Here is a 57,671-nt window from a genome sequence, read left to right as displayed (position 1 = left end):
CTTCAGTCACACTATGGTCATTGGTGTCATATATCCAGATGCGGGAGGCGGTACCTCCCCGGTAATATTTCCATTGATTGAAAACCTCGTATAGAGGTGTATAGGCAATATATCTTCCATCTGGCGAATAATCTGCCCAGAAGGCATTGGGGATCTCAAGTTCCTTAACCTGGCCACCACTTATAGATACTTCAAAGAGCTTTGTAAATCTGCCGGTAAAAACGCTGCGCTGGGAAGCGAACAGCACAGCTGAACCATCTGGAGTAAAACCACGCACCTGGTCGCTGCCGGGATGCCAGGTTAGGCGTTGCGGCACTCCCCCGGTAGCCGGTACTATATAAACATCGGTGTTTCCATCATATTCAGCATTAAAAGCAATGGTTTGCCCATCTGGTGAAAAGACAGGATTGGATTCAATTCCATCATCTACCGTTAAACGTCTTGGCGATGAACCGTCTTTGTTTGCTATCCAAAGATCTTCAGCATAGATAAAAGCGATTTGATCATTACTTATGGCAGGCTTTGAAAGCAGCCTGGTGTCTTCCTTATTGATGTTTTGAGCGGTTAAGCTGAAGGAGAACAGAAGTAAGGTGAGCAGAGGGGAAAAGAAATAAGTTTTCATAAAGAGGTGTTTTGCTCCCCTAATATAAAACTTAAATTCAGAAAAATAAGAACGCAAAAAAAGCTGAATGAAATCTCATCCAGCTAAATTTCACCTTGTGCACCTTTTAATGAGGCTTACGGGCAAATTCTGTCTTGGAGTCACGAATGTAAGAGTCATATTTCTCAATGATCTCCTTGGCTTTCTCCTCACTTCCTGCCACAGTCACAAAGGCGTTGTACCACCTGGGATTTGCTGGGGAAGATTGCCAGTTAAGATGATCAATACCCACAGGTAGTTTCCATACAGCCATATAGTTGTAATCATCAGATGTTAGCTGGAGTTGCATGACAGGATGCGGAACTCCCGCGAGTTGATGTGCTACACTAAAATAATTATCAATTATCATCCGGGCCTCCTCGGCCTTATCAGCATTGAATTGGTAATACTCGATCTGGTAAAGATCGGCTTTATCAATTGGGTCGTTTTCAATAGTTTGGGCAAGCAAATTATTGCAGCCCAGAAGCGCGAATACCATAAGGGTCAAATGTGCAATTTTCATAACAGGATGAGTTTAAGGTTTACTAAAAGTTAAATGCAGGAACACCTGTTTTTCCAGGTCCTGGAGCTGCTTAAGAAGGCTTGCTTACGGTATAAGTGATGTGGTAATACGCTTATTAAAAGTGCATATAATATAAGAAAGAAGTGAATGAGAATCCACATAACTTTTTATAAAATTTAGCCAAAGCATTCGCTAAATTTTTCCTAAAAAAAACCTGTCCCTCAAATAATTATACCCTTTTTTTTTCGTCAAAACTTATTATTTCTCTCAAAAAATACTGAGGGTCTCCTGCTCATCTTTTCGCGTTTCAGTTCTTTATCAGCCTTATTTCTTTTTATTTTTGCCCTTATGGAAAAACGAAAATTAAAGAACAGCGAGCTGGAGAGAAAAAGTGTAACCGAATTCAGGGAAGCAGAAAAAACTCCGCTTATTGTGATCCTGGACAATGTACGCAGCCTGAATAATATTGGGTCCATTTTTCGTACCTGTGATGCTTTTCTAATAAAAAAGATATACCTGTGTGGCATTACCGCCAAGCCTCCACATAAGGATATTCAAAAAACTGCTCTTGGTGCAACCGAAACCGTTGACTGGGAATACGTTGAAAGCACTATGCAGGTAGTGGAAAAATTACAACAGGAAGGGACCAGGGTTTTTTCTGTTGAGCAGGCTGAAAATGCGGTAATGCTGGACAACTTTAAACCACAACCACAGGAAGCCTGCGCCGTGATCTTTGGCAATGAGGTTAAGGGGGTGCAACAGGAAGTGGTCTCTGCCAGTGATGGGGTGATCGAGATCCCGCAGCTGGGCAGCAAACATTCCCTCAATATAGCGGTGAGCGCCGGGGTGGTGATCTGGGACCTGTTCGTGAAAATTACACCGAAGAGGCAGGGGGAGCCGGGGTTTTCACATTAGTTAGTATTGAGATATTAGTATTGAGATATTAGTAGTGAGTATTGAGATGGGTTAGGAGTTAGGAGTTGTAGGTTGTAGGTTCTAGGTTGTAGGTTAAAAAAGTGGAGAGTGGAAAGTGGAGAGTGGATAGTCAACCCGTAATATGCTGTAGGGGTTGGGCTTGCCCCGACCCAGGAATTGGCAGTTGTAGGTTGTAGGTTGTAGGTTGTCGGTTGTCGGTTTGTCGGTTGTCGGTTGTCGGTCGAAATATTGAAGAAGAAAAATGAGATGAATTTGAGCTGTTCTTTTAAATTCTTTGGTAAAGAATAAAGTCTAGGTTCTATATTCTAGCAGCAGAGCGGTCCAGACTCTTTTTTCACTTTGGAATTTGGATTTTGGTGCTTGGAATTTGGTGCCTGGAATTTGGAATTTGGTGCTTGGAATTTGATGCCTGGGATTTGGAATTTAACGGCTCTCCATTTCCTCCAAAATATCCAGATAATCCTCCCGGTTATTCACGAAATCTTTCCCGGAAATATCTATGATCCTCACATTTACATTGGTTTGTGATTTGATATATGCCAGGTAGCTTTTATTGATCTCAACCAGGTATTCCGGCTGGATGTTCTGCTCATAGTCCCTTCCTCTTGTTTTGATATTCTCGAGAAGGCGTTCGGTATTTTGATAGAGATAGATATACAGGTCCGGTTTCACCAGTTCCTTATACATTATGCGGAAGAGCTTATCATAAAGTGCATATTCATCTTCCTGCAGGGTGATCTTTGCAAAGATGAGAGATTTGAAAACATCATAATCTGAAACCACGAAATCGGCAAAAAGATCATACTGCGCCAGGTCATCTGAAAGTTGCTGGTATCTGTCTGCCAGAAAGGACATCTCCAGTGGGAAGGCATAACGGTTCTGGTCCTCATAAAATTTGGGCAGGAAAGGATTGTCCTTAAATCTTTCCAGAATGAGCTTTGCATTAAAATCCTGGGAGATCATCGTGGAAAGGCTGGTTTTTCCTGCACCTATATTTCCTTCTATCGCTATATAATTGCGTTGCTGGAAGCCATAGTTGATTTGAGGATTTACGAGTTTATCCCCAATCTTTTCGATGGGGGAATCATCTGTGGTATTTGCCAGTAGGGCATTGACACTTAACTTCTGTACCGGGTGGATCTCCTTTCCGGCTATATCTGCCAGGGGAAGAAGTACAAATTTGCGTTTCTGCATTTCAGGATGTGGGATCCTTAATGAAGTGCTGGAAATTACCTCCTCTTCAGCAAGGATGATATCCAGGTCAATACTTCGGTTCTCATAGCTACCTGTAGCAGCCCTTACCCGACCAAGCATGTTCTCAATAAACAATAATTTCTCCAGGACCACTTCAGCAGGAAACCGGCTTTTCACTTCCACACAGGCATTAAGGAAAGCATCTCCTTTAAACCCCCAGGCCGGGGTTTCATACACAAAAGAAATGCCTCCAATTTCCCCTATTTTTCTGTAAATATCATCTAATGCGCGTTGCATTAATTCCAGGCGGTTCCCTTTATTGCTGCCAAGGGCTATATAAAATGTTTTTGGAGGATTCAAGGTATACTTTAAGAATTGTTTCAGGAGAGATTCCTTAATTTCACGGCAAATTAAATAAAAGAAACTTACATAAACTTAACTTTGTTAGTAAGTGTTTAAAAAAATAATTTGAAGGCAGCCTCCCAAAATCAGCTATTCCAGGCCCAGCGAATTTACCTGATCCTCGCCGCCCTGTTCATTTCATCGCTGGTAGTTTCCAACCTGATCTTCCAAAAATTCTTTTACTGGGATTTCTTTGGGATCTACACTTTTGAGATCTCGGTGGGTATCCTGCCTTATCCTATCACCTTTCTTATTACAGATCTAATTAGCGAGATCTATGGAAGAAAAAAGGCCAATGAAGTTGTCACCGCCGGGATCTTTGCCTCCTTGTTTTCCCTCATTATTATCTACAGTGCAAATTATGTTCCTGCCACCTCCTGGTCTCCTATAGACAACCCATTGTTCACAAGGGTTTTTGGCGCCACTGGGATCGCAGTCTTTGCCTCCATGACAGCCTATCTACTTGCCCAATATATTGACATTTACCTCTTTCACTTCTGGAAAAAACTTACCCGCGGCCGTCATTTGTGGCTTCGGAATAACTTTTCTACCTTTTTATCTCAATTCGTTGACACATTTTCGGTCTTATTTTTGCTTTGTAGTTTCAATAAGATCGAATGGGAACTCTTTGGGCCTTTGTTGCTTAGCGGTTTCCTGTTCAAGGTTCTGGTTGCAGCTTGTGACACTCCCTTTCTTTATATTGGGGTTTACCTGCTGCGAAGGAAGTTTAAACTAAAAAAAGGAGGGGAAATAAACCTGGAAAATCAGTACCTTCAGGGGTAATACCGCCTTTAGTGGAATAACGGGATAAATAGAAAAAGGATACAATGAAAAAAGCTTTAAAAATAATAGGCATTATAGTTTTGGTGTTACTTATACTGCTTATTGCAGCACCATTTATATTTGAGTCACAGTTGAAGGATATGGTGAAGAAAACCATAAACGATAACGTAAACGCGACAGTAGAGTTCAGCGATCTAGATCTTTCTTTCTTCCGCAGCTTTCCGCAGGCAACATTAGTGCTTAGCGATGTGAGTGTGATAAACAAAGCCCCCTTTGCAGGCGACACCCTCGCACTAAGTGAAGAGATCCTTTTGGAAATGAGCGTAAAGGAACTTTTCAAGAGTGCAGAAAAGCCAAAGAGGATAGATCAATTAATACTCAACAATGCTTTTGTAAATATCAAAGTGGACTCCGTTGGAAATGCCAATTATAACATCGCCATTGAGGATACTACTGCTACTGCCGATACTACTGCCACAGGATTTAGCCTTGACCTCAAGCATTATGAGATCAATAATTCAAGGCTGAGATATGTGGACGAGGGACAAAAACTTTCACTTCTACTGGAGGATCTAAATCATGAGGGTACCGGTGATTTTTCCCTGGAAGAATCTGAACTGGACACACAAACCAGCGCTTTTGTAACTTTTGATTTTGATGGCATAAATTACCTGAGAAGGAACAGGGTAGCCCTGGACGCCGTCCTGCATATGGACCTCGAAAATATGAGATATACCTTCCTGGAAAATGAAGCTACCATTAACCAGCTACCGCTTACTTTTGACGGATGGGTGCAGGTGAATGAAGATAGCAATGAAATAGACATCACCTTTAAAACCCCTTCATCAGATTTTAAGAACTTCCTGGCCGTTATTCCCGAAGAATACGCTAAGAATATCGAGAATGTGGAAACCAGTGGAGATTTTGTCGTAAACGGGATGATGCGCGGGATAATAGATGAAACTTATATTCCCCAAATGGACATAAGGATAACATCAAATAATGCATCCTTTAAGTATCCCGACCTGCCAAAGAGTGTACAGGACATCAACCTGGACCTAAGGATCCTGAATGCGACAGGACTTGCAGATGATACTTACCTCACTTTTGACAATGTGACCTTCAGGATAGACAGTGACACTTTCGCCACAAATGGAAGGGTGCAAAACCTAACAGGTAATATGCTGGTAGATATGGCTTTAAAGGGAACAATTAACCTTGCCAACCTCGAGCAGGCATATCCTCTTGAGCTGGAGCAGGACCTTAACGGGATCCTTACTGCCGATGTTACCACCAAATTCGATATGAATTCTATTGAACAGGAGCAATACGAGAATGTGAACAGCAGCGGTACGGCAAGCATCAGAGACTTTAGTTACAGTTCACCAGAGATCCCTAATGAAGTAAGGGTCGCAAATGCAAGCCTTGTCTTTAACCAGGGCAATGTGAGGGTGCCAGAACTGGTCCTTTCCACAGGGGAAACCGACTTTAAGGCTACGGGAAATATTCAGAATTTTATGGGCTTTATGTTCAAGGATCAGGATCTTAAAGGTTCCTTTCAGGTAAACTCCAATACTTTTTCTGTAAATGACTTCATGGTAGCCGAAACCTCCACTGAAGCTGAAGAAACTCCCGAAGGAAAAACAACCGGCAGCACCCCAACGGGAAATGAAGCAGTTAAGATCCCTTCCTTCCTGGATGCCGATCTTACATTTACTGCCAACCGGGTTTTATATGATGACCTGGTGCTTCAAAATGCGACAGGTACCTTACTGGTAAAAGATGAAACTGCCACCTTACAAAATATCACTGCCAATATTTTTGGCGGAACCATTGGACTTAACGGGCTAGTCTCCACACGGGAAGCCGTTCCCACCTTTGAAATGAACCTTGATCTTAAGGCCATGGATATTGCCCAAACTTTTAACGGCCTGGAACTATTGCAGGGGCTGGCACCAATAGCTTCTGCGCTGGATGGAAGGTTGCAAACCCAGGTAAACCTTAAAGGAAACCTGAACAACGACCTTACCCCTTTGCTTAACACTATTGCGGGGAACGCCCTTGCCGAGATATTAACAGCAGAGGTGCAACCGGAGAGGCTTGCACTATTGGCAAGACTGGATGAACAACTCAATTTTGTCAACCTAAGTGATATTGATCTGGATAATCTAAAAGGAAGGGTTACCTTCAATGATGGCGCGGTACAGGTAGAGCCATTTAATTTTGATGTCAAGGGGATAAATGTCAAAGTCTCTGGTGGCCATGGTTTTGATATGAATATGAATTACAACCTCACCCTGGATGTTCCTGCCAGGATGCTGGGCAGCCAGGTTGGAAGTGCCCTTGGTCGTTTAAGCGGGGAGGATCTTAGCAATATGATCGTAGCTTTGCCAATAGGTCTAAGAGGACAATTCCAAAATCCGCAAATAAACATCAACATGGAACAGGCGGTGAGCAACCTTACCCAAAAGATCGTCGCCAAACAAAAAGATAATCTTGAGCAAAAAGGAATAGATGCGATTCGAGGGGTACTTGAAGGCAGAAGGCCTACACAAACCAACCCGACAGATACAATCGCAAATGACACCCTGCAAACCCCTCCTGCGACCCGCACCAACGAGACACAGGTTAAGGAAGCCGCAAGAACCATTCTGGGCGGACTCCTGGGCGGTAAGAAAAAGGCACAGGATACCACCCGGCAACAAAATTAAATATATCAGGCAATAGAAAAAACCTCACAGGCTGCTATCCAGGCTTGTGAGGTTTTTATGTTTTGTGGTCTATATTTTTTTCTTGGGAAGATTCATCTGCTACCATTTAGGCTGTATCTAAACAATCCAGTAGTTACAGAATGCCGAATTTTTTTAATTTACATTCAATTCAACAACATAGCCCTCGTGGCTGCGCACATTGAAAACGGTGCCATCCTCAAAAAGAAAATATTGCCCTTTGATCCCCTTCAAAACGCCTTCATAGAACGGATTTTTTGCAAGGTTAAGGGTCTTCACTTTTTTGGGAAATTGAAGTACCGGAAATTTGATCTCTGTCTCCTTATTTCCTGCCAGGTAATAATTGCGGGCTTCTTCCGGAATAAATCCTTTAAGCTTTTCCCTTTCATCCTCCAGGTTCAAATCTTTGATATCGTTGGTGAGCATACGCCTCCAGTTGGTTTTATCTGAGACGTGACCCTTTAGTGCCACCTCAGTAATCCCTGCCAGGTACCTGTTTGGCACTTCCACGATCTCTATGGCTTCATGGGCTCCCTGGTCTATCCACCTGGTTGGTATTTGTGTCTTCCTGGTCACTCCCACCTTCACATCACTGGAATTGGCAAGGTAGACCACGTGTGGCTGCAGTTGAGCTTCTTTTTCAAATTCCAGGTCCCTGTCCTCTATATCGAGGTGAGCCTTGCTAAGTTCAGGACTACGAATCCATTCTCCCGCCTGGGGCAGGGATGAGAAACAATTATAACAATATCCCTGGGCAAATACCTTTTTTTGAAGCTTGCACCCAAGGCATTGGAATTTTAAAAAATTGATGCTTATTTTCCTGTCCAGCAGCTGGTTTACGTGAATGAAATCTGATTCAAAAATGAGATAATATTGAACCGTCTCTGCCAGTTCACTTCTCATTTTAGTTAGCACTCCCTCGTACTTCATATATTTTTACTTATTTTATTGGGATCGATCTTTTGTTGGCTTCAGGATTAATTTTAAATTTAACCGGATTTTAATATCCTGAAGCTTTTAATTAGCGCTTAAATATAAAAAGAAAAAATGCCAATCCCATTAGTAAACTCCATTGCTTCCTGGTTTCTTAAGAAGCGAATACACCAAATGGAGTTATTCATAAAATACCCTCACGAGGTGCAGCAGGAACTCCTTAAGAACCTTATTGTCAAAGCCAGGCACACGGAAATAGGTAAAAAATATGATTTTACAGGTATAAGGGATTACGAAACTTTTGCCAGCCGCCTGCCCATACAGGATTATGAGGATTATAAAGATAATATAGAGCGCAGCCGCAGGGGTGAGAACAATATATTCTGGCCTACCCCCATTAAATGGTTTGCAAAATCCAGCGGGACCACCAGCGATAAAAGCAAATTCATCCCTGTGAGTGAAGATTCCCTGGAAGATTGCCACTACGCCGCCGGTAAGGATATGCTTTGTATGTATTTGAACAACAATCCGCAGTCGCAACTATTTACAGGAAAGAGCCTTAGGCTGGGAGGCAGCAAAGAGATATACAGGAATAACGGCACCTCGTATGGAGATCTTTCAGCAATACTTATAGATAACATGCCTTTTTGGGCAGAATTCAGCAGCACCCCCAGCAATGAGGTTTCCCTTATGAACGACTGGGAGGTAAAGATGCAGGCAATAGTTGATGAAACAATAAAGGAAAAGGTAACAAGCCTGGCCGGGGTTCCCTCCTGGATGCTGGTGCTCCTTAACAATGTCCTGGAGACAACAGGGAAGCACAATCTGTTTGAGGTGTGGCCAAGCCTGGAGGTTTATTTTCACGGCGGGGTGAGTTTTGACCCGTATGCCCCTCAATACCAGAAAATATTGCCTAAAGAAGATTTCAGGTTTTATGAGATCTATAATGCATCAGAAGGATTCTTTGCCTGCCAGGATCAAAATGATTCTAAAGATCTTTTACTTCTGCTGGATTACGGGGTGTTCTATGAATTCATCCCAATGGACACCTACAATAGTCCCGATCAAAAGGTGATCCCGCTAAGTGAAGTGGAAACAGGCGTAAATTATGCGGTCATCATTACCACCAATGCGGGGCTGTGGCGCTACAGGATTGGGGACACAGTGCGCTTCACCTCCACCAGTCCCTACAGGATCAAGGTCTCGGGCCGTACAAAACACCATATAAATGTCTTTGGAGAGGAATTGATCATAGAAAATGCAGAAACAGCCCTGAAGAAAGCTTCCCTTGTTACCAATTGTGAGATCATGGATTATACCGTGGCACCCATTTTTATGGAAGGAAAGGAAAAGGGAGCGCACGAATGGATCATAGAATTCAAAACCTCGCCAAAAGATCTTGAACTTTTCTCCACCCAACTCGACCTTGCATTACAGGAAGTCAATAGCGATTATGAGGCAAAACGCTATAACAATATGACCCTGAATATGCCACGCATCCATAAGGCGCGGGAAAAACTATTTTACGACTGGCTCAAAAAGAATGATAAACTGGGAGGACAGCACAAGATCCCGCGATTGTCCAATTCCAGGAAATATGTGGAGGAGCTCTTGGAAATGGGATAAAAAAGTTGTCAGTTGTCGGGTTGTCGGTTGAAAAAATGTTGTAGGTTGTAGGTTGAAAAAAGTAGAAAGTGGAAAAAGGAGAGAGGAAAGTCAACGCGTTTTATGCCGCAGGGGTTGGGCTTGCCCCGACCCGGAAGGGGGCAGTTCTGGGTTGTCGGTTGTCAGTTGAAAATATTGTAGGTTGTAGGTTGAAAAAAGTGGAAAGTGGAAAGAGGAAAGTGGAGAGTGGAAAGTGGAGAGTGGAGAGAGGAAAGTCTGGACGTGTTAATGTTCAAAGTTTATCGGTTGTCGGTTGTCGGTTGAAAAAATGTAGAGTTCTGAATAGAGTTGACCGTTCAACACCCATTTGGATTCTTGGCTCTAGGGTCTAATTAAATACTAATTAACTTTTTCCTAAATTAGAACCTTATATTTTTCAAATCTCAAATCTCAAATCTCAATACTCATATCTCAATACTCAATACTCAATACCCAATACTAAAAAAATGAAACCCACCACCCTCTCCCTCCTATTCCTGTTCATATTTCAATTAAGTACCGCACAGGTAGAAAAAGCGCCGCCGCGGGTAGAGGGGGAAGGGCCATGGGAACAACTTATTATTCGCGGGGTGACGCTTATCAATGGAAACGGGGCACCACCTACAGGCCCTGTGGATGTCGTTGTGACGGGAAACAGGATCGCCGGGGTGCACGTGGTGGGCTATCCGGGGGTGCAAATAGATCCTAAAAGAAGACCACAGTTAAAAGTTGGAGGAAAGGAACTTGATGCTACCGGAATGTTCCTCCTGCCGGGATTTATAGATGTACATGGACATATTGGAGGCCAGGCACAGGGAGCAGATGCCGAATACGTTTTCAAGCTCTGGATGGCCCACGGAATAACTACTGTGCGAGACCCTTCTGCCGGTAACGGACTCGATTGGGTCCTGGACCAGAAGAAAAAAAGTGCTGCCAGTGAGATCACTGCACCCAGGCTTTTTGCTTACACCGCCTTTGGCCAGGGAACTAAAGAAGGAATCAACACCCCTAAACAAGCCCGGGAGTGGGTACGTGAAAACGCCCGTCGGGGAGCCGATGGGATCAAATTCTTTGGTGCGCCTCCAAAGATCATGGAAGCTGCCCTCGATGAAAATAAAAAAGCAGGTTTGCGAGCTACTGCACATCATGCGCAAATGGCCGTGGCCAAATGGAATGTACTGCATTCTGCCCGGACGGGGTTAAACAGCATGGAACACTGGTACGGTTTACCGGAGGCTATGTTTACAGACCGCACTGTGCAGGATTATCCAGCCAATTATAATTATAACAACGAACAGGACAGGTTTAGCCAGGCAGGGAAACTATGGGAACAGGCTGCAGAACAAGGCAGCGATAAATGGATTGAGGTGATGGACGAGCTGCTGGAGCTGGATTTCACCCTCTCCCCCACTTTCAATATTTACGAAGCCAGCAGGGACCTTATGCGTGCCAGGACTGCCGAATGGCATCCCGATTATACCATGCCATCCCTTTGGAAATTCTACCAGCCCAGCAAAATTTCCCATGGGTCCTACTGGCATTTTTGGGGCACAGAGGAAGAAGTGGCCTGGAAAAGGAACTACCGCAAGTGGATGGATTTTGTAAATGAATACAAGAACCGCGGGGGCCGGGTAGCGGCAGGATCGGACTCCGGATTTATTTTTCAGTTATATGGCTTTGCTTATATACGAGAACTGGAATTGCTACGGGAGGCCGGGCTGCATCCTATGGAGGTTATTATGGCCGCCACTCTCAATGGGGCAGAGCTCCTGGGGGTGGAAGATGAGCTGGGATCTGTGGAAGTGGGAAAACTTGCAGATTTCGTTATTGTGGAGGAGAATCCGCTGGCAAATTTCAAGGTGCTCTACGGCACCGGGGCCATTAAACTTACAGAGGACAATGAAGTGGTACGTGTAGGCGGTGTAAAATACACCATTAAAGATGGGATCATTTATGACGCAAAAGAGCTGCTGCAGGACGTAAAGGATATGGTGGACAGAAAGAAGGAGGAAACTGGATTTGAATTTAAACAACCCGGTAAGAATTAATAATTCTTAGCTCTGGAATTCAAATTATTTGGAATACTGCTTTGCACCCCAAAATATTTTTCTTCTGTCAATAGAAAGATGCGAACTTTTTAGCTAAAACATTTATTTTTAAGGAATAACAACAAAATCTATGAGAACAGTCTTTGCGCTCTTTGCCTTCTTGATCTTACTTAGCCCATCATTTGTCCACTCTCAAATAACTTCTGCCCAGGTGGATTCTTTGGTGCAGGAGGCCATGGAGAAATTTGAAGTTGCGGGTGCAGCTGTAGCTATTGTTAAGGATGGAAAAGTGATACATCAAAAAGGCTATGGTGTGCAATCCATAGAGACCAACACTCCTGTTTCAGAAATTTCAAATTTCGCCATAGCTTCCAACACAAAAGCCTTTACCACTGTCGCGCTGGCCATCCTGGAAGAAGAGGGAAAAATTAACTGGGATGATAAGGTAATAAAGCACCTGCCGGAATTCAGGATGTACAATGATTATGTAACCGAAAATTTTAATATTCAGGACCTGCTCACCCACCGCAGCGGCCTTGGACTTGGCGCAGGTGACCTCATGTTTTTTCCTGATGGGGCTAACTTTACTATCGGGGATGTACTGGGGGTTTTTCAATATTTCGAGCCGGTTTCAGATTTTCGCACCAAATATGACTATGACAATGTATTATACCTGGTCGCGGGGGAGCTTATTGCCCGGGTGAGCGGTATGAGCTATGACGATTTTATTTCAAAAAAAATCCTGAAACCTTTGAAAATGGACAACTCTGCACCCTCCCTTCAGAAGATAACAAACAAAAACATGCTTGCTATGCCTCATACTACTGCAGATGGGGGTATAAGAGAAATTCCGCATATCATAAAAAGCATTAACGGGGCCGCGGGCGGGATGTTCTCCAATGTATCAGATATGGCCATTTGGATGAACCTTCAGCTAAATAAAGGGGAATATGGGAATGGACAGCGCTTATTTTCAGAAGAGAACCACCGGGAAATGTGGAAAGTCCATACCGTGATTGAACCTAACCGGTACGAACGCTACAATTCACATTTTGCAGGCTATGGCCTGGGCTGGTTCCTTGCCGATAAAAAAGGGGACCTGGAAGTTTCCCACACCGGCGGGCTCCCGGGAATGCTGTCAAAAGTTGCCATGCTGCCAGATCGTGACCTGGGGGTGGTGGTACTTACCAATACTGAAAGCGGTGGCGCCGGGGTATTTTCTACCGTGGTCAACACTATCCTGGACAGCTATATGGGCCTGGATGATAACAACTGGCTGGAGCTGAATTTACAAAATGCCCGAAACCGGGAAGGCCAGGGGGACGAAATCACGAAAAAAACCTGGGAGACTGTAAAAAAAGCAGATCAATCCTCTGTAATTGCGGAAAACTATCTTGGCATCTACCGCGACAACTGGTTTGGAGATGTGGTAGTGCACAGGAAGGACGGGCAATTGTGGATAAGCTCCAAACGCTCTCCAAAATTAAACGGACCCCTGAAATTATATAAGGACCATACCTTTGCCGTTAAATGGGAATACCAGGATATGAATGCCGATGCCTTTGCGATCTTTGAGATCGATGATAAAGGAAAGGCTCAAAACCTGAAAATGAAAGGTATCTCACCGAATATAGATTTCAGCTTCGACTTCCAGGACCTGGACTTAAAAAGAGTGGAGTAATACCAATGTTGTATGGTGAAAGAGTCTGGATCGCTGCTACTGGAATCTGGAACCTGGACTAAAATCTGAGTGGCTGGAAAATAACGAATACATTCTTATGCATAACTCAATATTTGTTTTAAAGATTTTACTTCAAAAGCATCCCGTGGTCGAGTTTTCTATGTCCCCAAATAATATACAGAATTCCTTAAGACAAAAATTTTAATGATTAAATCGTATTACAATTTTTTAGAACCTAAAATATCTTTGATATTAAGGGTTCTCCATTAGTAGGTTAAAAGATTTATTTTTAAAGATTCAAACTTCGGGTTTCAGAATCTTTTGCCGAGCAACATTGACTTGACACATACCAATCCTTCCTGCTCATTACTCAATTCTCATTACTCATTACTCACTTCTCATTACTCACTTCTCATTACTCACTTCTCAATACTAACTACTCAATACTCATTTCCCTCCCCAACCTGTAGAAAAGTGGGGCATTTGTGCAGCAGGCAGAATTACAGCAACAGCAGCCCACGTTAAAATGCACCTAATTTTCGGCTAAGAGGTTTCCATTCAACTAAAAGTTTCAGGAAGTTCGAAATTATGAGCAAAATAAGGCTGTTCTCCTTCTTTATTAAGTATTATTCCCTCTTACATTATTAATAATTTCTTAGGAATACCAATTACATTTTTAGAATTATGAAATATATGCGACCACATTTGGAACTAATCTTGGATTATGTCATAAACAACCACTAATATGAAGATTATGCTTAATCAAAAACAAGCTAACCAGAGAAAAGAAATTTACGAAACCTATATTACCCAAATCAACTGGGACTGGCTGTTCTTTCGAAGTCTTATGATCTTTGGCAGCATATTGTTTGTGGGGTTAGTGGGGTTTTTCCTGTGGATGATGCCGTAGGCCCCGCAGGAAGAATCCCTTTCCTTTTTTTCGTGTAGTATTTCAAATACAAACCCCAGGTGTCCTTTTCAGGAATGGGCTATTGTTAACTAACCGGAACAAACTTTATTCTATTCTTTACTCTTTGGTCTCTAGTCTCAAGTCTCTAGTCTAAAATCTCAATACTCAATTCTCAGTACTAATTATTATACCCAAACCTCTTAAGCTGCCTGGCATCATTACGCCAGTTCTTGTTCACCTTTACATATAGCTCAAGGTGCACCTGCTTGCCAAAGAAGGCTTCCAGGTCCTTTCTCGCTTCTACTCCCACTCTTTTAAGGGCTGCCCCCTTATGGCCAATGATGATCCCCTTTTGGGTTTCCCTTTCAACCATTATGACACTCCTCATTCTTATGATTTGTTCTTCCTCAAAGAATTCCTCGGTATCGATCTCCACACTGTAAGGGATCTCTTTTTTATAATGCACAAGGATCTTCTCCCTTATGATCTCATTTACGAAAAACCTTTCAGGTTTATCGGTTAAAGTGTCTTTTGGATAAAAAGCTGGAGATTCGGGTAGGAGGTCCACAATTCTCTGGAAAACTTCAGGAACGTTGAATCCCTGCAGGGCAGAAACGGGATAGATCTCGGCATTGGGAACCTTTTCTTTCCATAAAGCCACCTGTTCCTCCAGCTGGTCCTGGTTGGAGGTATCAATTTTATTCAACAGTAAAAGGACAGGGATCTTTGAATTGATGATCTTATTGAAAAAAGCTTCATCCTTAAGTTCCTTCTCCCCTATCTCTACCATATAAACCAGGATATCTGCATCTTCAAAAGCCGACTTCACAAAATCCATCATAGACTGCTGCAGGTCATACGCGGGTTTTATGATTCCCGGGGTGTCACTAAGTATCACCTGGAAATCCTCGCCGTTCACGATCCCCAGGATACGGTGACGGGTGGTTTGTGCTTTGGATGTAATGATAGAAAGTTTTTCCCCCACAAATGCATTCATAAGGGTAGATTTTCCCACGTTTGGATTACCTATGATATTTACAAAACCAGCTTTATGTGCCATAACATTTAATTTTTACAAAGATATTTTATTTGGCTGCCCCCTCCTAAAGGTTTAGAAAATAATTAATAAGCAACTAAAACCATATCGCTAATCTTTTGAGGCCCGAAGTTGATTTTCTAATAAAAAGGAGTAATTTTGCCCCCTCCTATGACAAACAGAGGACACATATTCAATTCGCCGGTTACGCCGCCCTAGGCAACCCAATTTTCACCTGCATCCCTTTTAAACACATAACAGGAAGACTTTCCTGTGCCTATAATTTCTAAGCATTTTTTCATGAAAAAGATTTTCAACCTCTTTGATTTTAAACAAAAAGTAGATTACAAAACCGAAGTCCTTGCCGGGCTAACCGTAGCCCTGGCCCTTATTCCTGAAGCAGTGGCATTCGCCTTTATCGCCGGCCTGTCTCCCCTAACCGGTCTTTACGCCGCTTTCGTGATGGGGCTTGTCACTTCTATCTTTGGTGGGCGCCCGGGGATGATCTCGGGAGCCACAGGTGCTGTTGCGGTTGTAATCGTTGCCCTTTCTATTTCCCATGGTGTAGAATATGTATTTGCAACGGTGATCCTTGCAGGGCTCCTACAGGTATTGGCAGGAGTCCTGAGACTGGGTAAACTTATACGGCTGGTACCACATTCAGTTATCTTTGGTTTTGTGAATGGCCTCGCCATTATAATTTTCATGTCCCAGCTGGACCAATTCAAAACGGTCAATGAAGCCGGGGAACTGGTGTGGATGACAGGAAATTCACTTTACCTGCTTTTAGGGCTTGTGCTTTTGACAATGTTCATCATATGGGGCCTGCCAAAATTAACAAAGATGGTTCCTTCTTCCCTTGTGGCGATCTTAGTGGTTTTTGGGATTGTGGTCTTTCTTGGCCTGGATACCCGCACGGTAGGTGACATAGCATCAATAAACGGCGGATTTCCACCTTTCCACATTCCAATGGTGCCTTTAACTTTTGAAACTCTTGCACTTATTTTTCCTTATGCAGCTATTATGGCCGGGGTTGGTTTGATTGAAAGCCTGTTAACCTTAAATATTCTTGATGAGATTACAGAAACCCGGGGACGCAGTAACAAGGAGTGTGTAGCACAGGGAACCGCCAATGTACTTTCCGGGTTCTTTTCCGGGATGGGTGGTTGTGCAATGCTTGGACAAAGTCTTATTAACGTTTCATCGGGTGCAAGGGCAAGACTATCGGGCATCGTTGCTGCTGTAAGTTTGCTTATATTCATTATGTTTGGAGCAGATGTAATTGAATTATTGCCAATGGCTGCACTTACGGGGGTAATGATCATGGTGGCTGTGGGGACCTTTGAATGGGCGAGTTTACGCACCTTTCGCAGAATGCCAAAAAGTGATGTGCTGGTAATGGTATTGGTAACCCTGGTTACAGTCTTACTTCATAATCTTGCGCTGGCAGTACTTATTGGGGTGATCATCTCTGCCCTGGTATTTGCCTGGGATAATGCAAAAATGATTAGGGCAAGAAAAAGTGTTGATGCTGAAGGTGTTAAGCATTACGAGATCTACGGGCCACTTTTCTTCGGATCTGTACAGGCGTTCAACGAGAAATTTGATATTCTTGGAGACCCTGAAGAAGTTATCATTGATTTTTCTGAAAGCCGTATCGTGGATATGTCTGGCATCGAAGCCGTGAACAAATTAACTGAAAGATACCATAAGCAGGGTAAAACATTGCACCTGAGGCATCTGAGTGCAGATAGCCGCAGGTTGTTGAGCAATGCAGATGCTATTATCGAAGTGAATATCCTGGAGGACCCTACTTATAAGGTTGTGGTAGACAGGTTTTAACAGGTACTTCACTTAAACATAATTAAGACCGGGACTTCTCGGCCTTTTTTTTATTGCCGGTGAAATCTCCTGCCCATCTTGCTTTGTAAGCGATGACAGGTATGATAATACTCAGTTTTAACCAACTTCTAACCTTTCTTTTCCCCGCCATAGGCTTTAATTTTCTTAAATTAGTGCTCCTAACCAAAACGAGATACTTATGCCTTCATCACTATTGGGAGATAAGGAACTGGAAACTGAATTATCTGTTAAGAACAAAGCTCTTAGAGTAAATCTTAACGAGAATATATATGGCACTTTTGCTGAAATTGGCGCCGGGCAGGAAACTGTAAGAAATTTTTTCAGGGCCGGCGGTGCCTCCGGAACTATAGCTAAAACCATAAGCGCTTACGACAAGGATTTTAGCGACGCCATTTACGGGCTGGAGCCACAGGGAAGGTATGTTACCGAGGCCAGGCTCAAGGCAATGCTTAATTATGAGACTACCCTTATAGAAGAAAGGATCTCCCGTGAAAAGCACCCTAATAAGCTTTTCTTTAGTTATGCCAATACAGTGGCGACCATAGATTTTGCCAAGAGATATAAGGGTCATGGCTGGTTAGGGATAAGATTCCAGGCCCATCCCAGGGAAGAATACAGTGAAATAATCATTCATGTTCAGTTTCACGAAACCAACGCTGCCTTACAACAAATTACCCTTGGAATTATGGGGGTCAACTTAATATACGGGGCGTTCTATTTACATGATGACCCAAATGCCCTTTTAAAAAGCCTTTATGACCATATCAATAAGGATAAGATCGAGATAGACCTCATCAATTTCTCAGGTCCGCTTTTTAAAGATGTCGATAACAGGCTTATAAGCCTGCAACTCGTAAAGAATGAAATGACCCAGGCCGTAATGTTTTCGCCGGAAGGAAATATGGTTTTGCCTGCCAGTATCCTTTACAAAAAGAACATCTTAACCCTTCGTGGAAGTTTTCGCCCGGTGACAAGGGTGAATATGAGCATGTATGAGAAATCCCTGGAGATGTTCCAGAAGGAGAAAAAAGTAGACCCTAACAATACCGTTGTAATATTCGAGATGACACTTTCCAACCTTAGGGCTGAGGGGGAGATAGATGAAAGGGATTTTATGGCGCGGGCAGATTTACTTGGCTCCCTTGGACAAACCGTTATGATCTCCAACTTCCAGGAATATTATAAAGTAGTGGAATATTTCTCTGCTCACACCAAAGAGCGAATGGGGCTCACTATGGGGGTAAATACCTTCATAGAGATCTTTGATGAAAAATACTACAGGCATCTTAGCGGGGGAATTCTGGAAGCTTTTGGAAAACTCTTCTTCCGTGACCTCAAGATCTATCTTTACCCATTGAAAAATAAGGAAACAGGCGAGATCACCACCAGTGAAAATCTAAAGGTGCATCCAAGAATGAAAGAGCTTTATAAATTCTTTAAAGACAATGGAAGAGTTGTGGATATTACCGATTATGACCCTGAGATCCTTGATATTTATTCCCGGGAAGTTTATGGAATGATACAGGAAGAAAAAACAGGATGGGAAGAGATGTTGCCCGAAGCGGTTACTGCTATGATCAAGGAAAAAGGAATGTTCAGGAAACAGGTGCAGGAAAAGCTGAAATAAATGCTGTTACAATTGTGCCTGGCTACTTCCATAAGAGAATAGTGCTGAACTCTTTTTGCAAGGTTTTGGATTTCCACTGGAAAAACTGAGAGCCCGTATATTTGAAAGGTTGGATCCTAACACGAAGTTTAAGCCTTAATAAATCTCTTCTTTACTTTCAGGAACAGTAAAGGCTCTTATGGCTGCGTTGGGTTCTATAATATTATATCCTTTCCAGAATTCGGGATTGTACAATTTAAAAGTTTCGTAATCAAAAGTGGTTGACGGCTCCAACCCTTCATACTTCGCCTGGTCCAGGGAAGTTTGCTCATAGATCACCATTTGATGTTTTGTAAGCTGCCCTGTATTGATCTTGATATTAAGGTCCAGTTCATTTTGCTTTCTGCGTCCTTTTACATATTTGTTTTTCTCAATGATCTTTAGAGGCCTGTGTAAGCCAAAGCTCTCGCCTTTCTCAACTTCCAGATATGCCGGGTCATATTTTCCCTTATCATTCCTGTTAAAGATCATTTTCCCGCGGTAAACATCCTTCATAGTACTTATCCCAAAAAGCCTGAAACTTTTCAAAGACTTTACATTCTCATATTCCATCCTGTGCACTCCGAAATCCCCGGTGTTTACATATAATTTTCCTTTAAAATCTGCTCCGCGTTTTGGTTCAAAATCGATCACATACACCATTTCCTCACCCATTTGGAGGAAACCCGTTTTTATGAATTTATATTTTCTGGGATTTTCCAGCACATCCATGGTCATATCGGTATTCCAGAAAGCTGTACCAAGCAATGATTTTATCTTGGAGTTTATCGACTTGTGAAGGTTGTTCTGTTTCAGCAAAAAGGCTTTTTCGAGTTCTTCCGGGGTTTTCACTTTCTGCTGCTTTTCCTTTTCTTTTTCTTCCCTGGATTCAAGTTCAAGTTCTTCAGCATCAAGTTTTACCCCAATAATGCCCGTCTTGATCTTCAGGAAGGAATTGCTTTTGATATTTGTTTTCAGGATATCCTCTACCTTATCCACCAGCTCTGTAAGGCCTTCTGTACTTTGAGGGTTATGAAGGTTTGCTGCCTTCAGGATCTGTAGCTTTTGGGTATCGTAATTTCCGTAGAAATCTCCCAGCACCTCTTTGTAAGAATCAGAATACCGCGGTACACTGTTGGAAATTTGGGTCATTAGTGCCTGGTCAAGATCTGGAAATGTGCTTTTATCTACCAGGAGTGCAAACCTGCCAACATTATTTACATTGGATTCCCTGAAGAAGAATTTCTTTTGGGAGAGTTCAAAGTTATAATTTGCGGCTACATTTTCTTTTACCTTTTTAATGATCTCCTCCGGTTTCAGGTCCTTGTTTGTGAGGAACACATTCCCGAGTTCTATAGTGGCAGGCTTTAATGGGATTTGATCCTTTACATCCATTAACCCCATTCTAAGACTGGCATAACCCATTGAGGAGATCTCCATGGTATCTTGTGCTGAAAATTTTCCGTAGAGGCTGAAGCTTCCTTCCTCATTCGTGACCACGCCCTTCCCTGGTGCATATTTTACCGTGGCAAACGGTACAGGTGCCTTAGTTTGGGAATCTATTATAACGGCTGAAATTTCCTGCGCTTCCATCAACTGGACCTGAAACAGGGAAATAATCAAAATGGAAAGAATAAACTTCATAGATCTTCATTTATAAAAAAGACGTGCAAGCAGGATTTTTGTTACATCCCCGGCCTTAAAATTCAATAAAAAATCCCGCCTATCGAGCGGGATTTTCTATTGAATGATAATTTATTTTCCAACCTATCTTTCCTGGTAAAAATTCCCCGGCCAGGCATCATTTGAAAAATTAACATCGGGTAGCACCTTTTCAGGATCAAGTTCCACGCTTTGCACCTGCTTATCTGTTCTTAACAGGTAATTCCAGCTGTTGCCCCGCTGCCATATTTCAACCGGAAGCCTTTTATCTTCTGTATCGCCATCACTATATGTTATTCTCATTTCCACCGGCATAGGGATATCCCCGCGATTGGAAAGGCTTATTACATAATTTCCCTGGTAGGATTGCACCCCATCTATAGCGATATCAATATTACCTGTACCATAGAACCAGCCTTTCCAGAACCAGTCCAGGTTCTCGCCTGCCACATTCTCCATATGGTTGAAAAAATCATTGGGTTGCGGATGCTTAAAAGCCCAGGCTTTAATATAGGATCTAAACGCATTGTCAAACCGCTCTTCTCCAAGGATATATTCCCTTAACAGGAAGAGTCCCATTGCAGGTTTATAATAAGCGATCATTCCCAGGTTTTGCAAATTGGCAACATCTGGATACGTATCTATACCTTCACGGTTTGGATTTAAGAACCAGCCGGTCATATTCCTCATTCGGTTGAGTCTTGATGGATACTCGCCATTATTGAAGTCCAGGGTACTATAGTGGTTAATAAAGGTATTGAAACCTTCATCCATCCAGGCATAGCGCCTCTCATTGGAACCTACGATCATAGGGAACCAGTTATGTCCAAATTCATGGTCGGTTACTCCCCACAGGGAAGCCCCTTTGCTTTGCCAGCTGCAAAAGTTAAGGCCGGGATACTCCATCCCCCCAATATCTGCAGCTACATTCACGGCTACAGGCCAGGGGTATTCGTACCATTTTTCAGAATAATGTTCTACAGAGGCTTTAGAATATTCTGTAGACCTGCTCCAGGCATCCTGCCCATCGCTTTCCTTAGGGTAAGCACTTTGTGCCATCGCTTTTCTTCCGCTGGGAAGATCGATCTTTGCAGCGTCCCAGATAAAGGCTTTTGAAGAGGCAAAAGCCACATCCCGGGAATTCTCAATTTTAAAATGCCAGGTAAGGGTTCCTTCCTGTTTTGCTCTAATAGAAGGATCATTTACTTCCTCTGGCCTAATTAGGTACACAGTAGAATCACTTCTGGAAGCCTGCTCCATTCGCTCTCGCACCTTGGGAGACAGCACCTGCCGGGGATTGAGCAAAGCACCAGAGCCAACCACAATATGGTCAAAGGGTGCGGTGATCTTATATTCAAAAGTGCCATAGTCATAATAGAATTCGCCTGCACCCAGGTAAGGCTCAACATTCCAGCCCACTACATCATCAAGAACGGCTACCTGCGGGAACCACTGGGCCATAGCGTAAATGGTACCATCTCCCACATCCAGCCTTCCCATACGGTCCATTCCTTCTACCGGGATCTTATATTCAAAATCCATAGAGATCGTGGCCTTACCTCCATTGGCAGTAATTGGCTCCTCAAAGAATACCTGCATACGGGTATCATCTATTATGTACTTTGAGGAAGTACTCCTTTTTACTTTAGCCTGCAGGTTATTAATAGTATATCCCCCATCAACATCCCCGTCATAACGGTTTCCCTGTATAGGAGTTGTCAAAGAACCCCGGGAATCTTCCCTAAACCGGTTTTGTTCAAGGTACATCCAGATAAATTCCAGGTCCTCGGGACTGTTATTTGTATAGGTAACTGTGATCTTCCCGGTGAGGGTGTGAGCCTCGTCGTTAAGTGTTGCTTCTATATTATAATCGGCCGCATTTTGCCAGTAGTCAGGTCCCGGCCTCCCTGAAGCAGTCCGGTAGGTATTACCCTGCCTGTAGGTGAATTCATTAAAAACATCCTGGTTGGTTTGCCTAACTTCCTGTCCCTGTACCCCGGGTATACCCGTGATCATAAAAGCCAGGGCAACTGTTACTTTTGATAAATAATTCATTGATATATTTTTTGATGTGGCTAATTTAAAGAAAAGCCTATAAAAACAGAGGCAAATGAATACTCCTTAGCAGAAATATATCAATCTTAAAGCAGGGTTTGCTAAACATTCCTTTTAGATCAAAATTTACCATTTTTGCAGATCCCGTTCTATCCAGATTAAGAGGGCTACCCAGCTCTTCCAGGAGCGAGTTTGGAGTTCAAAAATTTTGAGATCTTCAACTGAAGGTGAAGTTTTCATTTTCAAGTCATTATGACCTACAAGCCTGGATTCTAAATTCTGGATCCTAACGCATATCGCGATCAAGACCCATGGTACACCACCTTGAATTAAAAAGTAGAATTTCTAATATTATTAAATAAGCAGTGGAAAAGTCCGCAGGGAATATAAGGGATTTTACCACCATGTATTCTCCCTGTGAACCTGTACATTCTCAACCCGGTAATCTTCCTAATTGGAAATATTATTTTTTCCCGCTTCTTTTACGAGATCTCATTAGGACCTTTTTTCAGGACGAACATTAAAATAGTAACTATGAAAACGATCAACACTTATGTGACAGGAGTTATTCTTCTCCTTTTCATCTTCATCTCTTTCAGCTTTCTGGACCGTGAGGAAAATCCCAATCCTGAGGCTGTAAAATTAACCGTGATCTATGGGCTTCCAGATGACCCTGAAGCAATTGAAGAATATTATTATTCTACCCACGCGGCACTAGCTGCAAAAATGAAAGGGGTCACCAGAATGGAACTTACCAAATTTGAAAGTTCTCCAGATGGAAGTCCTATCGAATTTTACAGGATGGCAGAGCTTTATTTTCCCAGTATGGAGGCATTACAGCAAACACTTAATTCACCTGAGGGTAAGGCGGTACTAGCAGATGTTGATAATTTTGCAACTGGAGGAATCTCTGCAATTATTGGTACGCCTGGAGATTTTAAATTTGCTGAATAGAATTTTTGCAACTTAACAGGAGTTGAGATAAATTTCCCACGGGAATGGACTATTTCGGGGGAAATTCTGAGGATCATTATTAATTTGCCGCACTGTCTTTAATGAAATCCCTGTAGATCTTCCAGGTGCCCCGGTCCTTTTTCCAAATCACGACATATTCATTTTGTGCAAGTTGTTCTCCCTGCTCATTAAGAATATTGGCCACTCCATATTCATAGGCCATATTTCCAAAAACTTCCAGCTCCTTAATTTCCAGGTCCAAATTGATCCCTGCGCTTATCACCCCGTCAAGCATACCCTCGATTTCGCTCTGGCCAGTGGCCACACCACCCTGAGGGGGATACAGTTTTGCATCACTTGTATAATAATTCTCTACGATGGCTGCAGCATTTCCATCCTTAAAATGTTTGGCAAAATCCCTGTAGACTTCCTCGATGGCAGACTTTACATTTGAATTACTTTCACTTGACTGTGCCTGTACAGCCGCAGGAAAACTGAAACCCAACAGCAACATCACAAACAAAACCACCACTCGTTTTAAATCTCTCATAATTATAAGTATTTAGGTTATTAATTGGTTATAAGGCTCAATGCAGGCAGTGCCAGTGAAAAAGCAGGAGCATTACAATTTAACACGCACTAAATCAATTTTTTGGAGAAATATAAATTAACTAAAAAAACTTTATGCTGCGCAAAAAAATTTATAGCCGCCAAGTTTTTTTGCCAAGGAAGACAAAATGAGTTATAAAATATTCTGGAAATGGAGTCCAAAAAAAAATATCAGCTTCTGCTTTAACACAATATTATAAGAAGAGAGTAACATATTTTGTAATTTTCAGGTAATTAATATTAAAAACCAACTAATATGAAAAATATCTTAATGATCCTGGCTGTTGTTGCAATAGGTTTAACCAGCTGTAATGACAATAGTAAAAATCTATCTAGCGAATTTGAGGAATTACAGAGGGAAAATGACAGCATAAGGACTGTACACAGTGAATTCCAGGGAACTCATAAACAAATGATGGATAATCACCAAAACCTGTCCCAGCAACTTGAGGGAAGGGAACTTGAAGATTCAACCTGGATTGAGGATCTTGCCGAGCATGAAGTGATCATCAAGAGACACGAGGCTTTAATGGCCAAGCACGACCAAATGCTACAGGGCCATGAAGAGCTAAGAGGTAATTTTGGCAACCTTTCTACTGCTGAGATGGAATCACAAATAGCAGCTATGAGAGAAGACCATGATGAAATTATGAGTGATCACGAAACCATGCGAAGCGAGCATGACAGTATGGAAAGCGATTTCGAGAATATACGTCAGAATATGGCTGATGCCGAGAATGACGATGAGAATACCGACGACACAAATTAACCCCCTGTAATTTGTTTGAGAAAAAGGGATCTGTCTTACAAGCCAGATCCCTTTTTTATTTTAGATCATCTCCTATTTATAAAAGAGAAGACCATCAATCCAGGTACCGGGAAATAATTAATTAATATTGCCGGGTTTAGATATTTAACGGCTTTCCTGAGGGCTTCAATGCTTTATCGGCGAAACCCTATTGCACAGAGAAAGGTTTTAGGATCAAAAGAATTTTTAGAATTTTAAAATTATTCAGCAAAGGTTTAGATGTTGTTAAGCATTGAACTTTAAGGTCCAGGTTCTATAAGATCGGGAATCTTTACCATTGTTGTCCGATTAAAATATGTGAAATTTCCATTAACACTTGTTATAGATAGTCAAAGGACATATCAACCTCGACCAGGGGGTGGTTTTGGATCTAAAATAGTTTAGGAGATTTCAAGTTATGCAGCAGACTGTAAGTAACTATTTTCCAGGCACTCAGGTTTTAGTCCAAATTTTAAATTCTAGAAGCAGAGGGATCCAGACTCTTTTCCCGGATAACATTGAGCTTTAATCAATAATTAGTGTATTATAAGTTTATTTCCTTAATCTCCACCCCGGTCGCTCCACGAATTTTTAAGACCAGATAGATCGCTTCCCTCCCTGTTCTAAATTCCCGGATATGCACTTCCTCCATCTCTCCTGAGAGGTATACACCATCCCCTGCCTGCATGGACGTCGCAAGTTTTTCATTGAGTTTCGTAAGTTGCGGTTCCAGGTGGGGCCTGAAATCGACCTTCATGTTCTTCTTGAGCTTCCCGTAAATAATCTTGTTTGCAACGGTCTCAATGGTTTTATTCATCAACCAGTTATTACTGGTGCCCTTAATTTTAAAATCCCCAACCTCCAGGTTTTGGTCCACTTCATTAAAATCTATAGCCGCATGAAAGAGTATCCCGGCCGTTTTATTTTTATAAAGGGTCATAAGGCTGTTAAAGGTAAGTTCCACACTAAGGTCATAACCTTCTTCCATACTGCTGCCAAGCCTAACGTTCAACACCTCGGCATATTTAGTAACATCTCCATTTTCTTTCTCCACCTGGAAAGTCTCTCCTACCATTCTCTCCCGCAAAACATTTTCCAGAACATCAAACCCAATCTTTACGGGTAGGTTGATATCTATATTATCGTGCACCCAGTTTTCCATTTTTATTAATTTCAGGATAGTATGTCAAAGATTTGAAAATTTGATGGGAAAAGCGGCTCTTTTAAGAATAAACTAGCCAATAATTAACGAAAACCTCCCGGAGAACCACCCCTTCAGATTTTTTGCTCTTATTTCCTTTGTTTTTACCACAAGGCAACTGTATTTTTTTATTTTTATACCCATACATAAAACCTTAGTAATATGCCTTTAGTTCTTTCTGTAAAAGATAAAAGCCCTCAAGTAGGAAAAAATTGCTTTATAGCTGAAAATGCAACAATTGTGGGAGATGTAGTAATGGGGAGGAATGCTCTGTATGGTTTACCGCCGTGATAAGGGGAGATGTAAATGCCATAACGATTGGAAACAAAACTAATATTCAGGACGGCGCGGTGATCCACTGCACTTATGAAAAAGCAGCAACAAGAATTGGAAGCAACGTATCTATAGGCCACAGGGCCATTGTCCACGGCTGTACTGTAAAAGACAATGTGCTTATTGGAATGGGCGCCATTGTAATGGATAACGCTGTGGTTGAGGAAAATTGCATTGTCGCTGCAGGAGCAGTGGTCCTGGAAAATACCATTTGTGAAGCAGGACATATTTATGCAGGTATCCCCGCGAAGAAAATAAAGAAGTTAACTGCGGAACAAGTTGAAAATATGAAGAAAACTGCCGGCAATTATATCATGTACAGCGGTTGGTTTAAAAATGAGGGGTAGGTAATAATATAGAAAGTAATTAGCTGAGCTTCACCTGGCTTTTTACGACAACCAATCGGGTTATTCCCTGATCTTTCTGATGACCCGGCAGGGGTTGCCGGCAGCAAAAACATCTGCCGGGATATCTTTGGTGACAACACTCCCCGCTCCAATTACGCTGCGATCTCCTATCTTCACCCCGGGACAAATCACAGCACTCCCTCCAACCCACACATCTTCCCCGATCTCGATAGGTTTTGCATATTCTACCCCAGATGATCTTTCATTATGATCAAGAGGATGGGTTGCTGTATAGATCTGCACATTTGGACCAAACATACTTCGGCTGCCAATCTTTACCTGCATTACATCCAGGACCACACAATTGAAATTAAAGAACACCTTTTCTCCAGTAATGATATTAGCGCCATAATCACAATAAAAAGGTGGCTGCAACCACAGGTCCTTAGCAGCCCCTGGCAATAATTTCATAAGCGTTTCCTTTCTTTTTTGTGGCTGGTCCTCCCCGGTATCATTTAATTCTTTAAGAAGTAACCTCGTTCGAAGCCTTTCCTCAACCAACCCTTTATCAAGGGGATCATATAATTCGCCGGCGAGCATCTTCTCTTTTTCAGATCTTTTCATTGTTTCAAAATCATTTATAGTAATAAAGTAATGAGGAGTTAAAAACAGGAACCAATTAAGGTATGTAATTTTTCTGAGCAGATGGGTGACTAATCTCAGGATTAGGATTTAATCTGAAAGATTCATTTTGTTTCCTTCTTCTGCCTATGACAGTAAATGTAATATTTTGCTTAAATTGAAACAAGAAACTTCAGGATATGAAAAACATACTAGTAGCAGTAGATGACCCCAGGGATGCAGAACAACTTACAAAGCACGCGGTTAATATTGCCGAACTAACAAATGCCAGGATCTGGATAATTCACGTTTCACAGGGAAACCCCCATGATTTTCTTGCGCGGGAGACGGGACCGCAGTTTGTATACGATAAAAGAGCAGAGGAAAATAAAAAAGAGGCTGCTTCTATTAAAAAATGGGCCCGTGGGATCGTAGAGAAATATAATGTAGACGCCGAAGGTTTATTGATCGAGGGGCCGGTTACAGAATCAATAAGGAAGATCGTTGATGAAAAAAATATTGATCTGGTCGTTGCCGGTCATAAGAGAAAAAATCTCCTCTATAGCCTGTTTACATCGAACAAGAAAAAGGACCTGGTAGATGATCTAAAAATACCATTGCTCGCAGTACCACTGGAGTAAAAGATTTTTAAATCTTACATTAAGCTCTTCCATTTGCACCACTCCTTTAAATAAACAGGAGAATCCAGTGACCGCGGTGTCATACTTGAGCCAACCGGTCGACAATACCCATAAAAAAAGCCCCTCATTGCTGAGGGGCTTAGTAGCGGGAACTGGACTCGAACCAGTGACCTTCGGGTTATGAGTTTTTTGCCCTACTAGACTAATATTCCACAAACCGCTTGTTTTTCAATGATTTATATTTTTTTAATATAGTATAGAACCAAATAATATCAAGTAAAATCAACAAATGTTGTACCTATGTTGTACCTAATTTATTTATCTTTATAAACTTAAGCATTTATTATGGCAACAGTTAAAGCAGTACTTCGCAGAAAAAAGAATCCTGAAGGCAAATATCCAATAGCAATCAGGATTACTAAAGATAGAAAGAGCTCCTATCTTGGAACTGGGCAGTATTTAGAGGAAAAGTACTGGGATGAGAAAAATAGATGCGTTAGAAAATCCCATCCTTACGCCAGCATTATCAATAACTTTTTAGTTACAAAAGTTGCTGAGGCTAATAAAAAAGTTTTCGAAGCTGAAAACAATGAGGATTATCAAACAGTAAAAGCAATTAAAAAATCTATTAAAAAGACAAAAAAAATAGACTTTTTTGCCATAGCAAATATGCACCTTGATAATTTGAAAAATAGAGAAAAACATCACCAATATGATACTGAGCTCGGCAGGCTCAAAAAGTTTAAAGATTTTCTTAAAAAAAATGAACTCTCATTTAATGAGCTTAACCCGCCCCTGCTCAAAAAATTCGAAACCTATTTACTTCACGACAAAAAACGTTCTCCACGAACAGTTGTGAATTACCTTATTTTAATACGCACCATTTACAATCTTGCTATTTCTGAATCCATAATTGATAGAGGAAGATATCCTTTTGGAAAAGGAAAAGTTCAAATAAAGATACCCGAAAGCCAAAAAATCGGGTTTAATAGTAATGAGATTAAGAAATTAGAAAATGCCATTGATTTAACCGAAGCTCAACAAAAAGCAGTTCATATATGGCTAATTAGTTTTTATTTTGCGGGAATAAGAGTGGGTGATGTTTTAAAGCTGAAGTGGTCTGATTTTAATGATGGAAGGTTAATGTATAGAATGAACAAAAACAGTAAACTCCTTTCTCTAAAAACTTCTGAAAAAGCTAATGTAATATTGGAAAGGTATCGCCAGGATAAATTAACGGATGATGATTTGATTTTCGACTATCTCAGAGGAACAGATTTAAGAGATTCCCAAGAAATTTCAGTTAGAACACAAACTATTACAAGGAATCTTAACAGACACTTGAAAAAGGTAACAGCAAAACTAGGTATAAGCAAGAAAATGAGTATGCATATTGCACGACATAGTTTTGGAAACATTTCAGGCGATAAAATTCCTATACAAATGCTACAAAAATTATATCGTCATTCTTCTGTTACAACTACTATAAATTATCAAGCTAACTTTATTCATCAAGATGCTGATGACGCACTGGAAAAAGTAATCAACTTATAAACCGATTTTTTTCACAAACAGCAATTTCTGAACTGCAACAAATAATTTGAAAAACCCTTCTAGCAGATTATAACGATTCCCTAAATATCGAAAGTAATTTCTACAAAAACAATATCCTACCACCTGCCAATACCCTAACTTCGTAAGCATAAGAACTTCTTTATAAAAGTTTAAAAATATGATCGAATCCCTATACTTAGCAGCTGGAATTATTATTTTAATTCTGGTTATATATGATTTCTTTTTTACCACCCTCTCGGCCAGCGGAATGAGTTTTATTGCTAATGGAGTTTCTATTTTTTCCGACAGGCTTATCCAGTTCGCGGTAAGGGTGGTGGGTAGGAAAGTCTACAATTACCACGGACTTTTTGTGAATTTGATGATTTTATCTGTTTGGGTGATTTTAGCCTGGCTTGGGCTATTCCTTTTGTACTCTTCAAATCCAGAGATGATAACTAACAGTAGTGGAAGGGTGGCCAACGGTTGGGAGAGGTTATATTTCACGGGTTATACGCTGTCAACTCTTGGGATAGGAAATTTTAAACCTGTTTCCGGGGTTTTCGAAATAGTTACAAGTCTCTTCGCTTTTTTTGGCTTCGTGTTTTTTACGAGTTCAATGACTTATTTTATTTCCGTATCTTCTGCAGTAGTCACAAAACGTACTCTGGTGAAGAGCATCTACAATTTGGGTAAGAATCCAGAGGAAATAGCACATAATTTTTTATCATTAGATTCGTCTTATACTTATCAACAGTTCCTGGCCCTGCAAGAAATGGTTGACCGGCATGCCGTTAACCATCATGCCTATCCTGTTGTTCATTTTTACACGCAGGCAAAGGCAAAAAATTGTTTAAGTCTCAACCTCGCCCGGCTTGATGAAGCTTTTTCAATTCTTTTAGGGTCTGACGATGCTGAAAATCTTCACCAGGAATTAAAGCCCTTAAGATCAGCTCTCACTAATTTTATTCAAACTTTGGATACTAAATTTTCAAGTAGCCTTCCTAAAATCAAAAACTCTGTTGATCCTTCTTTTTTTAACTATTCAGAAAAGGTACAGCAGAATACCGACTTGGAAAGCAGGAGAAAAATCCTTCAAAGATTGCTAAAAAGTGAAGGTTTTGGGTGGGAGGATGTGGTTTAAATTTTAGTACCAAAGCCGCACTTCTAGAAGATATATTTCAAATTAGAAATATTATATGGATTCTTACCAAGAGTTTCTCGGCAATCGTTCCATTCGTCCACACAAATTTATTTATAAGCTGAAGGATTAGCAGTTTTAAAAAACACAGCCTTTATTAGAATAATTCTTCTTCTATTCAAGGGGAATATCTTTTGCTATTCATTCTGAGAGGAGCTCTCAGAAATCGGGGTAAAGTAAATTAAGAGTCCAACAGAAAGTAATACGCTAAAGGTTTTATAACCTCAGATGAAATATTTCGTCGATTTCCTCCGGAAAATTAATTCCTAATTTCTCAAAAATTCGTCTTTCTTCCTTCCTTTGTTCATCAAGAGCATCTGCTAAGCCCTCCATCGAACTCTCTACCACGTAAACCTCCTCTTCCCAATCGTCAACCAAGATTAATGAATATCCCGCTCCTTTCCTGATATCATAGGTAGAGTAGCTACCAGGTGAGTATTTCCCAGCTAAAGAAATTTTCTCCTCCCAAAAAGCCTTAGTGGCTAAAAATCTCCCGCGGGACATGTCAGGTTCTCTTATAATACTTAGTATAGAGATTACGTCCTCCTCATATGGTCGGTGTTTTATCCTCTCAACTCTAGATATACCTGGGAAGTTTTTCTCTTTCAAAGTGACTGCTCATAACTTTCAGGTTTGTTTTATTTCTGCCGTTTTATCTCTTGTTCCAGTTCATCCAATTGGATGCGCCCTTTTTCAATTATACGATTTAATTCCCCAATCTTGTCAAGATAAATTGCTACTCTATAATTCCCGTACCCTTCGATAATCTTTTTTAGGAAATCCTCTTTTTGTAAATGGAGATCAAGAAGATCTCTTACAGAGTTCATATATTCTTCAATTCTATTTTTCTCCACGATATTCCTCCTTTTCTCTACCGCTCTACTCCTTCAAGGATCTGTTCATCAACTTCGGTTTCTTTATCTGAATGAAGGACTGACAACTCCCCTGTTCGTTCCCAAACTACTGCCAATATTTTATTCTCTGCAGGCAAATTGAGTTTCTGAATTTTCATCCTAAGATCTTTTTCTGTAAGGTTAACCTTGCTTAGGTTTTCCTGGAAAATCTTTGAATCCTTCATTAGTAAAATCGCCCTTTTACCAGGGAGAGTAAAATTTTTATTCCTTCTGGAAATCTTAAGAAAATACCACGAAAGGAATATTAATGCCACTCCAACTATCCCTTGCGCCAAGGTCGCAGATAAGGCAATTATAATCGCTCCAATAACAGCGCATAGGACTCCTATAGATGTCACTGTCGAATTTTCCATTTTTGGTATCATTTAATATTAATCTGCATTAACAAAGTTGTGGACACTATCCAAACGAACGATGCAGCAGCAATTATAATAATTTCAAATTTAACAAACCAAATCTTTTCCCTTTTCTAACAATTAGATCTTAGCGGTTCTCAACCTCAAGGCATTAGCAATAACTGAAACGGAGCTAAGGCTCATAGCCAGTGCTGCTATCATTGGGGACAGCAATATTCCGAAAAACGGGTAAAGCAGACCTGCAGCAATTGGAATTCCCAGGGTGTTATAAATAAAGGCAAAGAATAAATTTTGCTTTATATTCCTCATCACCTTATAACTTAAATTCCTGGCTTTTGCAATTCCCAACAGATCTCCCTTTACTAAAGTTATTCCCGCACTCTCAATGGCTACGTCGGTCCCGGTACCCATAGCTATACCAACGTCAGCTTTTGCAAGGGCGGGGGCATCATTAATTCCATCGCCGGCCATCGCAACTTTTTTTCCTTCCTGTTGTAGCCGTTCCACTTCCTTAAGTTTATCTTCGGGAAGCATTTGGGCCTTAAAACCGTCCAAATTTAAAGTCTCACTCACAGCTTTGGCCGTCTCTTTATTATCTCCGGTTAACATAAACACCTTTAATCCCAGTTCATGCAGTTCTTTTATTGCCTCCTTACTTGACTCCTTTATCTTATCATAGATCACCACAAAACCAATAGCATTTCCCCCTTCCGAAAGATAAGACACTGTTTTTCCCTTTTTCTGCTCTGTTATAACCTGTTGTTCCAGGTCAGGTGAAATTTTTGCATTTACCTGCTCCATCATTTTAGAATTACCAAGAGCCAGTTTACTTCCGTTAAGTTCGGCCATCACACCTTTTCCTGTAACTGAATTAAAATTAGAAACAGGTTTCACCTGCACATTCTTTTCTTCGGCATAACGAAGAGTTGCCTCTGCCAATGGATGTTCACTACTGCTGTTAAGTGAAGCTATTTTCTCCAAAATATCTTCCTCAGAATAACCGGAAGAAGCGCTTACTACTTTTTCTACCGAAGGTTTTCCTTCAGTCACGGTACCTGTTTTATCAATAATTACAATATCAATTTTATCAAATCTTTCAAGAGATTCCGCATTTTTGATCAACACTCCGCTTTGAGCTCCCTTACCAACACCAACCATAATAGACATAGGAGTAGCGAGACCTAATGCGCAGGGACAAGCGATAATTAAAACGGCAATGGCATTTACAAGGGCATAAACATATGCAGGGTCCGGACCAAAGATCGCCCAGATAATAAAGGTGAGAACCGAAACCACAACTACTATCGGGACAAAATATCCTGAGATCTTGTCAGCCAATTTTTGGATTGGGGCCCTCGACCTGCTGGCAGATTTTACCATTTCAATTATTTGGGAGAGCAGGGTCTCGGACCCCACTTTTTCCGCCACCATTATAAAAGTTTTATTACCATTTATGGTTCCGGAGCTCACCTTATCCCCCACGGTTTTATCTACGGGAATAGGTTCACCTGTAATCATGGACTCATCAATATTACTTTCCCCTTCTTGTATACTGCCATCTACAGGAATTTTTTCTCCCGGTTTCACCCGCAGTAAATCGCCTTTTTCTATACTGTCTATGGCAACTATCTTTTCCTTGCCATCAATGATCTTTGTTGCCTTACTGGGTGCAAGTTTTAAAAGTTCCTTAATCGCTGAATTTGTTTTGCTGTGGGCTCGAGCCTCCAGGACCTGGCCCAACAATACCAGCGTAAGAATAATAGTGGCAACTTCATAGTATACATAAACCGTCCCCTGATCTGTTTTAAACTGCGCAGGCAAAACATCGGGAAAAAGCATTGCTGCCACACTAAAAAGCCAGGCCACTCCAACACCAATCCCTATAAGAGTAAACATATTAAGGTTCCAGGTTTTAATTGACCTGTAGGCGCGCTCAAAAAACATCCAGGTGGCATAAAAGATAACCGGAATAGACAAGGCCAGCTGAACCCAGTTCCAGTACTCCCAGTCCATTACTTCAAGTAACGGATTACTTGAAAAAATTTCTTCAGACATTGCAATGATAAGAATGGGAACAGTAAAGGCCGTTGCCACCCAAAATTTTCGCAATAGCTTTTTGTAAGTCTTATCTTCTTCTTCATCTACACCACCCTCCAGAGGGACCAAATCCATCCCGCAAATGGGACAGGAGCCCATTTCATCTTCTACAATTTCGGGATGCATAGGACATGTGAATTTTTGGGGAATTCTGGTGGCAGATGGAGCTTCTACCAGGTCCATACCACATACGGGACAATCCCCTGGTTTATCGTAAGTCTTTTCCCCTTCGCAATGCATAGGGCAGTAAAAGGCTCCTGACCCTCCCTTGGTTTTTTCTGCTTTCTTTTTAGATGACCCTTTAGGTTTTTCTCCAGGCATTGTAATTGAATACGTACCTCCGTCCTCTTGAAGTTTTTTCTGAAGACTTTCCAGAGGAATATGTTTTTCCATTTCAATCACTGCCTCTTCCTTCTTAAGATCTACAGTTGCTTTGGTGACCCCTTCAACTTCACTTAGAGTTTTTTCCACATGGGTTCGGCAGCCGTTGCAGGTCATTCCATGAACGGCATAGGTGTGTTGCATTTTTCCTCCATTGCTATGCCCTTCCGAAGGTTCAGAAATACTGTAGTTCGAACCTTTTAAGGCCTCCTGAAATGTGTTAATTTCAATATGACGTTCCATTTCAATGGTAGCTTTGGCGCTATTTAGATCAACCGATGCCTTTGTTACCCCTTTGACTTCATTTAAAACTTTTTCCACATGACTTCGACAACCATTACAGGTCATCCCGTGAACCGTATAAGTGTGAATCATCGTTTTTATTTTGTGATCTTCTTCAGCAGGTTCTGAAATTTTATAACTGGAATTTTCTAAAGCCTCCTGAAATTTTTCAATCTTTATATGATTTTCCATTTCAATAGTGGCTTCAGCTTTTTCGAGGCTTACGGAAGCATTGGTTACCCCTTCAACTTCACTTAAAACTTTTTCTACATGACTACGGCAGCCGTTGCAGGTCATCCCGTGTACGGCATAGGTATGCTTCATTTTTCCTCCTTTGCTATGCGCTACCGAAGGTTCAGAAATACTGTAGTTCGAACCTTTTAAGGCCTCCTGAAATGTGCTAATTTCAATATGACGTTCCATTTCAATGGTAGCTTCCGCTTTTTCAAGATCTACCGAAGCATTGGAAACACCATCCACTTCATTCAAAACTTTTTCTACATGACTGCGGCAGCCGTTACAGGTCATGCCGGTTATTTTATAGGTGTGTATCATCTCCATTTTCTTTTAATTAATTAAAAATTGTAAAAGAATAATGTACCAATTTAATTCAACGACTAATTTATTCTTTTCCTTGATGGTTATGAGTGGTTTCCTTGCCACTATTGGGGCTGCTTTTAAGGAAGAAAAATTCAGCAATAAAGATGAGTATTATTGAAGGTACAGCTACATATATTATAAAAATATCTGTTTGAGCCTTTACAGTTAAAAAAGCAGCAAGCACAACCGCATCCAAAATTATAGCAGTTATTAAAATAGATGATCTGGCCTTTATTTCCTTTTTTAAGTAACGGAAAATGCCCCAATGCACTATTATATCCATCACTAAGTAGAATATAGCCCCCAAGGAAGCAATCCTGCTTAGGTCAAAAAAAATAGTAAGGATAATTGCAATTACTACTGTATATACCAACATATGCCTTTGTACTGTTCCAGACATGCCTAGATGGCTATGCGGTATTAAATGCATATTCGTAAGCATTCCTGTCATTCGGGATACTGCAAAAATACTCGCGATTACCCCGGAAATGGTTGCTACAATTGCGATACCAACAGTAAACCACAATCCAAAATCACCGAATAACGGCCGTGCCGCTTCCGCAAGAGAGTAATCCCTGGCTTCAATTATTTGAGGAATGGAAAGATTTGATCCTACAGCCAGAGCTACTAAAAAATATATCACCACACAAATCGCCAAAGAAATTACAATGGCCCTACTCACGTTCTTGTGAGGCTTTTCGATTTCACTCCCGCTATTGGTAATTGTGGTAAAACCTTTATACGCAAGAATAGAAAGTGCCAGGGCTGCAATGTAATCCACAAACTGGTTACCTGGATCTTCAGAAGGTACGGCCGCATTTAAATCGACACCCGAAGCCCATAAAGCTCCTGCTGCAAAAATTACTAAACCACCTATTTTCACCGCTGCCATATAGAGGGAAATTTTTCCTATTGCTTTATTCCCAAGAATATTTATAACAAATGCAGCTATAAGTAGTCCAACTCCTAATACAGGAACCCAAAAGCTGTTTTCGCCCACGTCAAATAGCTGCAGGGTATAACTACCAAAAGTCCTGGCAACAAGACTTTCATTAATGACCATGGAAAAGGCCATGAGCAACGATGCGGCAGCCGTAATAGTTCCTTTGCCGTACGCCTTTTGTAAGTACATAGCTATCCCTCCTGCTGAAGGATACGCATTAGACATTTTTATATAAGAGTATGCGCTAAAACCGGAGATAATACCTCCCAGAACAAAGGCATAAGCGAAATAATCTCCTGAGAGTTCAGCCACCTGACCTAGCAGTGCAAAGATCCCGGCACCAATCATTACTCCTGTCCCCATGGCTACGGCACCAGTAAGGGAAAGGCTATTCTTTTTATATTCTGACATATGAAATTTTTAGTAGAGGAATACTTCCATATAGAAACAACATTAATGAATAATAAAGCCCGGGTTCCCGGGCTTTATGTTATCAGCTGTACTTCCATTAAGCAGCATACCTTGAACATGCCTCTTCACATTTTCTACATGCTTCGGCACATTTTTTACAGTGATCTGTCTCATGCTTTTCACATTCTTCAGCGCACTTTCTGCAAATCTCCTGGCAGTATTTTACTAATCCGGCAACATCCTGTGAAGTAACGGACAGCGCCTCGGCTGTAGCTATACACGTGGTAGCACAAATCTTGTCCAGGCGAATACACCTTACCATCATTTTTACGTCTTGTTCATCCAAACATGCATCGGCACAGTGGTTACAATGAGCGGCGCAGTTGTAAAGCGCACTAATTAATTCTTGATTTCTCATAATTATTTGGTTTTATTAAACTTGAAGTCAAGTTACATTTTTTGATAGCGCTAGTTCATCAACATTATGGTAAAATCCTTAGGTATTAAGACTTTATGATTTTTTTAGTAATTATCATCTCTTCTACTAGCTATCTTAGGGTAGCCAGAAAAATCAACTCCCTGACGGAGGTAAGAATTTTATTAAAATAATCCCCCCAACCCATCCCCCCAAACGTTTCAATTAACCAAGTAGACTCCTTTAGGATTTACATATTATTTTATTCAATAATTTATTAACCAAAAAACATTTATATGAAGAAATTTAAACTATGTATTGCTTCTTTAGCAGTATTCGCTATGATTTTCACATCCTGTAGTAAGGAGGAAGAAGGAATTTCACAGGCTAAAAAGACCACCCTATCATTTGAAGCTATTGTAAATGATCTGGTCTCAAACAGAGCAGCTTCCAAACAATCATTGGGAGATATACCCGAATGTTCCAATGATGATCCTGCTTTTGTTAGAATAATCCTATTGCAGGGAGGTACCGAGGTGGTGGGAACCTCAAATAATCCATACAGGATAGACCTTGCATCTGGCCAAAATTTTACCGTTGAAGATGCTGCTTTAGAATTAGATCCCGGAACCTACAACCTGGATCATTTTTCTGTCTATAATGCAGATGGGGATTTAATCTGGTTAGCTCCAAGAGGTGGTGATCTTGCAAATTTTGTCGATACTCCCCTGCCATTATCTATAGACTTAGGTGCAGGCGTCAAAAAATATGTGGAGGTACCTGTCTTGTGTTATGATAACAGGGATGTAAATCAATATGGTTATTTGTTCTTTGAGCTTGATACTAATCAAGCTGTAGAATTTTGCTTCTTCGCCAATTATTGTGATGATAGTGGAAGACATTTCACCGCCAATTATAGTCTGGATGTGTGGCTAGGAACAGATAATACGGGAATACAACTCTATAATGATCTTGAGCCTACTGTTGGTGTTAACGACCATGGAGATTTCTTTGCATCACCTCTGTGCGTTGCTTTGCCTTACAACGAAGGTGCTAATGAGGATTATATATATTATGAAGTTACTCTGCTGGATTGGGAAGCTAATTATGATAGTGTGGAACATAAAGTTTTATCAGGTACTCTGAATAAAAATGATATTGAGGCCCATTTTGACGGGAATGATAATATTGATTATGAACACCTACGTTTTAATTGTGTGGAAGAGGGGGTGAACGAAGAGTATGTAGCCGAAATGGAAGCGGCCATAGAGAATATGATGGAGGAAATTAATGCTATACCATATACAGGGGATCCAGATTATGATTTTGCCAGAAAGATGATACCTCACCATAGAGGTGAAATAGCCTTGGCAGAAATAGAATTAGAGTATGGCCACCATGAGGAAATGCGTAATATGGCCGAGCAAACCCTTACATCAGCCCCGGAAAGTATAAACCGTCTACAAAACTTTCTAGAACAACATGGAGAGCCTGAGCCTATATCAGATACCCAATATATAGAAGAAATGGAAGCTGCTATGGAAGAGATGGAAGTAGAAATGACTTCTATTCCATATACAGGAGATCCAGATTATGATTTTGCCAGAAAGATGATCCCCCATCACCAGGGTGCGATAGATTTGTCATTAATAGAACTGGAGTATGGCGTTCATGAAATGACTCGCGAGGAAGCAAGGATGATTATCGACAGCCAACAACAGGGTATTGTGGAGTTGGAAAGTTTTATCGAAGAACATGGTTCTCCAATGGAGTAGATTTTTTTAAATTAATAAAGTAAGCCGCCTAAAAAATAATTTTTAGGCGGTTTTTAATTTATAGCGTTTTATACTCTAAAATCATTTTTTGCCCACAAAAGAAGCAAAATTTAGAAATTAGGATAGGCTGAACTCGCTGGCTGTGTAATAATGTTATTTAATCAATCGGTGGTTGGTAAAGAGTGTAAAATTAAGAAACTAAGCGTGTTTCCCCCTTCGGTGCAAACTAAAAATTATTACAATGCTTATACTTTATCTAAATATTTAAAAATCACCTTTTTAACTTAAAATTGATTTAGGTCAATTTCACGTTTCTCTTTCTGATTATTATAATCAGAAGGACTTATACCCGTCATTTTTTTAAATTGAGTAGCAAGATAGGTTGCACTGCTATAGCCTATTTCTCTGGCAATTTCTGAAATGTTGAGCTCATTATAATCAAGCAACTCCTTTGTGCGTTCTATCTTGATTTGATTTTGAAATTCTTGTAAGGTCTTGCTGTGAAAAATCTGGTAAGGTGACAAGCCTCTCATTTTTATTAGAGAGAATTTCGAAGCCAAGCCCTTGAAATTCTTGCCCCAAAAAAACTTCCTGATAGGAAATTTCCAGTCCTTCCAGTATTTCTTAAGGCTATTTTACACCACTGACGGACTGCATTAATTATATTAAGATATTTCATTTCTGGTTTCAGTAGAAGGTAGCAAAAGGGAACATAAAAAAACTGCCGGCTTTGAGAGACCGGCAGGATTGAAATAGATTTTAAATTACTACGAGTTTATTCCACAGTTACATTAAAGGTAACTTCTGCATCGGTCTCCCCACCTGCATTGGTAACATCCCCCTCGGCTACACCTTCAGCATCTTTATTGGGCAGGTGAATTAAGGTGACGGTTAAAGTACCTTCACTTGCTTCCATTGTTGTCATTGTAAAATTAATTCCTACAGGATTTCCATTGTCATCCTCATCGGTATAAATTATCCGAACATCCAAACCACTACCGGGGTTGTAAAAAAACTGGTGTTCATCAGCTTCTTCAGCAACTTCGAGTGTAATGTTATCAGCCGGCTCCTCAAGTTCGTTCCAAACTTCTGTGCTACCGAAATAAATAGTATTTGCAGCCAGATTACCCGATACTGTGATTACAGGAGCTGTAGGTCCATCACCATCCAAATCCCGGTATTCCATAATAATGGTTTCCCCTCCCTCTTCAGGAACCAACGTCACCCTTAATGTTGTAATTACCTCCTCTTCGTTTACAGGCTCGGGAGTGTTGTCATCGTCGCTCGAACAGGAAGTTAATAAAGCTCCTGCAATAGCAAACATGGATAAAAATTTAATCGTTTTCATAGTAAAAGATATTTGAAATTAATAATTGAATTTAAGTTGTATTAAAAAATTCCGGCCTAAATCATCGGCGTAGAAACGCTGACGATTGAGGTAATCGCGATACTTGGTATTTAAAATATTGTTTACTGAAAACCTAATCCCAAGATTGCTCCGGTTGTTTAAGGGTAGTTTTACTTCAGAATCAAAATACCACAAATTATATCCCTCGGGTGGTTGACTGATTTCAACCAAAGTGGGGGTCAATTCCCCATCCACCGGAATATTTGCCGTAAAATCATTATTCGGATACCGGGTTTGTTTAAAAACCAGGTCATTGCCCAGACCTATCTTTAAGTCCTTTAAGCTTTGATTGTAATATTGAATTTTATTTGACCAATTTGGGGCGGGCATATCAATTATTGGCCGGTTGTTTTCAATATCCTGTCCATTGACATATGCAAAACGGGTGGTATAATTAAACATTTCTAAAAATTGAAAATCAATATTGATATCTATCCCAAACAGGCGTGCATCGACTTGTTTATATTGGTGCACGGGAAAAGCCCCTCGAATGGTTTGCTCGATTCCCAATGGTTCCAGAAAAATAAAATCCCTGATGTGGTTTATATACGGATTTACCGAAAAATCTACGTTGTCAAACCTGCCTTCAAAACCAAGGGAAGCTTTATAGGCCTTTTCCTGTTGCAGGCTCAAATCACCCAGTTCAATGGTGGCTGCCGAATGGTGCAACCCGTCACTAAAAAGTTCTGAAGGATTGGGCATCCTGGAAGCCGCACTCAGATTCATAACCATGCTAAAATTTTGTTTCCATTGGTAATTACCTCCCAGGCTGGCCGAAAAGTTTTGGTAATTGAAGACGGGGTTAGTGAGCCATTGCGAGCCAAAATCCTCAATGATCAAATTGGAATAATTTTCGTCGTAGTTACGTTCTTGCCAACGGGATTTCAAATAAAACTTTTCGGCATCAATTTGGTTGAAATCGTATCGAAAACCAGCGTCAATGGTAAAATCGTTGTTAAGGAAATAAGATCCCAGAGCAAAAGCCCCAGCTGAGAACAGGTTATAATCGGGGATTAACCTACGCACCCCGGTAGCGGGATCTGCAAAATTGTTCTGGAAAGAAAGATTAATGCCAAAAGTAGATTCAAAGTTGTCGATTTGGTCCCAGTTAAAGCTTGTTTGCAGGTTATGCGTCTGTAATGCCAGGTCCAACGAGGCCCGATCGCGAGCAGCACCGCGCCTTATGTCAAATTCCTTCCGTTCATTGAACTGAAAAGAATACTGCATTTTTAATTCTCCCGCATTTCTGAATCTCCGAAAAAAATTGATCTTTGCCAACTGATGTTGCACATCCTGCCTGGGCGCATTTATGTCGTAGGTAAATTCCTCAACATAATTTGGTTCTCCACTGTTTATTACCCTCACCAGGTCGGTTATATTTCCAAGTTGAGAAGCTCTTAATATACCAATATCGGTATTGAAATAGCTGTAAAAGGCGTCAAATCCATAATTTATTCTGTTGAGACCAATGCCCACTGAGAAATCTTTTTCCCTCACCCCGGTATTGGAAAGGATATAATCGGGGGCCTGCAAATCGCCCATATATTTGAGAGTTCCCTGCACTTTCCAATATAGTCCGGTCTCATAGGACTTCAATAAATTGCTGGTCAAACCTGTGCTCCGGCCATTGCTGGCAGCATTCATTATAGTCTTCCCCATAATAGTATCTTTAATGGGTGGCCTTTTAGGCTCCACTATTATTACGCCCCCAATGGCATCACCGCCGTACTGCAAAGCCGCAGCCCCTTTTATGACCGTTAACCTATCTGCCGTGTTAATATCAATATTGGGTGCGTGTTCCACCCCCATTGCTGATCTTCCATGCGAACCCCATTATTTATTATTACAACCCTGCTACTGTGCAAACCATGAATTACCGGTTTTACCACGGTATTTCCGGTATTAAGGGATGAGACCCCGCTAATTTCTTTTAGGGCATCGCCCAGGGAAGCATTACTGTATTGTTCAATAATTTCAGCGCGCAATGTTTTTTCGGGTACCGAAGAATTGACAAAGACATCGCCTAATATTAGTATCTCATTTAATTCTTCCAGGTGATGTTCCAGTTTAAAATTGCGGGAGGTATTTCCTTGGATTGTAATGTTACGGGAAATTGTTTTGCATTCCGGATGTGAAATTTCGACCTCGTAAGTGCCTTCACATATACCATCCAGCCTGTATTTTCCTTCTAAGTCTGAAACGGTTCCTTTTTGCAAACTTTTTATCTGGATAACGGCATTGGGCAACACAGAGCCATCGTGAATATCCGTCACTCTGCCGGAAAGGTCAAAACCGCAATTTTGCGAATATGCTGAGAAGCATCCTGCAAAAAAAATTACAGAAACAATAAATTTTAGCATAATAATGAATGAGACCAGGTTAAAGGATATTAATTAGATGATGGAGATGAAAAAGGTGAAAAGGAAAGCTGAACACTTTCTTTGCGGATACAAAAATTTAAGCTAGTGAAGGGGGTGGCTTATTATAATAAAAGCCATAGTATTCGAATTCAAGATGGTAAAAATAAATCTCAATGTCTTTTTGAGACCGAATCATTGAAAAAGGAAGAAAATCAATGTCTTTATCAGCAGGATCAATAAATTCTATATTATTGGTCTTCTGGAAATCTTCGCATATCCCACAATCCACTATCTCTGTATTGTCCTGAACAAAACGGACAAACGAATGGAGGTTTGCCACTTTTAGAGTAATAAAAAGGGTCAACAAGAATAATGTGATGCTATGCAATACTATTTTCTGCAAAAAAAAAAATGTTGGCACAAATATAATAAAACCAAGTGTACAACTACTGGAAACCAAAAATTAATACTGAAAAAATATTGAAATAACTGTGCCTTTTTACATTTTAAATTTTATACCGGAAAGGGTTCATGCCGTGACTTTTTAAGTTAAGTAGAAAAATTTTTTCTTGCTCACATGGTACCTATTTTTTAAATTTCATCCAGGTCAACTGTTCTCCTACGTTCTTGAAACCTATACTCGGAAGGACTTACGCCTGTCATCTTTTTAAATTGAGTCGCAAGGTAAGTTGCACTGCTGTACCCAGTTTCCCTGGCAATTTCTGAAATGTTGAGCTCATTATTTTCAAGCAATTCCTTTGTGCGTTCTATTTTAACCTGATTCTGAAATTCCTGTATGTTCTTACCTTCTATTGCTGTGAAGACCCGGGTGAGATGACTGTAGTCGTAATAAAGATTTTCACTTAAGACTTTTGACAACTTTCCACTGCCAAAGTTTTCCTCTTTATAAATACGTGCTATAATAATTGATTTTATCTTGTTCACAAGCCGCTCATTTTTATCGAAAAGTATCTCAAAGCCTACCCGGTGGAATTCTTCTTTAATGGCAGACAATTCCCCTGAATTAAGAGGCCTTTCCAGTACCGCTTGTCCCAGGGACACTTCCTGGTAGGGGATTTTTAATCCTTCCAATATTTCCCTGACGCTGCTTTTGCACCGCTGACAAACTACATTTTTTATGTTGAGTACTTTTTCTTCCATATTGATAACCAACTACTGTTAAATTAATTAATATAGGTGATGAATATTTTTTAAAGCTTCACTGCTTCCGAAAAATTATTCCAGGACTGCTAATCGATTCAAAACCATTTTCAATCCTATACACATAAGAAATTATCTTTCATTTCAATAATTATATTTCCAGCTAACGTTCAAGACTATTGACCGAGAATATTCAAATCAATTCTTAAAAATCACTTTAGTATTCGCAAACATATTTTAATATTCCATCCTCGTTCAATTAATCTTTATATCAAAGGGATAGTCTATTTCTTATCAATTATTGTATGGATTTGTTTTTTATTTTATAATCCTTATAAGACTCCTCTGATTCAAAATAAGCAACTGCTCCTTCCTTACTGGTTAATACAATGTATGAAGTAGATTTATCCACGGGTTTCCCTGTAAATGGATCTTGTGCCATTCTCGCAGATTCATCGTTATTTAACTTTCCCACACACATATCACAACAGCCATAATAGGTTTTACCTTCTACGGGCACAGGAAGTTGTGGTTTGCCCATATAGGCATTGTTTACCATGCATACCAAATCGTTTGGCAAGTGGTCGCCAACCTGATAGCTTATCTGGTTGTTTTCGCCGACGGCAATTCCCTTTTCGACTGCTTTTTCCTTTTCTGTAGCTGAATTGCAGGAAAGAAGTGAAATCCCAATCAAAAACATTCCTGTAAGAACTTTAATAGACTTTTTCATTTTTATTGGTTTTATGCCTGACGGTGCAGGTCCTTATTACTGTTTTTATTGATATTACAAAACTTTTTATCTTTTGGCTACTTTAAACGGAACATGGATCTTTGTTTTCTCCCAAGCCAAAGAAATTGTACCCTTGTCAGCTCCGGTTTCTTTTACTTCATAAGATAATGCTTCCTGGATTTCATCCAATTCTTCCGGGGCAACATTTAGGCTAAGTACGTTTTCGCTTTCGTCATACTCATCTTTCCCATGCTGGTCCCATCTGGAATTGAACATGACCTTCCAATTTTCTTTTCCCGGAATTACAAAAAAACCGTATTTCCCCGCCGGAAGTGTTTTGTTATCTATTACCAAATCTTTATCTGTCTCTATCCAGGTGGCTTTGTGGGCCCCGGCCTGCCAAATGGTATTGAAGCCAACCAAACCTCCAAAGATTATCCTGTCCCGAACCCTGGGCGAGGAATAATCTATATGGATATGTGCACCATCAATGACGGCCATTGCACTGGTGTGCGGACTTAAAACTTCCTTGTTGGTGGTACTTTTTTCCTGCGATTGGTGGTTTTCATGTTGGGCTTGTACACCAAAAGTAAAAATTGATGCAAAAAATGTGTAAAAAATGTACTTTGTTGTGTTCATGGTAAATTGTGTTTTAATTAATTGTTTTTATTTATGCTTACGTTAATATTTTCGGTTTCTATATTAGAGAAAAACTTCAGGTCCCCTGCTTCGTAGAGGGAATCTAGGTCACGCAACGGTGTGGACAGATCATCGGTTTTGTAGTTTTTATAATCCACAAACCGAATATTACCTATCGTTCTTGGATTTACTGCTTTTCTAAACCTTATTCCCCCATTATTTGTGAAAAATCTATAAGCCAGGTAACCTACGGTGTAATTCTCTTTGTGTATCCAGTATACAAACTCATCATGATGATCTGTTCCCCCGCCTTCCTCACGAAATGTAACCTTAACTTCGTAATACGTTTCGCCTTCCACCTCATCTTCCCCCAACAATTCTTTATTAGCTGCCGGAGAGTTGAGCACATATGGCAATTGTACAAAATAGTGAACAGAGTTTACCCCGTCGCTTATACGTGTAACCATGGAATCGGGTACTATGGCCACTTCGCCGTTTTTGTACCGGCTTAAACCTTCATTGCTAAGGATATCATGTGTGGTGTTACCGGTGGAATCCTTAACGAGGCGTTCAAGGCGGAATTTTTCCCCATTGCGCTTGCTCTTGTATTCCCTGTTCCTAAAAGTGAATTTAATTTCAGCATTCCCGTAATTTTCTCCTCCAGAGGCCTCTATACTTTTTTCTATGATTTTTTCACCTTCCGTTTTTTCTTCTGAAGTGTCACAAGACAGGAATAAAGCTGAAATTAGCATAACAGATAGTACTTTATTTTTGCGACAGAAGTTTTTCATTATAAGTACTCCCATTTTTAAAATTTTTTTAGAAATTTTCTTACTGATGGAGAGGAGATGTACCATAGTACAAAGCCACTCAGCACCGTTATAAGTCCTAACAGCGAAAAAATACGTAGCACAAGGTTGTTAAAATTATCCCTGCCTTCGTAATCCATGGTATGGGTCATCCATAAGAAATCGAACCACCGCCAGTTGCGGTGCCTCAAAGTTTGGAATGTACCGTCCAAAGCCGAAACATAGGCTCTTATATTCTCTGGGGTTTCGTAAGAAATCACATAGGCCGGCAACGGGCCGCCCCTATACTCGTGATGATCTCCCGTTTCTTTAATCATTTCAATTCCAGCTATCACAAGATCTTCCCGCATATACTTTCCGGCGATTGCAAGAGCTTCTTCCTCAGTTATACCCTTTTTTTCTTCCCCCTTTAGAGCGTCTATTAATTTTTCGCCGTTTACCAGATAAAAAGGTTTCCCCGCTATGTCTTTGAGCTGAAGGGATTTCACAACCCCCGTCAATCCTGAAGGAGCCCTTAAATTACTGAAGGATACCGATTCCACGTGATGTTTCCTGAATTGGTCACCGTGGATCTCATCTATATCTGTCCAGCTAAAATACATGCCGCTTACCGTCCACATTATAAATTGGACACCAATGAAAAGGCCCAGGTAGCGGTGGGTTTTTCTAAGTTTTAAAGCTGTTTTTCTTTTTACCAATACTATTTGTTTATTTCTTTCAAAAACTTTTATAAAAACCCTGCACCTGAAATTTTAACTAACCAATTAAACAAACAGTTTTCAGGCACAGGGTTGGGGGATTTACTCTTATCTCAAATCCGCGGACAACGAGTCCATCCAGGCTATGAATTCTTCTTTTTCTTTTTCTGAAAGTTTTGCATCCCAATGCAATAATGTATAGGAAGAAAGAGGCATTTCCCCATCTTTCACCTGGCTGCTCATTGAGCGTATTTTGCTGCGCTGGCGTCGGGAAGAATACTCCCCAAATTCACTTAAATTTAATTCTTCTTTACCTTCTTCAATATGATCGTTCAAATACCAGGTAACCGGCTGGATTTTATTGTACCAGGGATAATTGGTATTATTGCTATGGCAGTCATAACAGGAGGTTTTCAGGATCTTACTTATGTTTTGCGGCACCTCATAAACCTCTGTAAAATCCGATTTAGGTACATAATCGCTTTGATTGAGCTTTTTGGGGATAAATTGTATCCCCAAAAAGACAACCAGTAAAATTATGCCGATGATCTTTAGAAATTTCATGTACTAAATTTCCTTCTGGACCTCCCCACACTTTAGCATTTTTTGCCCATAGTAAGGGTTCCTTATTTCTTCACTGGCACTTAACCATATTGCACCTTTATTGTCGTTGTACATAGGGCAAAACTGTTGGTAAAGTGTTTTAGGGCTTCCTGTTATTTCCAACATATCTGCAAGATCCACGCTCAATATATCGAAATGTTCCCTTTGATGCGCTATATCACTCATCGTAATATGCTCGGCATGTTCTTTGGCATCTTCAATTATTTCGGTCAACTCTTGTTTTTGAGTCTCATTATATTCGCTCATATTAAACCCATCAAAAGCTGCTACCAGGCTTCCACCGGCTTTTGCCGCCTCTTCAACATTATCTGCTACCAGCGCATCTTTTAACTGCAAATAATCATTGACAATACGCCCTGTCTGTGAATTTTCACTTTCACCTTCCATCATGCCTGAACCTTCCATCATGTTTTCCCCGTCCATCATTTCTGAACCTTCGTTCATATTTTCATGGTTCATTTCAGAATGGTCCATATCCCCTCCTTCATTGGTATCCCTGCAGGATATTGTCGTTAATGTTGCAAACGTCAAAATTGCAATTCCCAAATTTACTCTTAGATTTCTCATTTTTAATTGTATTTAATTATTATTGATTGTATTACAGATATTATTAATTGATATTAAAACCTCACACTCAAGCCCCCACCAGCTCCAAAACGGTTGTCATAACTGCCCATAATGGAAAAGTTTTTTGACAGAAAATATTCGGCACCCACGGTTATAGTTTCTTCCTTTTCGAAATTTTCCCCTTCCGGAAGTTCGTTTACCCATCCAAAGTCGGCCTGATATTCATATTCTGCAAAAACAGCTATCCTGCGAAAGAGCAGTATTTCCCTGCTAAGACTTATTTGCGGCCGCAGTTGGTTATCCATGCGAACATCCAGATTAAACATATAGGGTGTAAAATAGCGAATCCCCGCTATGGCCGTCGTAACAATCTCATCCATGCTATTGGCACCTTCGTTTTCTACATTTACCCCTCCAAAAACCCTAAACCAGTCGTTTAAATAGCGTTCATACGTTAATTCTGCCTCCAGGTTTTGGTTCCAGCCATATTCTCCCCTTAAGGTGAATTGATTCCGGATGTTCGATGAAATAAGGTTAAACTCCGTCATATGGGAAGCAACATCTACCATTCCCCAGGTAAAAAAGTGATTGCTCGCATTGGTGAGGATCTTTAGGGGATGATCTTTTAGACGTTCATCCCTTGGTGTATCGTAACTAAAAATACGCGCCATACCGGAATCTAAATGGTACAAAATATGGCAATGAAAGAACCAGTCGGCATATTCATTGGCATCAAATTCTATCACCACCTTTTGCATAGGTGCAACATTCACTGTATGTTTTAATGGGGAATATTCCCCGTGTTCGTTTATAACCCTGAAAAAGTGCCCGTGTAAATGCATGGGGTGGTGCATCATGGTAAGGTTATTCAGCGTTATACGGGTTACCTCTCCCTGCTTTATTTTTATTTTATCACCTTCAGACAAGGGAACACCGTTTAAACTCCATATATAACGTTGCATATTTCCGGTCAAATTCAGGAGGATTTCTTTAACAGGCTTATCATCAGAGAAATCGGTCGACTCAGGAGCCTTGAGGTAGTCATAATTAAATTCGGCAAACATACCTTCATCCTTCATATCCTCCTGAGAATCCATTCCCTCCATGGGCATTCCATCACCTTCTTTTTTATTCATTTTAGATCCTGCCATTTCCTGGTGGTTCATTTTCGAATGATCCATTTCCCCGGCGGGAATTGTATCCTGTTGGGGCATTTGGTGCCCATTTTCCCCATGTTCCATCATTTTCTTATCCATGGCACCGTGATCCATTCCCTCCATTTGCATCCCATATTTTTCTGCCGTTTCATAAGGAGTTTCTTTATCAGGGTTAAACTTCATTGCAGGGGCTCCCATTCGCATATCCATAGCTGCCATTTCTTTCATCATTCCAATAAGGTCCGGTTTTGGAATATCATCGGGGGCGGCGATTTCTTCACCACGACCCAGGAAGGTTGAGGTTTGGCCGGTTCCATCCTGTGCAGTTCCCCGCACTTCAAATTTTCCGCTCTGGGGAATGGTAACAATAAAGTCATAGGTTTCAGCTACGGCGATGAAGGTCTTATTTTTTTGTACCGGCACTACATCAAGCCCGTCTGCAGCTACAAGCATTGGATCATCTTCCCCTCCAAATGTCAGCCAAAATTGTGTTGAGGCCGCTGCATTAATAATTCTTAGTCTTACCCTTTCTCCCGGTTCAAAATCGGGATACTCCCGGGTCGTGGCGCCGTTGGTAATGAAAGCAGGATAATACACATCAGAGATATCCATTCCTTCCATGCGTTGCTTCCAAAAATTAAGCTGAGCCCCTAATGCTCCGCGTGCTATCACCCGATTAAGTGGAGCAACAGTATTTTTTTTGATCCCATACCACTCAAGACCTCTCTTTAAAGTTCTTAAAACATCCTTTGGTTTTTCAAATGTCCAGTCCGCCAGGACCAGGACAAGTTCTGAATCATATTCAAGATCCTCTTCAGGATCTTCAATAACAAATGAACCGTACACTCCATCCTGTTCCTGTAATGCGGTGTGAGAATGATACCAATAGGTTCCTGCCTGTTTTAAAGCAAATTCATAAGTAAAAGTCTCTCCCGGTTCTATTGGAGGAGTTGTTAGGTAGGGAACTCCATCAAAGAAATTGGGAAGCAGCAGGCCGTGCCAGTGAACTGAGGTTTCAACATCCATTTCATTTGTAACGTGGATTACAGCATATTCTCCCTCGGTAAACCGCAGGGTAGGACCGGGAATACTCCCATTAATGGTCATCCCCATTTTCTTCTTTCCGCCTATGTTTACTTCCTCCTGATCTATGGTGATGTGATATTCCCTTACCGGCAAATTATCAACATTCCCTTCTACAGATTGTTGCTGTTGTTGCTGTTGAGGAAACACACCCCAGGTGATTCCAAGTATTCCTATTAAAGCATAAATCCTTTTCATAATCTTTTTATCGTTTCAAATTTTCTTAAATCAATTTTATTCCTTTTCCATTGTCTTTTTACGAACAGGCTAAAATCTGTATATTAAACCAGGTTAAGCTGTTGCCAATGCAAGCCATACGGCTATAAACAATGCCGCCAAAAACAGACCGGAAATCATGATAATAGCCCAAAATTTATCTTTTTTGGTGATTTTTTCCTCTTCATCTTTTTTCTTCTTCTTTTGTTCTCTCTTAAACTTCCTATCACCTTTCATCGGTCACTTTTTTGTGCCTGCCAATGGGACGGAGAGTAATTTAAAAATTCCCGCCCATTCTTGCAGAACTTTAATTTATAGTCTCTTTCAGTTTTCACACTGCTTCTTTTTTATTACCAGATTAGAACCATTTTTATTCTTCGTGCACTAATACCAGAATATTGTTTTTTTAATTTTTTTAAAAGCTATTCTAAGGTTTGAGTGACTTCCCCACAACGCAACATAGAGGCTCCAAAAAATGGGTTTTCAATTTCCGGGGACCTGCTTAACCAATTTGCACCCTGGTCATCATTGGCCATTGGGCAATGCAAAACATATAAAGTTTCACTATTTAACTGAAATGTTTTGACCAATCCTATCATGGTTTTAGATAGACTAATAAACCCCCTACGCATTCCCGCAATATCTTTCCCGGTAGAAATGTTTTTTGCGGCTGTAGCCAGTTCTTCTTTGTAACTATCCCAGACGATTTTACCATCCTGGTCTAAAACGGAAGGATCGACATTTTTAACAACATCTCCCAATGCCCTGGCCCTCTCTTTCGCTCTTGCCATATCATCTTTGACTAAAGCTTCCTTTAAATCCAAATATGCCGATGTAACTTGCATTAATTCCTTCTTTGCAGCGTTTGAAATTGAAACTGTAAGTGTATTATTGCTGTTTTGTTTTTCTTCTACCGCAGCGGGATTCATCATACTTGGCCTGCCAGATAATTGAACTGCGGCATCTACCGTGAAGGCACCGCTGGAGACAATTTCCTCCCCAGGCTCTAATCCTTCCTGAACCACATAAGAGTCACCGAGGGAAGGTCCTAAAGTTACTTCACGAAGTTGAAAACCTCCTCCACCTTCCACATTATTTTTAACATATACAATAGATCGTTTCCCGGTCCATAATACGGCAGATTTTGGTATTACCAGTGCCTGTACATCTGCCTTTCCTAAACTGTTTTTCACAATTCCCGAAGCAAACATTCCCGGTTTAAGCCTGCCATTTTTATTCTCTACCTCTACACGGGCAGTTGACACGCGGGATTGGGAATCAAGTAAAGGATCTACGAAGGTAATGGTGCCTTCAAAAGTTTCACCCGGAAAAGAATTTATGGTAAACTCTACCTTATCTCCTTCATTTACTACTGCAATCTGCCCTTCATAAAGATCAAATAACACCCATACTTTTGACAGATCAGAAATTTCATATATTGGCATTCCGCGTTCAACATAATCCCCCAGATCTACCAGCTTTTCGGTCACAATTCCACTCACATCAGCAGTAATAGGAAAATTTTGAAGTGTCCTGCCGCTGCTTATAATTTGATTGACCTGGCTTTCACCAATACGCCAGTTTCTCAGTTTTTGTTTGGCTGCTTCAAATAACTCCGGCTGACTTTCCCTTATGCTGGCGGCCTGCAATAACTCCTCCTGGGCAGTAACCATTTCCGGGGAATAAACAGTGGCCAAAGTTTGCCCCCGCTGTACTCTTTCTCCCGTAAAATTTATAGAAAGTCGTTCTATTCTTCCAGGGATATGGGTAGACTGAGAATACGAATTTCTCTCATCTATCTGTACTTTACCGTTAAGTCGCACCTCACGGGTAGCATCCCCTTTTCCTACAATCATTGTTTGTACATTGGCCAATTTCATGGCATTTTCGCTCATTTGGTAGCTTGCCATATCCCCACCTGCTCCGGTTGTTGCAAGCGGAATAAGATCCATCCCACAAATGGGACAATCACCGGGTTCATTCTGCCGAATTTGTGGGTGCATGGAGCAGGTCCAAATTTGTTCTGCGGAATCTTCGGTATGGTCGTGAGATACTTCATTTGTAGCGTTGCCACCCCCAAAGATGAGCCACCCCAGCAGGAGCCCTACTAAAAGGATCACTGCTATTTTTACTATATTTTTCCTTTTTGCATTCATTTTACTCAGTTTTTGAAAATAAATATTCCATTTTTGCCAGTGCTGTTAATCCATTTTTCAGCGCTTGCAGTTGTTGGGTTTTCAGCATTAAAATATCCTGATTCATCCGTAACACCTCCTCAAAATCCTCGGTGTTATTTGAGAATCCAGAAACCAAAAGTTTATTCGCCTGCCGGGAACTTTCTATTTGCCTGTCGTACAATTGGATCAATCTTTGGGCTCTTTTAAGCTCAAAAAGCGTCATTTCATATTCAGATCGCAATTGATTTTTTTGCATTTGCTGTTCCTGCTCCATCGCCCTGGCCATAAATTCGGCTTCTTTTTCCATAGCTTTATATTTTTTTCTGAAAATGGGCAAGCTCACTGAAACCATGGGCATTAGCATATCCCGGCCATTCATGCCGGACATTGCCATAGGGCTTTTTGACAGGATGGTATACTCCAAGCCCACCCCGAGCATGGGCAAGCCTTCTTTTTTTGCCACTTCTTCCTGGATTTGGTAAGATTCCTGTTGTTTTTCATATAGCTGAACTGTGGGATGTTCATCAAAAAAGATTTCCCCATCCACCAATGCTTCATTTTCAGCAATGATCAAAGTGTCCTTAATTTCAACAACTTCATTAGGCGCCCGGTTAAGCATCAAATTAAACTCTGCTTTTAGTGGCCGTAATTGGTCTTTAAGCAACTCAATTTCGGTAGATGCCCCGTCGCGTTCAATATCAATCCTTACCACGTTGACCATTGATGAATTTCCACTGCGGAAAGCACTAAGGGTCAATTCTCGGTAAGAATTGAGAATTCCCAGGTTTTCTTCCTGGAATTCAATGGTTTTACCGACTTCGTATATCTCCGCATAAGCCGATTTTACCTCAAACAGCACCTCATTTCTCGCATTTAAATACTGCTGAAATTTAGCTTCGGCCATTAAATTGGCTGCATCTTCCTTTTTGCCCAGGGTCCCGAACCAGGGAAACATTTGCATTAGCTGGAAATTTGCAGTTTCAGTACCCATTAATGTTTCCATATTACCAAAAGCACCCATTGTTAAAGTGGGATCAAGCAAACCCGAGGCCTGTGCCGATCTTTGCAAGGCGGCTTCAAATTCTGCATAAGCAGCTTTTACCTTCGGATTGTTTTCCACAGCTATCTGCAAGTAATCGTCCAGGGTTTGTGCCTTGGCCTGATTACTGTAAATTCCGAGGAAAAGCGTCAGCAAAATGACTATTTTATATTTTTTTATTTCTTTCATTTTTAATATTCGTTAATTTCATCCGGCACCCCTGAATCAGGATATTTCTTCACCACAGATTCCCTCCAGTATGCCTGCAGCACGGGTACCACGAAAATTGTCATAATCTGGATGACCATTCCGCCTACAATAGGAATTGCCATAGGCACCATAATATCGGCCCCTTTACCGGTGGATGTTAATACCGGAAATAAGGCAATAATAGTAACTGCCGTGGTCATCATAGCAGGGCGAACTCTTTTTAACCCGGCTTCCATTACTGCACTTCGCACTGCAGGAACTGTTTGCGGGTTCCGCTTTTCAAAAACCTGGTGAATATAAGTTCCCATAAGAACGCCATCATCTGTAGCAATCCCAAAGAGGGCAATAAAACCTACCCATACGGCCACACTTAAATTGATGGAGCCCATTTGGAACAGGTCCCTCATATTCATCCCTGAGACCGCAAAGTCCATAAACCATGGCTGCCCATAAAGCCATATCATAATAAATCCACCTGCAAAGGCCACAAACACTCCCGAGAAATGTATGGTAGATGCAATTACGGTTTTAAACTGAAAGTACAGAAGCAGGAATATGATAATTAAACTTATTGGAATAACAATAGCCAGACGTTTCACTGCCCTTACCTGGTTTTCATAATTACCTGAAAATTTATAGCTCACTCCGGAAGGCACTGTCAATTCTCCTGAATCTATCTTTTCCTGAATAAATGCCTGGGCATCATTTACCACGTTAACTTCAGCATAATCGGCACGTTTATCAAAAAGTACATACCCTACTAAAAAGGTTTCTTCACTTTTTATCATTTGTGGGCCGCGGGTGTAGGTAATTTCTGCCAGTTCCCCTAAAGGGATTTGTGCTCCACCCGGAGTTGGCACCAGGATCCTTTCTATACCTGACGGGTCATCCCTAAGCTCCCGGGGATAACGCACTCTTACCGGGTAACGTTCCCTGCCTTCTACTGTCCTGGTAATCTCCATTCCGCCCACAGCGGTTTCCAGGGTTTGCTGTACATCTTCAATACTCAGGCCATAACGAGCAGTAGCATTCCTGTCAATATCTATTTCCAAATATGGTTTTCCCACTGTCCTGTCCGCAAACACTGCTTCAGCTTTAACCGAAGGAACCTGCTTTAAGAGCCCTTCCAGTTCAATTCCAAAATCCTGGATAGTTTGTAAATCAGGCCCATAAACTTTGATACCCATTGGAGCGCGCATTCCCGTCTGGAGCATTACGAGGCGGGTTTCAATTGGCTGCAACTTTGGCGCTGAAGTAACCCCCGGAAGGTCTGAGTGGCTAACGATCTCGTTCCAGATATCATCAGGACTTTTTATGTGTTCCCGCCAATTACGATAGTATTTTCCATCCTCATCTGGAATAAGATCTTTTTTTATGACTCCCCGGTTTATAGCATCCTCATTTGAGAGGGTGTCACCAGATTTTAAAATAAAACGATTGTTCCTGTCAACTTTAAAAGCCATTGGATCTCCATCTTCTGAAAGTAGGTATTCCGATTTATAATTAATAACATTCTCATACATAGAAATAGGGGCCGGATCGAGCGCACTTTCTATTCTTCCCAATTTTCCAACCGCTACTTCTACTTCAGGAATAGCTGTTATCGCAATATCCAATCTTTGTAGCGTTTCTTTCGAAGCCTCAATTCCAGCGTGTGGCATAGAGGTAGGCATCAGCAAAAAACTTCCTTCATTTAAAGAAGGCATAAATTCTTTGCCTACTCCCGGAAAAGTATGTGCCATTGCACTCCATCCCGATGTGGCGCGAATATTCCAGCCAATTTTTTCAAACCCATTAGCTACCGGACCAAAGATCTTCGGAAATCCAAGCCAAATAATAATACCAAAGAGAATGGTGACTACCGGAACCAACAGGAATGTTCCTTTGTTCTCCAGGCACCAGTTTAAAATTGGCCTGTAAAACCTGACGATTCCCATAAGCATCAGCAGCGTCACTGCCAGTAAAATGATCACAAAGAGATAGTTCGAAAACAAGGAGTTTTGATGTCCAAGCGGAACCCATTCCTCAGTTAGAAAAAACAGGGTAACTGCCAGAATAATAAAAAGAGTGATTTGTGTAGAATATTTCCCCAGGAACTGAGGGTTCCTGTCTTCCAGAAGTCGGAGAATCCCAATAACTACCAAAGCAAGTGGCAACCAGAAACTAAAGTAAAATGCGCAGAACAATCCTGCTACTATCAGGATAATGTTCCATATCCTTACCATCCTCGCTTTTTGCAACTTAATATTAAATGCAAAATAAGAGAGCATGGGGAGGACCATAATTCCTACCAGAAATGCTGCTGCAAGGGCAAAAGTTTTGGTAAAAGCCAGCGGCCGGAATAATTTTCCTTCAGCATTTTCCATAAAGAAAACAGGAAGAAAACTTACAACAGTGGTCGCCAAAGCAGTAGTTACCGCAGGAGCAACTTCTACTGTTGCTTTGTAAATAACTGAAAGTAACTTCCCATCCTTTACCCCGGCGTTCTTCTTCATTTCCAAATGCCGAATATTGTTTTCAACAAATACAATCCCAACATCTACCATTACTCCAATAGCAATTGCAATTCCTGATAGCGCCACTACATTCGCATCTACCCCAAAGTAGCGCATGGCAATAAAAGTTATTAATACTCCAATGGGTAGCAAGCTTGAAATAATAAGAGAAGCTCTAAGATTAAGTACCAAAACAATTATTACAATAATACTAATGAGAATTTCATCAGACAACGCTGCTTCCAGGGTTCCCAGGGTTTCATTAATAAGTCCGGTTCTATCGTAAAAAGGAACTATGGTAAGTTTACTTACAGTTCCATCCGCCAGAGTTTTTTGTGGAAGGCCTGGTGAGATTTCCCTTATCTTTTCCTTAGTGTTTTCTATTACCTGCAAAGGATTGGAGCCATAACGGGCCACAACTACCCCTCCAACAACTTCGGCACCGCCCTTATCCAAAATTCCACGGCGTTCGGCAGGTCCCAGAGTAACTACCCCAAGATCTTTAATAAGAACAGGGGTGTTATCTACCGCTTTTACCACAGAATTCTCAATGTCTTCTATAGATTTAATATAACCAAGGCCGCGAACCAGGTATTCTACCTTATTAATTTCAAGGGTTTTTGCACCAATATCGCGGTTAGATTTCTGCACCGCCATCATTACCTGGTCTATTCCAATATTGTAAGCTTTTAAGGCATCGGGATTTACATCTATTTGATATTCCTGAATAAAACCCCCAACCGAAGCTACTTCGGAAACCCCTGATGTTCCGCTTAAACCTAGCTTCACATAGTAATCCTGAATAGTACGAAGTTCATTTAAATCCCAGCCACCGGTGACATTACCTTCAGGATCACGTCCTTCGAGGGTATACCAGTAAACCTGCCCTAACCCTGTGGCATCGGGCCCTAATGCCGGTTGTACACCTTGCGGAACCAGATCAGGTGGAAGAGAATTTAGTTTTTCCAGTACCCTTGTACGGGACCAGTAAAATTCCACGTCTTCTTCAAAAATTATATAAATTATGGAAAAACCAAACATGGAGGTACTCCTAATGGACTTGACACCAGAAATCCCGAGCAAAGTAGAAGTTAAAGGATAGGTGATCTGGTCCTCAATATCCTGAGGCGACCGGCCGGGCCAATCAGCAAAAACGATTTGCTGATTTTCACCAATATCGGGGATAGCATCGACC

General features: G+C 40.9%; 47 protein-coding genes and 2 pseudogenes (2 of these 49 only partly in view). 16 read left to right on the top strand and 33 right to left on the bottom strand.

The window, feature by feature from the left end:
- Together FHG64_RS13225 and FHG64_RS13220 are read right to left on the bottom strand one after the other, a co-directional pair.
- Positions 1 to 622, bottom strand: the beginning of a protein-coding gene (locus tag FHG64_RS13225) for a S41 family peptidase (RefSeq protein WP_139066850.1). The gene continues 2,642 nt to the left of window position 1, outside the view; 622 of the gene's 3,264 nt are visible here — the first part of the coding sequence; the start codon lies at positions 620 to 622; its stop codon lies off the left edge, out of view.
- A 106-nt stretch (positions 623 to 728) separates the two neighbouring features.
- Positions 729 to 1,163, bottom strand: a complete 435-nt coding sequence (locus tag FHG64_RS13220) for a hypothetical protein (RefSeq protein WP_139066849.1) — start codon at positions 1,161 to 1,163, stop codon at positions 729 to 731.
- Between the two features lie 348 nt (positions 1,164 to 1,511).
- Between FHG64_RS13220 and FHG64_RS13215 the strand changes: the two genes are divergently transcribed.
- Positions 1,512 to 2,078 (top strand): RNA methyltransferase, encoded by a 567-nt coding sequence (locus FHG64_RS13215; protein ID WP_139066848.1) that lies wholly within the window; start codon positions 1,512 to 1,514, stop codon positions 2,076 to 2,078.
- A 444-nt stretch (positions 2,079 to 2,522) separates the two neighbouring features.
- On the opposite strand, the gene folK is transcribed toward FHG64_RS13215, so the two are convergent.
- Entirely contained in the window at positions 2,523 to 3,653 is a 1,131-nt protein-coding gene (gene folK, locus FHG64_RS13210) for a 2-amino-4-hydroxy-6-hydroxymethyldihydropteridine diphosphokinase (protein WP_139066847.1), read from the bottom strand.
- A 108-nt stretch (positions 3,654 to 3,761) separates the two neighbouring features.
- Between folK and FHG64_RS13205 the strand changes: the two genes are divergently transcribed.
- Both FHG64_RS13205 and FHG64_RS13200 read left to right on the top strand, forming a co-directional pair.
- Complete coding sequence (locus tag FHG64_RS13205) at positions 3,762 to 4,478, top strand: queuosine precursor transporter (RefSeq protein WP_139066846.1); 717 nt, start codon at positions 3,762 to 3,764, stop codon at positions 4,476 to 4,478.
- 44 nt (positions 4,479 to 4,522) lie between these two features.
- Positions 4,523 to 7,189 (top strand): AsmA-like C-terminal region-containing protein, encoded by a 2,667-nt coding sequence (locus tag FHG64_RS13200; protein ID WP_139066845.1) that lies wholly within the window; start codon positions 4,523 to 4,525, stop codon positions 7,187 to 7,189.
- 153 nt (positions 7,190 to 7,342) lie between these two features.
- On the opposite strand, the gene FHG64_RS13195 is transcribed toward FHG64_RS13200, so the two are convergent.
- Positions 7,343 to 8,137, bottom strand: a complete 795-nt coding sequence (locus FHG64_RS13195) for a DUF2797 domain-containing protein (protein ID WP_139066844.1) — start codon at positions 8,135 to 8,137, stop codon at positions 7,343 to 7,345.
- A gap of 117 nt (positions 8,138 to 8,254) precedes the next feature.
- On the opposite strand from FHG64_RS13195, the gene FHG64_RS13190 reads away from it, so the two are divergent.
- The 4 genes from FHG64_RS13190 (at position 8,255) to FHG64_RS19225 (ending at position 14,423) form a co-directional block, all read left to right on the top strand.
- Positions 8,255 to 9,766, top strand: coding sequence for a GH3 auxin-responsive promoter family protein (locus FHG64_RS13190; RefSeq protein ID WP_139066843.1), 1,512 nt, complete (start codon positions 8,255 to 8,257; stop codon positions 9,764 to 9,766).
- Positions 9,767 to 10,251: 485 nt separating this feature from the next.
- Positions 10,252 to 11,832 (top strand): amidohydrolase family protein, encoded by a 1,581-nt coding sequence (locus FHG64_RS13185; RefSeq protein ID WP_139066842.1) that lies wholly within the window; start codon positions 10,252 to 10,254, stop codon positions 11,830 to 11,832.
- Positions 11,833 to 11,962: 130 nt separating this feature from the next.
- A complete protein-coding gene (locus FHG64_RS13180; protein WP_139066841.1) occupies positions 11,963 to 13,513 on the top strand; it encodes a serine hydrolase in 1,551 nt (516 codons plus the stop codon).
- A gap of 745 nt (positions 13,514 to 14,258) precedes the next feature.
- Positions 14,259 to 14,423 carry a hypothetical protein gene (locus tag FHG64_RS19225; protein WP_168191362.1) on the top strand — a complete coding sequence of 55 codons (165 nt, stop codon included), beginning with the start codon at positions 14,259 to 14,261 and terminating at the stop codon, positions 14,421 to 14,423.
- Positions 14,424 to 14,601: 178 nt separating this feature from the next.
- Here the strand turns inward: FHG64_RS19225 and era are convergent, their stop codons facing one another.
- Positions 14,602 to 15,483 carry a GTPase Era gene (gene era, locus FHG64_RS13170; RefSeq protein WP_139066839.1) on the bottom strand — a complete coding sequence of 294 codons (882 nt, stop codon included), beginning with the start codon at positions 15,481 to 15,483 and terminating at the stop codon, positions 14,602 to 14,604.
- A gap of 276 nt (positions 15,484 to 15,759) precedes the next feature.
- Between era and FHG64_RS13165 the strand changes: the two genes are divergently transcribed.
- Both FHG64_RS13165 and FHG64_RS13160 read left to right on the top strand, forming a co-directional pair.
- Positions 15,760 to 17,301 (top strand): SulP family inorganic anion transporter, encoded by a 1,542-nt coding sequence (locus FHG64_RS13165; RefSeq protein ID WP_139066838.1) that lies wholly within the window; start codon positions 15,760 to 15,762, stop codon positions 17,299 to 17,301.
- Between the two features lie 199 nt (positions 17,302 to 17,500).
- Positions 17,501 to 18,949, top strand: a complete 1,449-nt coding sequence (locus tag FHG64_RS13160; RefSeq protein WP_139066837.1) for a TonB-dependent receptor — start codon at positions 17,501 to 17,503, stop codon at positions 18,947 to 18,949.
- Positions 18,950 to 19,084: 135 nt separating this feature from the next.
- Here the strand turns inward: FHG64_RS13160 and FHG64_RS13155 are convergent, their stop codons facing one another.
- On the bottom strand, positions 19,085 to 20,611 hold the full coding sequence (locus tag FHG64_RS13155) for a carboxypeptidase-like regulatory domain-containing protein (protein WP_139066836.1): 1,527 nt from the start codon (positions 20,609 to 20,611) through the stop codon (positions 19,085 to 19,087).
- Between the two features lie 123 nt (positions 20,612 to 20,734).
- Positions 20,735 to 22,684, bottom strand: coding sequence for a M1 family metallopeptidase (locus tag FHG64_RS13150; RefSeq protein ID WP_139066835.1), 1,950 nt, complete (start codon positions 22,682 to 22,684; stop codon positions 20,735 to 20,737).
- A gap of 534 nt (positions 22,685 to 23,218) precedes the next feature.
- Here FHG64_RS13150 and FHG64_RS13145 point away from each other — a divergent pair.
- Positions 23,219 to 23,638, top strand: a complete 420-nt coding sequence (locus FHG64_RS13145; protein ID WP_139066834.1) for an EthD family reductase — start codon at positions 23,219 to 23,221, stop codon at positions 23,636 to 23,638.
- 79 nt (positions 23,639 to 23,717) lie between these two features.
- On the opposite strand, the gene FHG64_RS13140 is transcribed toward FHG64_RS13145, so the two are convergent.
- Entirely contained in the window at positions 23,718 to 24,188 is a 471-nt protein-coding gene (locus FHG64_RS13140) for a nuclear transport factor 2 family protein (protein ID WP_139066833.1), read from the bottom strand.
- A gap of 315 nt (positions 24,189 to 24,503) precedes the next feature.
- Between FHG64_RS13140 and FHG64_RS13135 the strand changes: the two genes are divergently transcribed.
- Positions 24,504 to 25,016 carry a hypothetical protein gene (locus FHG64_RS13135; RefSeq protein ID WP_139066832.1) on the top strand — a complete coding sequence of 171 codons (513 nt, stop codon included), beginning with the start codon at positions 24,504 to 24,506 and terminating at the stop codon, positions 25,014 to 25,016.
- A 562-nt stretch (positions 25,017 to 25,578) separates the two neighbouring features.
- Here FHG64_RS13135 and FHG64_RS13130 read toward each other — a convergent pair.
- Complete coding sequence (locus tag FHG64_RS13130) at positions 25,579 to 26,196, bottom strand: DUF4403 family protein (protein ID WP_139066831.1); 618 nt, start codon at positions 26,194 to 26,196, stop codon at positions 25,579 to 25,581.
- A gap of 201 nt (positions 26,197 to 26,397) precedes the next feature.
- Here FHG64_RS13130 and FHG64_RS13125 point away from each other — a divergent pair.
- Positions 26,398 to 26,915, top strand: a pseudogene (locus FHG64_RS13125) (gamma carbonic anhydrase family protein).
- A 60-nt stretch (positions 26,916 to 26,975) separates the two neighbouring features.
- Here FHG64_RS13125 and FHG64_RS13120 read toward each other — a convergent pair.
- Positions 26,976 to 27,539 carry a sugar O-acetyltransferase gene (locus FHG64_RS13120; RefSeq protein ID WP_139066830.1) on the bottom strand — a complete coding sequence of 188 codons (564 nt, stop codon included), beginning with the start codon at positions 27,537 to 27,539 and terminating at the stop codon, positions 26,976 to 26,978.
- A 197-nt stretch (positions 27,540 to 27,736) separates the two neighbouring features.
- On the opposite strand from FHG64_RS13120, the gene FHG64_RS13115 reads away from it, so the two are divergent.
- The 3 genes from FHG64_RS13115 to FHG64_RS13105 all read left to right on the top strand — a co-directional run bounded on the left by FHG64_RS13115 (position 27,737) and on the right by FHG64_RS13105 (position 30,872).
- Positions 27,737 to 28,177 carry a universal stress protein gene (locus tag FHG64_RS13115; protein WP_139066829.1) on the top strand — a complete coding sequence of 147 codons (441 nt, stop codon included), beginning with the start codon at positions 27,737 to 27,739 and terminating at the stop codon, positions 28,175 to 28,177.
- A gap of 345 nt (positions 28,178 to 28,522) precedes the next feature.
- Positions 28,523 to 29,731 carry a site-specific integrase gene (locus FHG64_RS13110; RefSeq protein WP_139066828.1) on the top strand — a complete coding sequence of 403 codons (1,209 nt, stop codon included), beginning with the start codon at positions 28,523 to 28,525 and terminating at the stop codon, positions 29,729 to 29,731.
- Positions 29,732 to 29,909: 178 nt separating this feature from the next.
- Positions 29,910 to 30,872: an ion channel gene (locus FHG64_RS13105; protein ID WP_139066827.1), complete on the top strand. Its 963-nt coding sequence runs from the start codon at positions 29,910 to 29,912 to the stop codon at positions 30,870 to 30,872.
- 273 nt (positions 30,873 to 31,145) lie between these two features.
- Here FHG64_RS13105 and FHG64_RS13100 read toward each other — a convergent pair whose 3' ends face one another.
- The 7 genes and pseudogenes from FHG64_RS13100 to FHG64_RS13075 form a co-directional block, all read right to left on the bottom strand.
- Positions 31,146 to 31,538: a hypothetical protein gene (locus tag FHG64_RS13100; protein WP_139066826.1), complete on the bottom strand. Its 393-nt coding sequence runs from the start codon at positions 31,536 to 31,538 to the stop codon at positions 31,146 to 31,148.
- 29 nt (positions 31,539 to 31,567) lie between these two features.
- A complete protein-coding gene (locus FHG64_RS13095) occupies positions 31,568 to 31,783 on the bottom strand; it encodes a hypothetical protein (protein WP_139066825.1) in 216 nt (71 codons plus the stop codon).
- Between the two features lie 17 nt (positions 31,784 to 31,800).
- Entirely contained in the window at positions 31,801 to 32,196 is a 396-nt protein-coding gene (locus tag FHG64_RS20005) for a YetF domain-containing protein (RefSeq protein ID WP_251805109.1), read from the bottom strand.
- Positions 32,197 to 32,319: 123 nt separating this feature from the next.
- Positions 32,320 to 35,283, bottom strand: a complete 2,964-nt coding sequence (locus tag FHG64_RS13085) for a heavy metal translocating P-type ATPase (RefSeq protein WP_394344224.1) — start codon at positions 35,281 to 35,283, stop codon at positions 32,320 to 32,322.
- A 51-nt stretch (positions 35,284 to 35,334) separates the two neighbouring features.
- Positions 35,335 to 35,514 (bottom strand): annotated as a pseudogene (locus FHG64_RS20000) (heavy-metal-associated domain-containing protein); the annotation flags it as partial.
- A gap of 67 nt (positions 35,515 to 35,581) precedes the next feature.
- A complete protein-coding gene (locus tag FHG64_RS13080; protein WP_139066822.1) occupies positions 35,582 to 36,913 on the bottom strand; it encodes an APC family permease in 1,332 nt (443 codons plus the stop codon).
- A gap of 97 nt (positions 36,914 to 37,010) precedes the next feature.
- The gene (locus FHG64_RS13075) at positions 37,011 to 37,331 is read right to left on the bottom strand and encodes a four-helix bundle copper-binding protein (protein ID WP_139066821.1); all 321 of its coding nucleotides are present in this window, start codon (positions 37,329 to 37,331) and stop codon (positions 37,011 to 37,013) included.
- 293 nt (positions 37,332 to 37,624) lie between these two features.
- On the opposite strand from FHG64_RS13075, the gene FHG64_RS13070 reads away from it, so the two are divergent.
- Complete coding sequence (locus tag FHG64_RS13070; RefSeq protein ID WP_139066820.1) at positions 37,625 to 39,103, top strand: DUF305 domain-containing protein; 1,479 nt, start codon at positions 37,625 to 37,627, stop codon at positions 39,101 to 39,103.
- Positions 39,104 to 39,387: 284 nt separating this feature from the next.
- Here FHG64_RS13070 and FHG64_RS13065 read toward each other — a convergent pair whose 3' ends face one another.
- The 16 genes from FHG64_RS13065 to FHG64_RS13000 form a co-directional block, all read right to left on the bottom strand.
- The gene (locus FHG64_RS13065) at positions 39,388 to 39,636 is read right to left on the bottom strand and encodes a helix-turn-helix domain-containing protein (RefSeq protein ID WP_139066819.1); all 249 of its coding nucleotides are present in this window, start codon (positions 39,634 to 39,636) and stop codon (positions 39,388 to 39,390) included.
- 242 nt (positions 39,637 to 39,878) lie between these two features.
- Positions 39,879 to 40,451 (bottom strand): type 1 periplasmic binding fold superfamily protein, encoded by a 573-nt coding sequence (locus FHG64_RS13060; protein WP_139066818.1) that lies wholly within the window; start codon positions 40,449 to 40,451, stop codon positions 39,879 to 39,881.
- Positions 40,452 to 40,469: 18 nt separating this feature from the next.
- Positions 40,470 to 42,320 (bottom strand): TonB-dependent receptor plug domain-containing protein, encoded by a 1,851-nt coding sequence (locus tag FHG64_RS13055; RefSeq protein ID WP_246054107.1) that lies wholly within the window; start codon positions 42,318 to 42,320, stop codon positions 40,470 to 40,472.
- Positions 42,269 to 42,871 carry a TonB-dependent receptor gene (locus FHG64_RS19620; RefSeq protein WP_246054105.1) on the bottom strand — a complete coding sequence of 201 codons (603 nt, stop codon included), beginning with the start codon at positions 42,869 to 42,871 and terminating at the stop codon, positions 42,269 to 42,271. The genes FHG64_RS13055 and FHG64_RS19620 overlap by 52 nt, the downstream gene beginning before the upstream one ends.
- 591 nt (positions 42,872 to 43,462) lie before the next feature.
- Positions 43,463 to 43,963, bottom strand: a complete 501-nt coding sequence (locus FHG64_RS13050) for a helix-turn-helix domain-containing protein (RefSeq protein ID WP_246054103.1) — start codon at positions 43,961 to 43,963, stop codon at positions 43,463 to 43,465.
- 367 nt (positions 43,964 to 44,330) lie between these two features.
- Complete coding sequence (locus FHG64_RS13045; RefSeq protein ID WP_139066816.1) at positions 44,331 to 44,762, bottom strand: hypothetical protein; 432 nt, start codon at positions 44,760 to 44,762, stop codon at positions 44,331 to 44,333.
- A gap of 66 nt (positions 44,763 to 44,828) precedes the next feature.
- Complete coding sequence (locus FHG64_RS13040; RefSeq protein WP_139066815.1) at positions 44,829 to 45,401, bottom strand: DUF2911 domain-containing protein; 573 nt, start codon at positions 45,399 to 45,401, stop codon at positions 44,829 to 44,831.
- A gap of 17 nt (positions 45,402 to 45,418) precedes the next feature.
- On the bottom strand, positions 45,419 to 46,207 hold the full coding sequence (locus FHG64_RS13035; RefSeq protein WP_246054101.1) for a DUF6503 family protein: 789 nt from the start codon (positions 46,205 to 46,207) through the stop codon (positions 45,419 to 45,421).
- 2 nt (positions 46,208 to 46,209) lie between these two features.
- A complete protein-coding gene (locus tag FHG64_RS13030) occupies positions 46,210 to 46,908 on the bottom strand; it encodes a PepSY domain-containing protein (RefSeq protein WP_139066814.1) in 699 nt (232 codons plus the stop codon).
- A gap of 108 nt (positions 46,909 to 47,016) precedes the next feature.
- Positions 47,017 to 47,472 (bottom strand): heme-binding domain-containing protein, encoded by a 456-nt coding sequence (locus FHG64_RS13025; RefSeq protein ID WP_139066813.1) that lies wholly within the window; start codon positions 47,470 to 47,472, stop codon positions 47,017 to 47,019.
- Between the two features lie 3 nt (positions 47,473 to 47,475).
- Positions 47,476 to 48,099, bottom strand: a complete 624-nt coding sequence (locus tag FHG64_RS13020; RefSeq protein ID WP_139066812.1) for a DUF3347 domain-containing protein — start codon at positions 48,097 to 48,099, stop codon at positions 47,476 to 47,478.
- A 53-nt stretch (positions 48,100 to 48,152) separates the two neighbouring features.
- Positions 48,153 to 50,537 carry a multicopper oxidase domain-containing protein gene (locus FHG64_RS13015; RefSeq protein ID WP_139066811.1) on the bottom strand — a complete coding sequence of 795 codons (2,385 nt, stop codon included), beginning with the start codon at positions 50,535 to 50,537 and terminating at the stop codon, positions 48,153 to 48,155.
- Positions 50,538 to 50,630: 93 nt separating this feature from the next.
- Positions 50,631 to 50,792, bottom strand: coding sequence for a hypothetical protein (locus tag FHG64_RS19215; protein ID WP_168191360.1), 162 nt, complete (start codon positions 50,790 to 50,792; stop codon positions 50,631 to 50,633).
- A 185-nt stretch (positions 50,793 to 50,977) separates the two neighbouring features.
- Complete coding sequence (locus FHG64_RS13010; protein ID WP_139066810.1) at positions 50,978 to 52,711, bottom strand: efflux RND transporter periplasmic adaptor subunit; 1,734 nt, start codon at positions 52,709 to 52,711, stop codon at positions 50,978 to 50,980.
- A gap of 1 nt (position 52,712) precedes the next feature.
- Entirely contained in the window at positions 52,713 to 53,960 is a 1,248-nt protein-coding gene (locus FHG64_RS13005; protein WP_139066809.1) for a TolC family protein, read from the bottom strand.
- A 2-nt stretch (positions 53,961 to 53,962) separates the two neighbouring features.
- Positions 53,963 to 57,671, bottom strand: the 3' portion of a protein-coding gene (locus FHG64_RS13000; RefSeq protein ID WP_139066808.1) for an efflux RND transporter permease subunit. Its footprint extends 137 nt past the window's final position; only the last 3,709 of its 3,846 coding nucleotides appear in the window; the start codon falls outside the window, past its right edge; the stop codon is at positions 53,963 to 53,965.

Source organism: Antarcticibacterium flavum (assembly GCF_006159205.1).
Taxonomy (GTDB): domain Bacteria; phylum Bacteroidota; class Bacteroidia; order Flavobacteriales; family Flavobacteriaceae; genus Gillisia; species Gillisia flava.
This window is presented reverse-complemented; position numbering and strand designations above follow the sequence as displayed.

Coding starts and splice junctions, on each gene's coding strand:
- FHG64_RS13220 (WP_139066849.1), bottom strand. CDS start 1,163: ATGAAAATTGCACATTTGACCCTTATGGTATTCGCGCTTCTGGGCTGC.
- FHG64_RS13215 (WP_139066848.1), top strand. CDS start 1,512: ATGGAAAAACGAAAATTAAAGAACAGCGAGCTGGAGAGAAAAAGTGTA.
- FHG64_RS13200 (WP_139066845.1), top strand. CDS start 4,523: ATGAAAAAAGCTTTAAAAATAATAGGCATTATAGTTTTGGTGTTACTT.
- FHG64_RS13195 (WP_139066844.1), bottom strand. CDS start 8,137: ATGAAGTACGAGGGAGTGCTAACTAAAATGAGAAGTGAACTGGCAGAG.
- FHG64_RS13190 (WP_139066843.1), top strand. CDS start 8,255: ATGCCAATCCCATTAGTAAACTCCATTGCTTCCTGGTTTCTTAAGAAG.
- FHG64_RS13185 (WP_139066842.1), top strand. CDS start 10,252: ATGAAACCCACCACCCTCTCCCTCCTATTCCTGTTCATATTTCAATTA.
- FHG64_RS13180 (WP_139066841.1), top strand. CDS start 11,963: ATGAGAACAGTCTTTGCGCTCTTTGCCTTCTTGATCTTACTTAGCCCA.
- FHG64_RS19225 (WP_168191362.1), top strand. CDS start 14,259: ATGAAGATTATGCTTAATCAAAAACAAGCTAACCAGAGAAAAGAAATT.
- era (WP_139066839.1), bottom strand. CDS start 15,483: ATGGCACATAAAGCTGGTTTTGTAAATATCATAGGTAATCCAAACGTG.
- FHG64_RS13165 (WP_139066838.1), top strand. CDS start 15,760: ATGAAAAAGATTTTCAACCTCTTTGATTTTAAACAAAAAGTAGATTAC.
- FHG64_RS13160 (WP_139066837.1), top strand. CDS start 17,501: ATGCCTTCATCACTATTGGGAGATAAGGAACTGGAAACTGAATTATCT.
- FHG64_RS13155 (WP_139066836.1), bottom strand. CDS start 20,611: ATGAAGTTTATTCTTTCCATTTTGATTATTTCCCTGTTTCAGGTCCAG.
- FHG64_RS13150 (WP_139066835.1), bottom strand. CDS start 22,684: ATGAATTATTTATCAAAAGTAACAGTTGCCCTGGCTTTTATGATCACG.
- FHG64_RS13145 (WP_139066834.1), top strand. CDS start 23,219: ATGAAAACGATCAACACTTATGTGACAGGAGTTATTCTTCTCCTTTTC.
- FHG64_RS13140 (WP_139066833.1), bottom strand. CDS start 24,188: ATGAGAGATTTAAAACGAGTGGTGGTTTTGTTTGTGATGTTGCTGTTG.
- FHG64_RS13135 (WP_139066832.1), top strand. CDS start 24,504: ATGAAAAATATCTTAATGATCCTGGCTGTTGTTGCAATAGGTTTAACC.
- FHG64_RS13130 (WP_139066831.1), bottom strand. CDS start 26,196: ATGGAAAACTGGGTGCACGATAATATAGATATCAACCTACCCGTAAAG.
- FHG64_RS13120 (WP_139066830.1), bottom strand. CDS start 27,539: ATGAAAAGATCTGAAAAAGAGAAGATGCTCGCCGGCGAATTATATGAT.
- FHG64_RS13115 (WP_139066829.1), top strand. CDS start 27,737: ATGAAAAACATACTAGTAGCAGTAGATGACCCCAGGGATGCAGAACAA.
- FHG64_RS13110 (WP_139066828.1), top strand. CDS start 28,523: ATGGCAACAGTTAAAGCAGTACTTCGCAGAAAAAAGAATCCTGAAGGC.
- FHG64_RS13105 (WP_139066827.1), top strand. CDS start 29,910: ATGATCGAATCCCTATACTTAGCAGCTGGAATTATTATTTTAATTCTG.
- FHG64_RS20005 (WP_251805109.1), bottom strand. CDS start 32,196: ATGGAAAATTCGACAGTGACATCTATAGGAGTCCTATGCGCTGTTATT.
- FHG64_RS13085 (WP_394344224.1), bottom strand. CDS start 35,283: ATGAAGCATACCTATGCCGTACACGGGATGACCTGCAACGGCTGCCGT.
- FHG64_RS13080 (WP_139066822.1), bottom strand. CDS start 36,913: ATGTCAGAATATAAAAAGAATAGCCTTTCCCTTACTGGTGCCGTAGCC.
- FHG64_RS13075 (WP_139066821.1), bottom strand. CDS start 37,331: ATGAGAAATCAAGAATTAATTAGTGCGCTTTACAACTGCGCCGCTCAT.
- FHG64_RS13070 (WP_139066820.1), top strand. CDS start 37,625: ATGAAGAAATTTAAACTATGTATTGCTTCTTTAGCAGTATTCGCTATG.
- FHG64_RS13065 (WP_139066819.1), bottom strand. CDS start 39,636: ATGAGAGGCTTGTCACCTTACCAGATTTTTCACAGCAAGACCTTACAA.
- FHG64_RS13060 (WP_139066818.1), bottom strand. CDS start 40,451: ATGAAAACGATTAAATTTTTATCCATGTTTGCTATTGCAGGAGCTTTA.
- FHG64_RS13055 (WP_246054107.1), bottom strand. CDS start 42,320: ATGGGGGTGGAACACGCACCCAATATTGATATTAACACGGCAGATAGG.
- FHG64_RS19620 (WP_246054105.1), bottom strand. CDS start 42,871: ATGCTAAAATTTATTGTTTCTGTAATTTTTTTTGCAGGATGCTTCTCA.
- FHG64_RS13045 (WP_139066816.1), bottom strand. CDS start 44,762: ATGAAAAAGTCTATTAAAGTTCTTACAGGAATGTTTTTGATTGGGATT.
- FHG64_RS13040 (WP_139066815.1), bottom strand. CDS start 45,401: ATGAACACAACAAAGTACATTTTTTACACATTTTTTGCATCAATTTTT.
- FHG64_RS13035 (WP_246054101.1), bottom strand. CDS start 46,207: ATGGGAGTACTTATAATGAAAAACTTCTGTCGCAAAAATAAAGTACTA.
- FHG64_RS13025 (WP_139066813.1), bottom strand. CDS start 47,472: ATGAAATTTCTAAAGATCATCGGCATAATTTTACTGGTTGTCTTTTTG.
- FHG64_RS13020 (WP_139066812.1), bottom strand. CDS start 48,099: ATGAGAAATCTAAGAGTAAATTTGGGAATTGCAATTTTGACGTTTGCA.
- FHG64_RS13015 (WP_139066811.1), bottom strand. CDS start 50,537: ATGAAAAGGATTTATGCTTTAATAGGAATACTTGGAATCACCTGGGGT.
- FHG64_RS19215 (WP_168191360.1), bottom strand. CDS start 50,792: ATGAAAGGTGATAGGAAGTTTAAGAGAGAACAAAAGAAGAAGAAAAAA.
- FHG64_RS13010 (WP_139066810.1), bottom strand. CDS start 52,711: ATGAATGCAAAAAGGAAAAATATAGTAAAAATAGCAGTGATCCTTTTA.
- FHG64_RS13005 (WP_139066809.1), bottom strand. CDS start 53,960: ATGAAAGAAATAAAAAAATATAAAATAGTCATTTTGCTGACGCTTTTC.